The sequence below is a fragment of the Variovorax sp. J31P207 genome (genome assembly GCF_030316965.1).
Classification (GTDB): Bacteria; Pseudomonadota; Gammaproteobacteria; order Burkholderiales; family Burkholderiaceae_C; genus Variovorax; species Variovorax ginsengisoli_B.
Genome location: NZ_JASZYN010000024.1, coordinates 1 through 56,657, shown reverse-complemented (window position 1 = coordinate 56,657; position 56,657 = coordinate 1). Strand labels below are relative to the sequence as shown.

The 56,657-nt window shown below is 64.3% G+C and carries 54 protein-coding genes (2 of these 54 only partly in view); 32 read left to right on the top strand and 22 right to left on the bottom strand.

The window, feature by feature from the left end; translation table 11 throughout:
* A protein-coding gene (locus QTI68_RS38705; protein WP_286529623.1) for a CaiB/BaiF CoA transferase family protein crosses the window boundary here: on the top strand, position 1 shows a 1-nt sliver of it. The gene continues 1,199 nt to the left of window position 1, outside the view; a 1-nt sliver of its 1,200-nt coding sequence is all that appears in the window; its start codon lies off the left edge, out of view; only part of the stop codon is in view: it crosses the left edge, with 1 base visible at position 1.
* Positions 1-1,149 carry the 3' portion of a 2-methylaconitate cis-trans isomerase PrpF gene (gene prpF / locus QTI68_RS38700; protein WP_286529622.1) on the top strand. It extends 3 nt beyond the left edge of the window, so 1,149 of the gene's 1,152 nt are visible here — the last part of the coding sequence; the start codon falls outside the window, past its left edge; the stop codon is at positions 1,147-1,149. The genes QTI68_RS38705 and prpF (QTI68_RS38700) overlap by 4 nt, the downstream gene beginning before the upstream one ends.
* Before the next feature lie 8 nt (positions 1,150-1,157).
* On the opposite strand, the gene QTI68_RS38695 is transcribed toward prpF (QTI68_RS38700), so the two are convergent.
* The 8 genes from QTI68_RS38695 to QTI68_RS38660 form a co-directional block, all read right to left on the bottom strand.
* Positions 1,158-2,093, bottom strand: a complete 936-nt coding sequence (locus QTI68_RS38695; protein WP_286529621.1) for a LysR family transcriptional regulator — start codon at positions 2,091-2,093, stop codon at positions 1,158-1,160.
* Positions 2,094-2,147: 54 nt separating this feature from the next.
* A complete protein-coding gene (locus QTI68_RS38690) occupies positions 2,148-2,351 on the bottom strand; it encodes a hypothetical protein (protein WP_286529620.1) in 204 nt (67 codons plus the stop codon).
* Positions 2,352-2,358: 7 nt separating this feature from the next.
* Complete coding sequence (locus QTI68_RS38685) at positions 2,359-2,499, bottom strand: hypothetical protein (RefSeq protein ID WP_286529619.1); 141 nt, start codon at positions 2,497-2,499, stop codon at positions 2,359-2,361.
* 18 nt (positions 2,500-2,517) lie between these two features.
* Positions 2,518-3,831, bottom strand: coding sequence for a CitMHS family transporter (locus QTI68_RS38680; protein ID WP_286529618.1), 1,314 nt, complete (start codon positions 3,829-3,831; stop codon positions 2,518-2,520).
* A 171-nt stretch (positions 3,832-4,002) separates the two neighbouring features.
* Complete coding sequence (gene acnA / locus QTI68_RS38675) at positions 4,003-6,783, bottom strand: aconitate hydratase AcnA (protein WP_286529617.1); 2,781 nt, start codon at positions 6,781-6,783, stop codon at positions 4,003-4,005.
* Positions 6,784-6,820: 37 nt separating this feature from the next.
* Positions 6,821-7,783 carry a Bug family tripartite tricarboxylate transporter substrate binding protein gene (locus QTI68_RS38670; protein WP_286529616.1) on the bottom strand — a complete coding sequence of 321 codons (963 nt, stop codon included), beginning with the start codon at positions 7,781-7,783 and terminating at the stop codon, positions 6,821-6,823.
* Positions 7,784-7,954: 171 nt separating this feature from the next.
* Positions 7,955-8,863, bottom strand: a complete 909-nt coding sequence (locus QTI68_RS38665; RefSeq protein ID WP_286529615.1) for a GntR family transcriptional regulator — start codon at positions 8,861-8,863, stop codon at positions 7,955-7,957.
* A gap of 59 nt (positions 8,864-8,922) precedes the next feature.
* Positions 8,923-9,909 (bottom strand): Bug family tripartite tricarboxylate transporter substrate binding protein, encoded by a 987-nt coding sequence (locus QTI68_RS38660; RefSeq protein WP_286529614.1) that lies wholly within the window; start codon positions 9,907-9,909, stop codon positions 8,923-8,925.
* Between the two features lie 91 nt (positions 9,910-10,000).
* Between QTI68_RS38660 and QTI68_RS38655 the strand changes: the two genes are divergently transcribed.
* A complete protein-coding gene (locus QTI68_RS38655) occupies positions 10,001-11,086 on the top strand; it encodes a lactonase family protein (RefSeq protein ID WP_286529613.1) in 1,086 nt (361 codons plus the stop codon).
* Complete coding sequence (gene prpF, locus QTI68_RS38650) at positions 11,083-12,312, top strand: 2-methylaconitate cis-trans isomerase PrpF (protein ID WP_286529612.1); 1,230 nt, start codon at positions 11,083-11,085, stop codon at positions 12,310-12,312. The genes QTI68_RS38655 and prpF (QTI68_RS38650) overlap by 4 nt, the downstream gene beginning before the upstream one ends.
* Here the strand turns inward: prpF (QTI68_RS38650) and QTI68_RS38645 are convergent.
* Both QTI68_RS38645 and QTI68_RS38640 read right to left on the bottom strand, forming a co-directional pair.
* Positions 12,296-12,943: a response regulator transcription factor gene (locus tag QTI68_RS38645; RefSeq protein ID WP_286529611.1), complete on the bottom strand. Its 648-nt coding sequence runs from the start codon at positions 12,941-12,943 to the stop codon at positions 12,296-12,298. The two genes, prpF (QTI68_RS38650) and QTI68_RS38645, sit on opposite strands and share 17 nt — an antisense overlap.
* Positions 12,940-14,748: a GAF domain-containing sensor histidine kinase gene (locus QTI68_RS38640; protein ID WP_286529610.1), complete on the bottom strand. Its 1,809-nt coding sequence runs from the start codon at positions 14,746-14,748 to the stop codon at positions 12,940-12,942. The genes QTI68_RS38645 and QTI68_RS38640 overlap by 4 nt, the downstream gene beginning before the upstream one ends.
* Positions 14,749-15,121: 373 nt before the next feature.
* Between QTI68_RS38640 and QTI68_RS38635 the strand changes: the two genes are divergently transcribed.
* The 6 genes from QTI68_RS38635 to QTI68_RS38610 all read left to right on the top strand — a co-directional run bounded on the left by QTI68_RS38635 (position 15,122) and on the right by QTI68_RS38610 (position 19,465).
* Positions 15,122-15,511 carry a response regulator gene (locus tag QTI68_RS38635; RefSeq protein WP_286529609.1) on the top strand — a complete coding sequence of 130 codons (390 nt, stop codon included), beginning with the start codon at positions 15,122-15,124 and terminating at the stop codon, positions 15,509-15,511.
* Positions 15,512-15,532: 21 nt separating this feature from the next.
* Positions 15,533-16,645: a beta-keto acid cleavage family enzyme gene (locus tag QTI68_RS38630; protein ID WP_286529608.1), complete on the top strand. Its 1,113-nt coding sequence runs from the start codon at positions 15,533-15,535 to the stop codon at positions 16,643-16,645.
* A 121-nt stretch (positions 16,646-16,766) separates the two neighbouring features.
* Positions 16,767-17,405 carry a carboxymuconolactone decarboxylase family protein gene (locus QTI68_RS38625; protein WP_286529607.1) on the top strand — a complete coding sequence of 213 codons (639 nt, stop codon included), beginning with the start codon at positions 16,767-16,769 and terminating at the stop codon, positions 17,403-17,405.
* A gap of 37 nt (positions 17,406-17,442) precedes the next feature.
* Complete coding sequence (locus QTI68_RS38620; protein ID WP_286529606.1) at positions 17,443-17,988, top strand: hypothetical protein; 546 nt, start codon at positions 17,443-17,445, stop codon at positions 17,986-17,988.
* An 8-nt stretch (positions 17,989-17,996) separates the two neighbouring features.
* A complete protein-coding gene (locus QTI68_RS38615) occupies positions 17,997-18,923 on the top strand; it encodes a hypothetical protein (protein ID WP_286529605.1) in 927 nt (308 codons plus the stop codon).
* A gap of 20 nt (positions 18,924-18,943) precedes the next feature.
* Positions 18,944-19,465, top strand: a complete 522-nt coding sequence (locus tag QTI68_RS38610; RefSeq protein WP_286529604.1) for an FUSC family protein — start codon at positions 18,944-18,946, stop codon at positions 19,463-19,465.
* A 43-nt stretch (positions 19,466-19,508) separates the two neighbouring features.
* Here QTI68_RS38610 and QTI68_RS38605 read toward each other — a convergent pair whose 3' ends face one another.
* Both QTI68_RS38605 and QTI68_RS38600 read right to left on the bottom strand, forming a co-directional pair.
* Positions 19,509-19,664, bottom strand: a complete 156-nt coding sequence (locus QTI68_RS38605) for a hypothetical protein (protein ID WP_286529603.1) — start codon at positions 19,662-19,664, stop codon at positions 19,509-19,511.
* Positions 19,665-19,750: 86 nt separating this feature from the next.
* Positions 19,751-20,383 carry an FMN-dependent NADH-azoreductase gene (locus QTI68_RS38600; RefSeq protein WP_286529602.1) on the bottom strand — a complete coding sequence of 211 codons (633 nt, stop codon included), beginning with the start codon at positions 20,381-20,383 and terminating at the stop codon, positions 19,751-19,753.
* Between the two features lie 123 nt (positions 20,384-20,506).
* On the opposite strand from QTI68_RS38600, the gene pdxR reads away from it, so the two are divergent.
* The 3 genes from pdxR (at position 20,507) to QTI68_RS38585 (ending at position 22,842) form a co-directional block, all read left to right on the top strand.
* Positions 20,507-21,931: a MocR-like pyridoxine biosynthesis transcription factor PdxR gene (pdxR, locus tag QTI68_RS38595; RefSeq protein WP_286529601.1), complete on the top strand. Its 1,425-nt coding sequence runs from the start codon at positions 20,507-20,509 to the stop codon at positions 21,929-21,931.
* A gap of 116 nt (positions 21,932-22,047) precedes the next feature.
* Entirely contained in the window at positions 22,048-22,503 is a 456-nt protein-coding gene (locus QTI68_RS38590; protein WP_286529600.1) for a carboxymuconolactone decarboxylase family protein, read from the top strand.
* 18 nt (positions 22,504-22,521) lie between these two features.
* Entirely contained in the window at positions 22,522-22,842 is a 321-nt protein-coding gene (locus QTI68_RS38585; protein WP_286529599.1) for a DMT family transporter, read from the top strand.
* A gap of 211 nt (positions 22,843-23,053) precedes the next feature.
* Here the strand turns inward: QTI68_RS38585 and QTI68_RS38580 are convergent, their stop codons facing one another.
* From QTI68_RS38580 to QTI68_RS38565, 4 genes are all read right to left on the bottom strand, one after another.
* Positions 23,054-23,179 (bottom strand): hypothetical protein, encoded by a 126-nt coding sequence (locus tag QTI68_RS38580; RefSeq protein ID WP_286529598.1) that lies wholly within the window; start codon positions 23,177-23,179, stop codon positions 23,054-23,056.
* Entirely contained in the window at positions 23,176-24,228 is a 1,053-nt protein-coding gene (locus QTI68_RS38575; RefSeq protein ID WP_286529629.1) for an AMP-binding protein, read from the bottom strand. The genes QTI68_RS38580 and QTI68_RS38575 overlap by 4 nt, the downstream gene beginning before the upstream one ends.
* On the bottom strand, positions 24,173-27,541 hold the full coding sequence (locus tag QTI68_RS38570) for an AAA family ATPase (RefSeq protein ID WP_286529597.1): 3,369 nt from the start codon (positions 27,539-27,541) through the stop codon (positions 24,173-24,175). Before QTI68_RS38570 ends, QTI68_RS38575 begins: the two co-directional genes overlap by 56 nt.
* Before the next feature lie 471 nt (positions 27,542-28,012).
* Positions 28,013-28,213 (bottom strand): hypothetical protein, encoded by a 201-nt coding sequence (locus QTI68_RS38565; protein WP_286529596.1) that lies wholly within the window; start codon positions 28,211-28,213, stop codon positions 28,013-28,015.
* Between the two features lie 429 nt (positions 28,214-28,642).
* Here QTI68_RS38565 and QTI68_RS38560 point away from each other — a divergent pair, with 429 nt between their 5' ends.
* From QTI68_RS38560 to QTI68_RS38545, 4 genes are all read left to right on the top strand, one after another.
* On the top strand, positions 28,643-29,062 hold the full coding sequence (locus tag QTI68_RS38560) for a hypothetical protein (RefSeq protein WP_286529595.1): 420 nt from the start codon (positions 28,643-28,645) through the stop codon (positions 29,060-29,062).
* A gap of 20 nt (positions 29,063-29,082) precedes the next feature.
* On the top strand, positions 29,083-29,391 hold the full coding sequence (locus QTI68_RS38555) for a hypothetical protein (protein WP_286529594.1): 309 nt from the start codon (positions 29,083-29,085) through the stop codon (positions 29,389-29,391).
* A 60-nt stretch (positions 29,392-29,451) separates the two neighbouring features.
* Entirely contained in the window at positions 29,452-29,772 is a 321-nt protein-coding gene (locus QTI68_RS38550; RefSeq protein ID WP_286529593.1) for a hypothetical protein, read from the top strand.
* A gap of 266 nt (positions 29,773-30,038) precedes the next feature.
* On the top strand, positions 30,039-31,922 hold the full coding sequence (locus QTI68_RS38545) for a GMC family oxidoreductase (protein WP_286529592.1): 1,884 nt from the start codon (positions 30,039-30,041) through the stop codon (positions 31,920-31,922).
* Positions 31,923-31,963: 41 nt separating this feature from the next.
* Here QTI68_RS38545 and QTI68_RS38540 read toward each other — a convergent pair whose 3' ends face one another.
* Positions 31,964-32,299 carry a hypothetical protein gene (locus QTI68_RS38540; RefSeq protein WP_286529591.1) on the bottom strand — a complete coding sequence of 112 codons (336 nt, stop codon included), beginning with the start codon at positions 32,297-32,299 and terminating at the stop codon, positions 31,964-31,966.
* Positions 32,300-32,559: 260 nt separating this feature from the next.
* Between QTI68_RS38540 and bglX the strand changes: the two genes are divergently transcribed.
* The 4 genes from bglX to QTI68_RS38520 all read left to right on the top strand — a co-directional run bounded on the left by bglX (position 32,560) and on the right by QTI68_RS38520 (position 37,790).
* A complete protein-coding gene (gene bglX / locus QTI68_RS38535) occupies positions 32,560-34,857 on the top strand; it encodes a beta-glucosidase BglX (protein ID WP_286529589.1) in 2,298 nt (765 codons plus the stop codon).
* Positions 34,858-35,392: 535 nt separating this feature from the next.
* Positions 35,393-36,352 (top strand): universal stress protein, encoded by a 960-nt coding sequence (locus QTI68_RS38530; RefSeq protein ID WP_286529587.1) that lies wholly within the window; start codon positions 35,393-35,395, stop codon positions 36,350-36,352.
* Complete coding sequence (locus QTI68_RS38525) at positions 36,349-37,152, top strand: universal stress protein (protein ID WP_286529586.1); 804 nt, start codon at positions 36,349-36,351, stop codon at positions 37,150-37,152. Before QTI68_RS38530 ends, QTI68_RS38525 begins: the two co-directional genes overlap by 4 nt.
* Positions 37,153-37,154: 2 nt before the next feature.
* Positions 37,155-37,790, top strand: coding sequence for an N-acetyltransferase (locus QTI68_RS38520; protein WP_286529585.1), 636 nt, complete (start codon positions 37,155-37,157; stop codon positions 37,788-37,790).
* Here the strand turns inward: QTI68_RS38520 and QTI68_RS38515 are convergent.
* Together QTI68_RS38515 and QTI68_RS38510 are read right to left on the bottom strand one after the other, a co-directional pair.
* Entirely contained in the window at positions 37,782-39,341 is a 1,560-nt protein-coding gene (locus tag QTI68_RS38515) for a nitronate monooxygenase (RefSeq protein ID WP_286529584.1), read from the bottom strand. The two genes, QTI68_RS38520 and QTI68_RS38515, sit on opposite strands and share 9 nt — an antisense overlap.
* Positions 39,341-39,559 carry a hypothetical protein gene (locus QTI68_RS38510; protein ID WP_286529583.1) on the bottom strand — a complete coding sequence of 73 codons (219 nt, stop codon included), beginning with the start codon at positions 39,557-39,559 and terminating at the stop codon, positions 39,341-39,343. The genes QTI68_RS38515 and QTI68_RS38510 overlap by 1 nt, the downstream gene beginning before the upstream one ends.
* Positions 39,560-39,672: 113 nt before the next feature.
* Here QTI68_RS38510 and QTI68_RS38505 point away from each other — a divergent pair, with 113 nt between their 5' ends.
* The 8 genes from QTI68_RS38505 to nhaC all read left to right on the top strand — a co-directional run bounded on the left by QTI68_RS38505 (position 39,673) and on the right by nhaC (position 48,637).
* Positions 39,673-40,533 carry a LysR family transcriptional regulator gene (locus QTI68_RS38505; protein ID WP_286529581.1) on the top strand — a complete coding sequence of 287 codons (861 nt, stop codon included), beginning with the start codon at positions 39,673-39,675 and terminating at the stop codon, positions 40,531-40,533.
* Positions 40,534-40,636: 103 nt separating this feature from the next.
* A complete protein-coding gene (locus QTI68_RS38500) occupies positions 40,637-41,107 on the top strand; it encodes a hypothetical protein (RefSeq protein WP_286529579.1) in 471 nt (156 codons plus the stop codon).
* A 219-nt stretch (positions 41,108-41,326) separates the two neighbouring features.
* Positions 41,327-41,815: a helix-hairpin-helix domain-containing protein gene (locus QTI68_RS38495; protein ID WP_286529578.1), complete on the top strand. Its 489-nt coding sequence runs from the start codon at positions 41,327-41,329 to the stop codon at positions 41,813-41,815.
* An 89-nt stretch (positions 41,816-41,904) separates the two neighbouring features.
* Positions 41,905-42,522, top strand: coding sequence for a LexA family protein (locus tag QTI68_RS38490; RefSeq protein ID WP_286529576.1), 618 nt, complete (start codon positions 41,905-41,907; stop codon positions 42,520-42,522).
* Positions 42,523-42,871: 349 nt separating this feature from the next.
* Complete coding sequence (locus QTI68_RS38485; protein WP_286529574.1) at positions 42,872-44,239, top strand: tetratricopeptide repeat protein; 1,368 nt, start codon at positions 42,872-42,874, stop codon at positions 44,237-44,239.
* A 169-nt stretch (positions 44,240-44,408) separates the two neighbouring features.
* Positions 44,409-45,833, top strand: coding sequence for a basic amino acid/polyamine antiporter (locus tag QTI68_RS38480; protein WP_286529573.1), 1,425 nt, complete (start codon positions 44,409-44,411; stop codon positions 45,831-45,833).
* A 34-nt stretch (positions 45,834-45,867) separates the two neighbouring features.
* On the top strand, positions 45,868-47,124 hold the full coding sequence (locus QTI68_RS38475; protein WP_286529571.1) for an arginine deiminase: 1,257 nt from the start codon (positions 45,868-45,870) through the stop codon (positions 47,122-47,124).
* A 34-nt stretch (positions 47,125-47,158) separates the two neighbouring features.
* Complete coding sequence (gene nhaC / locus QTI68_RS38470) at positions 47,159-48,637, top strand: Na+/H+ antiporter NhaC (RefSeq protein ID WP_286529570.1); 1,479 nt, start codon at positions 47,159-47,161, stop codon at positions 48,635-48,637.
* Positions 48,638-48,742: 105 nt separating this feature from the next.
* On the opposite strand, the gene QTI68_RS38465 is transcribed toward nhaC, so the two are convergent.
* On the bottom strand, positions 48,743-50,401 hold the full coding sequence (locus QTI68_RS38465; RefSeq protein ID WP_286529568.1) for an FAD-dependent oxidoreductase: 1,659 nt from the start codon (positions 50,399-50,401) through the stop codon (positions 48,743-48,745).
* A 2-nt stretch (positions 50,402-50,403) separates the two neighbouring features.
* A complete protein-coding gene (locus tag QTI68_RS38460) occupies positions 50,404-51,381 on the bottom strand; it encodes a tripartite tricarboxylate transporter substrate binding protein (protein ID WP_286529567.1) in 978 nt (325 codons plus the stop codon).
* Positions 51,382-51,465: 84 nt separating this feature from the next.
* Here QTI68_RS38460 and QTI68_RS38455 point away from each other — a divergent pair, with 84 nt between their 5' ends.
* Positions 51,466-52,386: a LysR family transcriptional regulator gene (locus QTI68_RS38455; protein WP_286529566.1), complete on the top strand. Its 921-nt coding sequence runs from the start codon at positions 51,466-51,468 to the stop codon at positions 52,384-52,386.
* Positions 52,387-52,696: 310 nt separating this feature from the next.
* On the opposite strand, the gene QTI68_RS38450 is transcribed toward QTI68_RS38455, so the two are convergent.
* Positions 52,697-53,620, bottom strand: coding sequence for a LysR substrate-binding domain-containing protein (locus tag QTI68_RS38450; RefSeq protein ID WP_286529565.1), 924 nt, complete (start codon positions 53,618-53,620; stop codon positions 52,697-52,699).
* A gap of 111 nt (positions 53,621-53,731) precedes the next feature.
* Between QTI68_RS38450 and QTI68_RS38445 the strand changes: the two genes are divergently transcribed.
* Positions 53,732-55,222, top strand: a complete 1,491-nt coding sequence (locus QTI68_RS38445; protein ID WP_286529564.1) for a lyase family protein — start codon at positions 53,732-53,734, stop codon at positions 55,220-55,222.
* Entirely contained in the window at positions 55,219-56,181 is a 963-nt protein-coding gene (locus QTI68_RS38440; protein WP_286529563.1) for a Bug family tripartite tricarboxylate transporter substrate binding protein, read from the top strand. The genes QTI68_RS38445 and QTI68_RS38440 overlap by 4 nt, the downstream gene beginning before the upstream one ends.
* Positions 56,182-56,657: the final 476 nt, after the last annotated feature.

Here is a 56,657-nt window from a genome sequence, read left to right as displayed (position 1 = left end):
AAGCCGAAGGCCATCCGCGCGATGTGGATGCGCGGCGGGAGCAGCAAAGGCCTCTTCTTCCTCACCGAGGACCTGCCGTCCGATGTCGCCGAGCGCGATGCCGTGCTGCTGCGCGTGATGGGCAGCCCAGACCCCTACGGCACCCAGATCGACGGTCTGGGCGGCGCCACGCCGAGCACGAGCAAGGTCGTCTTGGTCGAGAGGAGCAAACGCGAAGGCTGCGACGTCGAGTACCTGTTCGGCGCCGTCGCGATCGACCGCTCTTTCATCGATTGGTCCGGCAATTGCGGCAACCTGAGCGCGGCCGTGGGGCCGTTCGCGATATTTCGCGGGCTCTTGGCGCCACAGCAAGGCGACAGCACCATGGTTCGCCTTTGGCAGGCCAACATCGGCCAGCGCATCGACGCGCATGTACCGCTGCGCGGTGGCCAGCCACTTGAAACCGGCGAGTTCGAACTGGATGGCGTCCCCTTCGCATCGGCGGAGATCAGGCTCGAGTTCCTCGAATCGGCAGCGCCTCAGGAAACGCCGACGGCTATCTTCCCCACGAATGCGGTGCGTGAGGCGCTTGAAGTGCCCGGTGTCGGGCGGGTCCATGCCACGCTGACGAACGCAGGTGCACCCACCGTCTTCGTCGAAGCGGAGGCATTCGGGCTGAACGGCACGGAAAGCCGCGCCGAGCTGGAGCTCAACACCGGCGCCACCGCAGCACTGCAGAAGGTTCGACGCCATGCCGCGGTCCTGATGGGCCTGTGCCCTCGGGCGGAGGATGCCGATCTGCTGTCCCCGCATGCCCCGCGTATCGCGTTCGTCGCTCCGGCCGCCGCCTATGTCTCATCCGCCGGCAAGACAGTCGAAGCCGGATCGATCGATCTGGTCGTGCGCATTCTTTCCCAGGGCCGACTCCATCATGCGATGACCGGCACCGGGGCCGTCGCCATCGCGGTCGCCGCCGCGGTTCCAGGGACCGTGATCGCTCGAGCGTTGAACGGCAGGGATTCTGCCAGTTCGGTCCACTTCGGCCACCCCTCGGGGACGCTCGTTGCGGGCGCGACCATCCACAGAAGAAGCGACGGCAGCTTGTTTGCAGAACGCGTGCTCGTCAGTCGGAGCGCCCGCCGGCTCATGGACGGCCAGGTGTTCGGCTGAGAGGGTTTTCAGCCTCGCGGGCCGACCTTGTCTGCAGCTTCGCACCTGGCCTCCCCGCGCGCACGCAGGTGATCGAAGAGCTTGAGCGCAACGTCGGACAAGGCCTTGCTCTCCTGGACACACAGGACCATGCGCCGTTGGGCCCAGGGTTCGTCGATCTGGATGGCCTTGAGGCCCAGCGCGGTCTGAGGTATCCGGACCGCCTCGGCAGAGAGCACGGCAACGCCGAGATCCTCCGCGATCAGATGGCAGGCGGCTTCATAGGTGCTGACGTAGGTCCGATAGCGCAAATCCCGCCCCTTGCGGGCCGCCAAACCGGCCAGGAAAGTCGTCATGCGGCTTCCCGTCTGCAACCCCACCAGTTCGAATTCCATGATCTCGTCGAAGGACACGGAATCCCGCGCGGCCAGGCGGTGACCCGGATGCACGATCAGCTTGAGTTCGTCGCTGCCGTATGGGAACTGCTGCAAGCCCCACAGGTCGGTCGCATTGAGGCAGATCCCGAGCTCGGCCTGGCCTTCCCTCAAGCCCTGGGCCACGTCCGAGGAGACCCGTTCTTGCAGATCGACGCGGATGCGAGGATTCTCGGCAAGGAAAAGGCTCAGATCCCTCGGCACGAACTCGACGATCGAGGAGATGTTCGCAAAGACACGCACGGAACCGAAATTGCCCGAGGCAAAGTCATTCAGTTCCGACTCGAGTTGACCTGTGGAGTCCAGGATCCGGCGCGCATGCTCGAGCAAAACGAGTCCTGCGGGCGTGGGTGACACGCCCCGTCCCCCTCGCAGAAGCAGCGGGAGACCGATGGTGCTTTCGGTTTCCGCGATGCGCTTGCTGATGGCCGAGGGCGCAATCGCCTCGCGCTCGGCCGCCCTGGTGATGCTCGACTCTTCGCAGACCGCGACGAACAGCCTCAGGGTGGTCAGATCAGCGCGCCATTTCATGCGGCAGATCATAGGACCTCGGCAGCAGGGATGATCGTGTCACCCGCGAGCAACTCAACCCGGCATCTTCAACCTGCCACCAGCCTGGGTTCTCAGCCTCTTGGCCGAGGCCCCCGCCTGGACCACGATGCAGTCCACGTCGAGCCCGACAAGCTTTCCGCGGCGCTTGAGGATGCGTCCATCCACCATCACCGTGTCGACGTTCTCGGGCGTCGCCGACTGGACAATGGTGGTCTCGATCTGACCCAGCGGCGCCATGTTGATGTCATTGGTGCGCCGCAGGATGATGTCTGTCCTGCTCGTTGCCGACCGTATAGTGCGCGATCAGCAGATCCGGCCCCAGGTTTGACTCCGTGTCGGGCGTCATCAGGATGCTCATCGAGAGCTGGTGTGCAGGCATGTCCATGGTCTGCCCTTGTGGTGCTTAGAACAAGGGAACGATGCCGAAGAGTCCGGCGGAAAGGACCATCACCACGACCAGAAGCGCGGCCCACTTGAGGGTGAACTTCTGGTGATCGCCGAATTCGACGCCTGCGACGCCCATCAGCACGTAGTTGGCCGCAACCAGGGGGCTCAGTTGATGGATGGGTTGACCGAGCAGCGAGGCACGCGCAATGATCTCGGGCGCGATGCCGTAGCCCTTGGCTGCTTCAGCAAGGATGGGAACGACGCCAAAGTAGAACGCGTCGTTGGAAAGGAAAAAGGTCATCGGCGCACTGAGCAGCGCCGTGATCAGCGGCAGGAAGTGACCGGCCGAACTCGGGATCGCCGACACCACACTCTGGGCGATCGCGTCGGTCATCTTCGTACCTGAGAGGATGCCGGTAAACACCCCTGCGGCGAAAATGACCGAGACCACGGAGAGCGCGCTGGCCGAGTGCGCGGCGATCCGCTCCTTCTGGTCCTTGATCGAGGGAAAGTTCACCGAGATTGCAATGGCGAAGGCGCCCATGAACAGCAAGGGCAACGGCAACACGGCCAGCACGAGGCAGGCCATCAACGCCATCGTCAGCAGAAGGTTGAAGATCATCATGGCCTTGCTGGTGCGCGGCGCGTCGGAAGCATCGAGGTCGACAGCGCCGCCGATCGGAGAAGGCTCGAAGTGTTCGGGCTTCCATTCGATCTTCCGCAGTCTGGCGCGCTCCTTGAGACCCAGGTACCAGGCCACGCCGGCGGTGGCCAGGCAGGCCAACGCCATGGAGGGAATCAGCGGGATGAAGACCTGGTTCGCTTCCAGATGCAGGGCGCTCATGACCCTCGCGGTGGGGCCACCCCAGGGCGCGATGTTCATGATGCTGTTGCCCATCATCGTGACGCAAGGAAGGATCAGTGGATTGATGCCCAGCCGACGATGCAGCGGCAGCATGGCCGTGACACACAACAGGTAGGTGGTCGAGCCGTCGCCGTCGAGCGAGACGATCATCGCGAGCAGGGCCGAGCCGACCACGATCCGTACCGGATCGCCCTTCGAGAGCCTGACGATCAGGCGGATGAGCGGATCGAAGAGCCCGACATCGATCATCAGGCCGAAGTACAGGATCGCGAAGAGCAGCAGCACGCCGGTCGGTGCGATGGCGCGCAGGCCGCTGATGACCATCGGGCCGATGCTTCCTCCGAAGCCGCCGATCAGCGCGAACACGATGGGAACCACGATCAGGGCGATCAGCGCCGTCGCACGGCCGGTCATGACCAGCGCCATGAAGACGATGATCATGGAGAAGGCAAGGAGGGTCAGCATGTTGTCTCTCTAGGGGCGAGCGCCCGCTGGCGGATTCGGATGCGATTCGCTGAGCGGCTGGTGGATCGGGCGGCAACGGTCGCCCTGCGCGTCGCTCGAGGCGACGCGGGTTTCACTCGATGAGGGAAGGACGAGACGAAGGAGGCCGCAGCCTCCTTCTGTCAGGCCATGTCAGCCCAGGCTCGCGCCCTGGCTGGCGCTCGGCACTTCGCTGCCCGGCATGGCATCGGGCAGTTCGTGTTGCGGTCCGCCTGCGACTTCAGGCTGGATGCGGGACGCTGTGTGCGACACATGGTCTTCGGAGGACCCCGACACGTAGTCGCGCCAGACCAGCGGCAGGATGCCTCCGTGGCGCCAGTACTCCACGTCTTCGGTGGTGTCGAGCCGGATGGTCAGCGGCACCGAGGTCTCGGTACCGTCGGCGCGTCGCACCCGGGCTTCGACCCGTCCCGAGACGTCGAGCCGTTGGGCCAGCGCCGGGATGTCGATGGTCTCGCTGCCGTCGAGCGCCAGCGATTCGGCCGTGGTGCCGGCCTCGAACTGCAGCGGCAACACGCCCATGCCGACCAGGTTCGTGCGGTGGATGCGTTCGAAGCTTTCCGCGATCACGGCCTTCACGCCGAGCAGCGCCACGCCTTTGGCGGCCCAGTCGCGCGATGAGCCGCAGCCGTAGTTCTTGCCTGCGATGACCGCGAGCGGAACACCGCGACGCAGGTATTGCTCCGCCGCTTCGAACACACGCATCTGCGTGCCCTCCGGCATCAGCCTGGTTTCGCCACCCTCCACACCCGGCACGATCCGGTTGCGCAGGCGGATGTTGGCGAAGGTCGCGCGCACGGCGACGTCGTGGTTGCCACGGCGTGTGGTGTAGTTGTTGAAGTCGCGCTTCTCGATGCCCTTGGCCAGCAGGAAGTCGGCGGCAGGCGTGCCAAGGCTGATCGCGCCCGAGGGCGAGATGTGGTCGGTGGTCACAGAGTCGCCCAGGATCACGAGCGGGCGCATGCCGACGATGTCCTGCACCGGCGCGGCTTCGCGCGGCAGGTTTTCGAAATAGGGCGGCCGGCGGACATAGGTGCTCTTGTCCTGCCACGGGAAGCGTTCGCTGCGCTCGCCTGCCAGCGCATCCCAGGCTTCGCCGCCATCGAACAGGTCGGCGTACTTCTCGCGGAAGAGCTCAGGCGCGTAGGCGCCTTCGACCGCGTTGGCGACCTCCACGGCGGTCGGCCAGATGTCGCGCAGATAGACCGGCTGGCCGTTGCTGCCCGTGCCGATCGGCGCCGTCGTGACGTCGACCATCAGGGATCCCGTGAGGGCGTAGACCACGACGAGCGCGGGCGATCCGAGGTAGGCCGCACGAACGTTCGGATGGATGCGCCCTTCGAAGTTCCGGTTGCCCGACAGCACGGCCGTGCCGACCAGCTTCTCCCGCTCGATCGCCTCCACCAGCGCTTCGGGCAACGGGCCGGAGCCGCCATTGCAGGTGGTGCAGCCAAAGCCGGCCACGTGGAAGCCCAGAGCGTCCAAGCTGTCCTGCAGCCCAGCCCTTTCAAGCACCGAAGCCGTCACGTGGCTGCCAGGTACCAACGAAGTCTTGACCCAGGGCTGGGTCTTGAGGCCGAGCGCCACTGCCTTCTTCGCAACAAGGCCCGCGGCCATCATGTTGACGGGGTTGGCGGTGTTGGTGCAGCTCGTGATCGCCGCAATGAGGACGGCGCCATCCCGCAGTGCGAAGTCCTCGCCCTTCACCGCCACGGCGCGATGCGGGTCCAGCGGACGACCGGCGATCTCCTGGTGATGCTGCAGAAAAGCGGCAGGCACCGTCTCGAGGTCCATGCGGTCTTCGGGATTGCGCGGCCCCGCAAGGCAGGGCCGGATCTCGTCGAGATCGAGCGTGACCACGGTGTCGAAGCGAGGCGCCGGCGTCTGCGCGCTGCGCCACAGTTTCTGCGCCTTCGCGAATGCTTCGACGAGCTCGAGCTGGTCGTCTTCGCGACCCGTCATGCGCAAATAGTCCATGGTGCGATCGTCGATCGGGAAGTAGACGGCGGTCGCGCCATATTCCGGCGCCATGTTGGCGATCATTCCGCGGTCGCCGAGCGAGAGCGCCTCCAGGCCGTTGCCGAAGAACTCGACGAACTTGCCAACGACCCCCATACCGCGCATGCGTTGCGTGATCGCCAGCACCAGGTCGGTGGGCAGCACGCCTTCGCGCAGCGCGCCCTTGACCTCGATGCCCACGACTTCGGGCAGGGCCAGTGCAACCGGCTTTCCCACCATCACGGCCTCGGCTTCGATGCCCCCAACGCCCCAGCCAAGCACCCCGAGGCCGTTGATCATCGGCGTGTGGCTGTCGGTCCCCACGCAGGTGTCGGGGATCGCGAGTTCGCCCTCCGCGGTTTTCTCGGTCCACACCACCTTGCCGATGTGCTCGAGATGGATCTGATGCATGATCCCCTTCCCCGGCGGCACGATGCGCACGCCTTCGAAGCTGCTGCTGCACCAGCGCAGGAAAGCGAAGCGCTCGCCATTGCGCTCGTACTCGCGCTCGAGGTTGATGCGACGCGAATTCGGCGTCGCCCAACTGTCGACCTGGAGCGAGTGGTCGATGATCACGTCGACCGGGACCTTGGGGCTCACCTGGGAGGCGTCGCCGCCGGCCTCGGCCACGGCATCGCGAATGCCCGCCATGTCGACCAGCATCACCTGCCCGAGGATGTCCTGGCCATAGACCCGCACCGGATAGAAGGTCAGGCCACTGCCGATGCGCCGCGCCAGCAAGGCATCCACTTCGGCCTGCGTGTCGACGCCGCGGCTGGCTTGCCGCAACAGGTTCTCCAGCAGGATGCGCAGCGAGAAGGGGAGCTGATCCACGCCTGGCACGTCGGCAATGGAGACGTAGCGCACCGTTCGGTTGGCGAGCGCGAGCCGCCTGATCTGGGGTTCGGATTTCATCGGTTTCTTTCGTGGGAAGCTCGCGGCGCGTGATCGTTCAGATCAAGCCGACCGTCGTCATGACGCTTCGAAGCCGGGTGTGTTCGTCGTCGACGAATTTGGCGAACTCATCGCCGGTGATGACACTGGGGGACCAGGCGTTGGCTTTGAGCGCCTCCTGCCAGCCTTTGGTCTTCGTGGCCGCGAGCACGGCATCGGTGAGTTCCTTGCGCTGGGCGGGCGTGAGATTGGCGGCGCCGTAGACGCCGCGCCAGTTGCCGATCTCGATGTTGTAGCCGGCCTCCTTCAGCGTCGGGGCGTCGACACCGGGCAGCCGGGTGGGCGAACCGACCGCGAGCACCCGGAACTGGCCGCCTTCGATGTACTTGGAGAGTTCCGCATAGCCGCCGGTGATGGCGGAGATATGGCCGCCCAACGTGGCGGAGACGACTTCGCCGCCGCCGCCGAAAGGAACGTAGTTGACCTTGCCGGCCGGAACGCCTGCGGTGGCCGCCAGTTCGGCGGTGCCGATGTGATCGACCGAGCCCTTCGAGCCGCCGCCCCACTTCACGCCGGCGGGGTTCTTCTTGAAATCCGTCATCAGGTCGTCGATGGACTTGTACGGCGAGTCCTTGCGAACCGCGATGACGTTGTATTCGGTGAACAGGCGCGCAATGGGCGTCACGTTCGAGAGCGAGATCTGCGGCTTGTTCTGGACCACGCCCGTCACCATGATCGCGCCCATCACGCACAGGGCGTTGACCTCGCCCTTGGAACTGTTGACGAACTGGGCCAGACCCAGCGTACCGCCCGCCCCGTTCTTGTTGTCGTACATGGCGCCCTTGGCGACGCCCGCTTCCTGCAATGCCTTGCCCAGCGTGCGTGCCGTCTGGTCGTAGCCGCCGCCCGGCGAGCCCGGTGCCATGAAGCGCACGGTTTCGAGCGCGTGGGCTGGCAGGATGGCGGCCAGTGCGCCAGTCAGCACGGCGGCGCGGATCAGGTTTCGAAGCTCGAGTCGCATGGGGTGTCTCCTTCGTGGGTGGGTTCAGGAACGGGAGCCTTTCGTTTTCGGCTCACCGCATGTTTGTATTTTCTAATCACTTTCAACAATCAAGGTCGCGGGTAAACCCTAGGCATGGGTAACAGGCACCTGCCGGCCGGGATCAGAGGCCGCCGACAGGCGGCGCCAGGGTCAGGCGACCTTCGAGAAGACGCTCGGGTCGCGCAGCTTGTTGCGACGGGCGTCGTTGAGATGGGCGCGCATCAGGTTGGCGGCCTGCATGAAGTCCTGCTTCTCGATGGCATCGAGGATCGCCAAGTGCTCGCCCGCATGCGTATGGCGCGGGCCGCGCTTGGAGGCCTGCCGATATTCCACCAGTCGGCGCAACTGGTTGATGCGGCGCACCGACTGCAACACGAACCGGTTGTGGCTCCACTGCGCGATGGTTTCGTGGAAATGGCTGTTCGCCTCGAACAGCTCGATCGGGGTCATGGTCTCGAAGCCGCCGTCGACGATGCGCTGCTGTTCGCGGCGAAGCTGCTTCAGCTCCGCCGGAACGCTCATGAACGAGGGCCCGAGGATGGCGCCGGGCTCGATCGACTGCCGGAAGAGGTAGCTTTCCTCGTAGGCATCCGGCGAGTCGATCATCGAGAGGAAGCGCCAGCCGTGGCCCATGCTCTGCTCGATCCAGCCCTCTTCGGAAATGCGGGAAAGCACCTTGCGCAGGGTGCTTCGGGCCACGCCGTAGCGGCGCATCAGGTCCGCCTCGGTGACTTCGTCGGCCAGGCGATCGGACTGCCGGTCGTCCACGATGCGAAGGTAGAGCGGATCGTCGGTCGACAACAGGCCCGCGACCGGTCCATCCCAGTCCTTGGCGTCCACATTGAGGAAGAAGCCCCGGTTGGCGTCCTGCTGGAGCACCCCGAGTTGAGCCAGATGGCGCAGAGCGACCTGGATCGGGGAGCGCGAGGTGCCGATGTGCTGGGCCAGGTGAATCTCCGGCAGGTGGTCGCCAGCGAGGCGGTTGTCCCGCCGCACCAGAGCAACGATTTCCCGCGCCACCCGCTGTTGCAGGGACGTGAGTTCCGAGGCTGCAGCCATTTCATTCACCGAAGACATCCCTCGTAGTCTAGAGGCACGCCGCCCGCACCAGCCAGCACTCAATCGATCTTCATGCCGAATTGCCTGATCATCCTGGACCAGCGGTCGCCCTCGCGGGCAATCAGCTCGCCGAATTGCTTCGGGCCGGCACCGACGGGCTCGGTCATGCCGGCCGACAGCCGGTCGGCGACGTCCTTGTCCTTGAGGGCCGCAGCCGCCGCAGAATGGATCCTCTGGATCGCGGCCTCCGGCGTTCCCTTCGGCACCACCAGGCCCATCCACGACACGAACTCGTAGCCGCCGACGCCGCTCTCGGCGACCGTCGGCACGTCCGGCAAGGCCTTGGCGCGCTTTTTCCCGGTCACTGCCAGGGCCTTGAGCTTCCCGGCCTTGATGTGCGGCAACGCGGCCAGCGGGAAAGCGAAGACCGTGCTGATCTCACCGCCAAGCAAGGCAATGATGGCCGGGCCACCGCCCTTGTAGGGGACATGGGTGATGTCGACCTTGGCCATCGACTTGAGCATTTCGCCAGCCAGGTGGTTCGCGCTGCCGTTGCCCGCCGTGCCGAAGGTGTACTTGCCCGGCTCCTTGCGCGCCAGCTCGAGGAGCTCCTTGAGGTTGCCGGCCGGCACGGACGGGTGGGCCACGATGACCAGGTCGATCGAGGTGAGCCAGGTGACCGGCGCGAAGTTTTCCACCTTGTAGCCCGGGTTCGGATACAGCGTCGGATTGAGCGCCATCGTTCCCTGGTTCACGAAGGTCACGGTGTAGCCGTCGGGCGCTGCCTTGGCGCCCAGCGCCGTGCCGATGTTGCCCCCGGCGCCACCCCGGTTGTCGATCACCACGGGTTGCCCGAGGACCTCCTGCATCTTGGCCTGGAGGCTTCGGCACACGACGTCGGCGTCGCCGCCAGCCGGTTGCGGAACGATCAGCGTGATCGGCTTGCCTGGAAATTTGTCCTGGGCGAGGGCCCATCGGCTGCTCAAGAGCAGGGGCACGGCAGCGCCGCTGACTTGCAGGAGGGAACGGCGAGAAATCGTTGGCATGGGCTTGTCTCCGGATGACGGTTGGAAAGGACGTCGAAATTGCGTCTTGTTTAAAGTGATCATATAATTCAATCCAACGAGCAGTCAAGCCATGGAGACAAGCCCCTGCCCAACCCCCCACGTAGGCGCCCGTCGCGCCTACGTGGGTTGCCGCACGAGCGCGCTGCGCGGCGCTCGGGGCCGAGGCATCGAGGTCTTCGACGTGTTCTCCGATGGCGCGTGGAAGCACCGGCAGACCGTGGCGGCCGGCGAAAACCCCTCCTACCTGCTGATCGACGACGGTCGGCAAGCCCTGCACTGCGTGCACGGCGATGGCGCCATCGTCAGCAGCTTTCGCATCGAGGCATCAGGCGAACTCGTTGCCTTGCGTTCTCGATCGACCGAGGGAACAAACCCGGTGCATCTCGCGTTCAGCGCTGGCGGTCAATGGCTGCTGGTCGTGAACTACGCCAGCGGCAGCGTGGTGTCCTTGCCGGTCCAGGCCGATGGCTCGCTCGGCGCTGCCTCGGATCGGCTCGAACTGCCCAATCGGCCCGGCCCGCACCGGTCCCAGCAACGAGGTCCGCATCCGCATCAGCTGGTGGTCGATCCTTCGGGACGCTGGCTTCTCGTTCCCGATAAAGGTGGCGATGCGGTCCACACCGTCGCTGTCAATGAGGAAACGGGCACCCTTCGGCTCGCCTCAAGCTTCGCGGTGGCGCCCTCGAGCGGTCCCCGCCACATGGTCTTCGGGGCAGATGGTTCTCGCGCCTGGGTTGTGCTGGAGCTATCGAGCCAGGTGTTGGCGGTGCATTTCGATCCGGCGACGGGCTCGATCCGCGCCATGCAGCGGACATCCAGCGTTCCCGACTCATTCACCGGTGAAAACACGGCCGCCGGCATTGCGCTGTCGGTCGACGGGCGCGGCCTGTTCGTCTCGAACCGCGGCCACGGCAGCGTCGTCCGCTATGCGATCGATGGCGACACCGGCGCGCTGACTTCGCCGGTCTGGACCGACACACAGGGCAAGGTGCCTCGCTTCATCGCGACCGCGCCCGGCGGTGATCTGGTCGTCGCCAACGAAGACGCGGACACGATCGTCCGCGTCGCCCCCAACGATTCCAAGATCACGCAGCTGACCACCACCGGCAGCCCCGTCTGCATCGCCTTCACGCACCACGTCAAAGGAATTTCATGAGCACCCCGACTTCGCAAGTTTCCGTCCGAGCCACCTATATGCGCGGTGGCACCAGCAAGGGCGTCTTCTTCAGCCTGGTCGATCTGCCCGAAGCGGCTCGGCAGCCTGGCTCGGCGCGTGATGCCTTGATGCTCCGCGTGACCGGAAGCCCCGACCCGTACGGCAAGCAGATCGACGGCATGGGCGGCGCCACGTCGAGCACCAGCAAGGTCGTCATCGTCGGCCCGAGCACGCGAGAGGACTGTGACGTCGACTACCTGTTCGGCGCTGTCGCCATCGAATCGCCGGTCGTCGACTGGAGCGGCAACTGCGGCAACCTCACGGCCGCCGTCGGATCCTTCGCGATCGAGCGCGGCCTGGTCGAGGCGCCCAAGGAAGGCGTCGCGACGGTTCGGATCTGGCAGGCCAACATCCAGAAGAAGATCGTCGCGCACGTGCCGATGCACGCGGGGGCGGTTGCAGAGATCGGCGACTTCGAACTCGATGGGGTGGCGTTCCCCGCCGCCGAGATCAAGCTCGAGTTTTTGGATCCCGGCGCCGACGAGGATGGCGAGGGCGGTGCGATGTTCCCCACGGGGAGGAAGGTCGACACGGTGGATGTCCCCGGTATCGGCGCCGTGGAGGCCACGCTTATCAACGCCGGCAACCCCACGATCTTCGTGGATGCGGCGACGCTGGGCCTGACGGGTTCCGAGTTGCAGCCCGAAGTGAACTTCGACCCCGCGCTGCTCGCGCGCTGCGAGGCCGTCCGGGCGCATGCGACCGTCGCGATGGGCCTCGCGAAGACGGCCGCGGAGGCTACCGAAAAACGGCCGCACACCCCCAAGCTCGCTTTCGTCGCTCCGCCGGCCGCCTACACGTCTTCGAGCGGCAAGCAAGTTCTGGCCACGCACATGGACCTCTGCGCGCGCATCTTTTCCATGGGGAAACTGCACCATGCGATGACGGGCACCGGTGCGGTGGCGATCGCTGTCGCAGCGGCCATTCCTGGAACGCTCGTGGCACGTGTCCTCGGCGACGGGCGCCATGACGAGATCCGCTTCGGCCACCCGTCCGGAACCCTCACCGTGGGCGCCGACGCCTCTGAATCCAACGGAACATGGACCGTCAACAAGGCGATCATGAGTCGCAGCGCTCGCCGGATCATGGACGGGCAGGTCTTCGTGCCTGCGATCGACATCGCCAGCCGTAGCCGCGCCAGTCGCAGGATCACTGATTCCACGTAGGTGGAGGCGCTTTCGATCGCAGCAACGGATGTTCGGCCGCAATCCGCATCAACTCGGCCGTGCTCGAGAGCCCGAGCTTCTCGAGCACGCGGCTGCGATGCAGCTCGACGGTCCGGTGGCTGATGTCGAGCCGCTGGGCGATGACCTTGCTCGACAGGCCCTCCATGGCCAATTGCATGATTTCGCTCTCGCGCCCGGTCAGGCCGACCATCATCTGCTCGTAGTGGCCTTGGCGGTCCGAATCGAGGCGCGCCGCTGCGTCGCGGGAAAGGGCTTCGTTGATGTTGTCGAGCAGTTCCTGTTCCCGGTAAGGCTTGGTCACGAAGCCCACGGCCCCGCCGCGCATCGCCTCGACCACCATGGGCACGTCGGCGTGGGCGGTGATGAAGACAATGGGGATCCTGGCCTTCATCTCATTGAGACGCGACTGCAGTCCGAGCCCGCTGACGCGCGCCATCCGGATGTCGACCACCAGGCAGCCGGGGCGAGCGGAATCGTGCGTCGCGAGGTATTCTTCCGCGGACGAGAATGTCTCGGCATCCAGGCCCACCGACTCCACCAGTTCCCTGATCGAGTCACGGACCGCGTGGTCGTCATCGACGACGAATACCGTTGCAACTGCCGGTTTCATGAAATGTCCTCCGCGATCGGAAGGGTGAATTCGAGAATGGCACCACCGCCGGGGCGATGCCGGGCACTCACGTTGCCGCCATGGGCCTCGACGATGGTCCGACACAGCGCGAGACCGATGCCCAGGCCCTTTGGCTTGGTCGAGAAGAAGGGTTCGAAGATGCGCCTGAGGTCGTCCTGGGCGAAGCCGGGCCCGGTATCGGCGACGCGCACGAAGACCCGCGCCTCGTCCACGAGACCGCTTTCGATGTGAAGCGCATGGACTTTGCCATCGGTCTGGTCGCTCATGGCGTCGAGGGCATTGCGCAGCAGGTTGACGATGACTTGCTGGATCTGGATCTCGTCAGCAAGAACCTGGCATGACTCGTCCCGAAGGCCAAGCGTCAAGGCGACCTCGCTCACGTGCCCCTCCATCTCGGCAAAGCGCAGCGAGTCGCGCACGATCTGACCGATGCGCACGGGCTTCATCTGCACCTCGTGGTGGCTGACCATGGCACGCAGCTTGTCGAGGACGTCACCCGCGCGGCTGGACTGAGCCACGATCTTGTCCAGAAGCTCGTGGACCTTGGAGAGATTCGCGGGTTCGGCGCTCGCATGCCTGCGCGCCGCGAGCGCATAGTTCTCGATCGCCATCAGCGGCTGGTTGATCTCGTGGGCGATACCGGCGGACATCTCTCCCACGGTGTACAGCCTTGCGACGTGGGCAAGTCGTTCCCGGTGCTGCGTCGCATCGGCGCGTGCCTCGCGCGCACGGGTTTCGGCCTGCTGCCGAGCCAGTGCGGTGGCGAAGACTTCGCCCAGCACGCGAAGCCTGGGCAGCAAGGCGTCGGGCCAGGCGCGATGGGCATCCGGATCGTCGAGCGAGATGGCCGCCACCATGCGGCCCGCGACTTTCAACGGAAGGGCGATGAGCGATGCAAGTCCGAGTGAAGCGAGGGCGGCGCGTTCACTCGCGTCGGCCTCGGTGAGATCGCTGCCGCTGCCGATCCGCAAGACCGCACCGGTGCGCAGCCGCTCCGCCAGGACCGTGAGCGCCGGACCGGGCGTGATGGCCGGGCGCGTGGCGACGGCGCGGCTCCAGGCGTGACTGACGACCGCACCGTGCGGCTGCAGGGCCCACAGCACGGCCCGTTCGACCTGCAGGAATTCGGCCATTCGGCGAAGGCCGCTCGCGATGGCGCTGTCCACCTCTCCGGCGTTTCCGTCGGCGGGCAGCGATACCAGCGAGGCCGCCACGTCGGCCAGCATCTGCTCGAAGCCCAGCAGCTGCTCGAGCTCTTCCTGCACATGCCTGCGGGCGATGGTGTTGCCGAAAAGCTCTGCGACCAGTCGCATGCGCGCCAGCACGTCGTCGGTCCAGTGGCGTGGCCGCCTGCCACAGATGAAGTTCAAGGTGCCGTAGATCTTGCCGGCGACCTTCAACGGGATGAAAACAGCCGACAGGGCGCCGGCACGATCGAATGTGACCTTGTCGATCTCCGCCTCCGGAGGCAGTTGGTCGCTCGAGTCGAACACAAGCGTCTCGCCGCGATTGACCTTCTGAATGCACCACGGAAAATCAAAGACCCGGACATGCAATGGCGGAGTGCTGAAGCCGGGACGGGTAAAGGCATTGACGCGCGTGAAGGAACGGCCATCCGGCTCAAGACGAAGCACGGTACAGCGGTCGATGTCGAGGCCTTCGACGATCGAGCGCATCGCGCTGTCGATGGCGCCATCCACTTCCATCGGCCGCAGGCCGATGAAGCTGGCTGACAGGCGAGTCAGCATCAATTCGAACCGGGATGGGTCGCGCGACACGACCACGGGTTCATGTCTCAATTCCGCCCTCCACGCTCGCCTGTCGTCGATTGACGGTCGGCGAGGCACTTCCATGGGCGCAAACCCAGGGCTGTCGAACGAAATGCAGCAGTCACTGCCTGTCCTCTTTGGATGGGGCCCTGTCGGTGCCCCAGTTGTTGTCAGCGCAATCCTACATCGCCAGGGTCATCAGGGAAAGTTGCCGGGGGGTTGAGCCGTACGGTACGTGGAAACTCGTATATCCCATTCGTACTTCGGCGGTCGCCATCCGTATGTCCACTGGCAAGAGTTCGTATTCGCTCGAACAGACGACGCTTGTTCTTTGGTTCATTCTTCGTTCACTGTTTCGGCGATGAACCAAGCTTCATAGGCGTGCAACATGAACTGCGTACTGGTTGGCGATCGACACCAAGGTCTTGGCGAAGGCATTCGCGGATTGCTCGAATCCACTTTCAGTGCCGTGGTGAGGGTTGCGGACGCGGTTTCTCTGGTCGAAGGAGCGGCGCGCCTTCAGCCGGAGGTGGTCATCGTCGAGCTGGCGCTTGCTGATGGCGATCTTCGGCGACTCGTGACAGCGCTGCGAGGGGCCGCACCCTCGGCCAAGGTCTTGCTGCTCAGCGCGCACGACCAGAGTGGGGTGGCCGCGCTTGCGCTCGATGCCGGTGTGGACGGCTTTGTGCTCAAGCGCTTGATTGCAGGCGACCTGCTGGCAGCGATCGACGCGCTTCTTGCCGGCGATCGCTACGTGTCGTCTGGGGTGGTTGTTTGACTTTAACAAAGGAGCGATGAAATGTATTTCACTGACGATTCACTGTTTCCCGAACTGATGAAGCCCACGATCATCACCGCGGCGCCCTACGGCCCCGAGTGGCTGCCTGGCGATGTCGAGGACCTGCCGCTGAGCTTCGAGCAACAGGTGCAGGCCGCGGTGGACTGCTACAACGCCGGCGCCACGATGCTGCACTTTCACGTGCGGGACCCGAAGACCGGCGAGGGATCGAGCAACTTCGATCACTACAACGAGCTCCTCGGCATGGTGCGCAAGGCAGTGCCGAAGATGATCATCCAGGTCGGCGGCTCGATCTCCTTCGCGCCGCACACCGAGGGCGCCAAAGCCAAGTGGCTGGACTACGACACCCGCCACATGCTGACCGAGCTGGACCCGAAACCAGACTTCGTCACTGTCACGACCGGCTCGACCTTGTGGGACATCACGCAGGCCTTCGTGCCGGGTGACGCGGACGGCACGCACCTCGCCGATCCGAAGGTCGCGGCGGCCTGGAGCGGCATGGTCGTGGACTCGCTGCCGTCCTTCTACATCGAGCACCTGAAGCGGTTGCGCAAGAACGGGATCCAGCCCTACTTCGTCCCGGGCCACGTGCATCAGCTCGAGATCATCGAGCGCCTGATCCGCTCCGGCGTCTACATGGGGCCCTTGAACCTGGCGCTGTGCGGCTACGGCGGCGGCACGATGGGCCGCAATCCCTTCGACTGGATGGAGATGCTGCGCCGCACGCCGCATGGCGCTTCCAGCGTGACCTTCTGGAGCAGCATGCGCGGCAACATCGCGATCCAGACCATGGCGACCGTCCTCGGTGTCAACGTTCGCGTGGGCAACGAGGACAACATCTGGGACATCGACAAGAAGCGCTGGTCGACGGTCAAGCAGGTCGAATGGGCGGTCAAGCAGAGCGAGCAGTTCGGCCGCAAGGTCGCGACCGCCGACGAGGCGCGCGAGATGATGAAGGTCGGCGTCTGGTACGACTCCGCGGAAGAGACGCTGTTCAACCTCGGCCTGCCGCCGAACCGCAAGGAAGGCCACAAGGGCTTCCTGGCCTACGAGACCGATGGTCGCCTGCCGCAGGCGACGGGTGTCGTGACGAAGCCCACCAGCATCCTGTAGAGGCGCCGGGCGCGACGCAAAGGAGAACCGCATGCAGGTCAGAGAAGAAGCCGGTCCCTGGGAGGATGCGCTGGCCCAACTGCGCGAATGGGACGGTGCATGGGCCGACACCAGCACCCGCATGGCGACCAATCCGTGGCGCAGCGGCGTGCTGTCGCGCAAGCTGGTCGAGCTGATCGGCGTTGCGGTGAACGCCGCCTGCACCAACCTCAATCCCGAGGGGACGCGTCGCCATATTCGCGGGGCACTCGAAGCCGGTGCCAGCAAGGAGGAGGTGCTGTTCGTGCTCAAGTGCGCTTCGGTGATGTCGATCCATTCCTGCAGCCTCGGCGCGCCGATCCTGCTGGAAGAGGCGAAGTCCGCGCACGCAGTCCCGTCGACCAAGTCCGGCCTTCTGACGCCCGCCTGCGACAGGATGAAGGCCATTGGCCAATGGAACGCGGCGTGGGATCCCTTCTATGCGCTCGACCCCGTGTGGACCGACGAATTCATGGCCACGGGCGCGGGCATCTACGGGAGCGGCGTCCTGCCCGCGAAGGAGATCGAACTGCTGAGCATTTCGTTCGATGCGTCCTACACGCACATGTATGCGCCTGGCACGCGACGGCATATCCGCAACGCGTTGGCCGCCGGCGCCACGATCGAGGAGATCATGGAGGTGCTCAAGCTCTGCGTCGTGCAGGGCGTGCAGGCATGCAACCTCGGAGTGCCGATTCTTGCCGAGGAAATGGCACGGCTCGCCGCGCCGGGCGCTGGTTGACGCGGCGCCAGGCAAGGCGAGGAGAAGGATGGTTCCCATGGCTCAACCCACGTCCGGCACCAGACAGGCGCTGAAGGATCGCGCACTCGCAGAGCTGAAGGTCTACTGGATCATCACCCTGTACCTGTGGCTGTTCCTCGGCCTGTTCACCGTCTATCGCCGCCTGGTCGTGGCGGAGAGCGGAAACGCCTACCTGCACTACGGCATCGCGCTGGTCGAAGCCCTGGTCATCGCGAAGGTCGTTCTGATCGGGAGGCTGTTCGGCTTCAGTCGCCGCTTCGAGGACCATGCGCTGGTGCTGCCGGTGATCTACAAGTCGGTCCTTTTCGGCGTGCTGGTCATGCTCTTCGGCTTGCTCGAGCACACGGTCTCCGGCTGGGTGCACGGCAAGGGCCTGCTGGGCGGCCTGCACGAGTTGAAGACGATCGGCATGAACGAAGTGGCGGCGCGCGCGTTGACGCTGATCGTCGCCTTCATTCCGTTCTTCGCCTTCTGGGAACTGGGCCGCGTGCTCGGGGTGGACAGACTCGCGTCGATCTTCTTCAAGAAGCCCCGGCGACCGCTCGATCAGACAACACCCTAGGAGCCGCAATGACAAAGCTGAAGATGAAAGACCCGCGCACCGAACGCGTCGCCGACCTGAGAGCCGGCCAGTACGCAGACGGCAGTCCGCTGCACGACGTGCAATACCTCGAATGCAAGCTGATCCTGAAGACCGACGAGTTCACCTCACCCGCGGGCTTCAGGAAGTACGCCAAGCTGGTGGCCCGGGTGGCCAAGGAGTGCGGCGTCGGATTCGACACCTCGGCGGCCAAGGGAGCGCGGCCGGCCATCCGCGAGGTGCTGTTTCTCGACACCGAGGACTTCAGGCTCTACAACAACGCCTTCATCCTGCGACGGCGCATCCGCTTCGAAGACGGCTTTCCGGCCGACGAGCCGGAGGTGGTCTTCAAGTTCCGTCACCCGGACCAGCAGGAGGCGGCTGAGGTGGACGTACGCCCCAATCTCCCGGGGGACTACCGGATCAAGTTCAAGGCCGAGGCCCTGCCGCTGAAGGACCGGCTAGGCGGCTACCGGCTGCTGTTCTCGCACAACGTCCAGTTCCCGCTCAGCCATGCGCCGGGCGGCGACCGGACGGGGATGGAGCGGCTGGCGGAAGTCTTCCCGGCCATGAAAGGGCTGGCGTTGAACAAGGGCGAACGCGTTTCGCTGGTCAACCAGACCTTCGTCGAAGAGGTGTTGCAGGACCTCGGCACCCTCGACTTCGGCAAGGGCGTGACCGCCGACGCCAACGTGGCGCTGTGGCGCACGCGCGGCGAGCACCTGCCGCTGGTGGGCGAGTTCGCCTACCAGGTGAAGTTCAAGCGGCGCGAGGATGTGCACGACAACGCGCGCGAGCGCTGCGCGAAGTTCTTCATCCGGCTGCAGCAGGTCGGACATGCCTGGATCTACCTGGGAGCCACCAAGACCGGCATGGTCTACCGGCTCAAGGGCAATCCGCCGCAGGCCCATGAGTAGCGGGCAGCCAGTGAACGCCCATGAAAGTCACGGAGCGCTTTCTGGCGGACGACCTGCGCGGCGTACGTTACGCCATCAACGTATTCGTCGCCACGACGGTGGTGTGGCTCGTGGTCAGGGTCTGGAGCGACTCCAATCCGATCTGGGCGGTCAGCTCGATGATCGCAACCAGCGATCCGCAACTGAAACAGTCGATGGTGGCCTTTCGCGGTCGCCTTCTCAATACGCTCCTCGGCTGTGCGATCGGCTTGCTGGTCATCGCCGTGGGCCGAACCAACTGGGAGTTGCCGATGGCGCTCGCACTGTCGGTGCTGGTGTCTTCGTACCTGATTCGGATACCAACGATGTGGCGGCAGGCACCGATCACTGCGGCGATCATCGTCGCTGGCGGCATGCAGCATCACGACAAGCTCAGCGCCTTCGAAAACGGTGCGATCCGCGTGGGCGAGGTGATATTCGGCTGCCTCATCGGCATCGCCAGCGCGTGGGCGTTGTCGACGATCTGGCCGATGCCAGAGAAGCGATCGACGAACAAGGAATGACGTTGAGTTTCCGGGCACGAAGTAGTCGCTCGAATTGCCTTCGTCACCAACGGATCTGCATCACCATTTCTGACGCGACGCGTTTCACGCTGCCAGGACGGTCGATCGCCTCAGGGACTGATTCCTGGCGTCCAAATTGCCCTAAGAAGAGCATCTTCAGGCCCTCAAACGCTTGTTCGGGCTCTTCGGAAGTAGTCATTGGAAGGAGAGTCTTCGGCTTCTCAGTGGTCGTTCGGATGGCAAGGTCAAGTTCCGGCGCGGCAGGGGCTGCGACCCTGCGAGTGGTCAAGCGGTTGATCGCATGCGGCCCCAACGCCCGGCGGCAAAGTGATCCTGCAGGGCCAACCTTGCCTGCGTCCTCGCCCCTGTAACCGCTGCCGGGCCGGAGGCGACACCTTCGACGCAGAAGAACGTCACGTCGCGAAGGCCGATCATGTTCAAGATGGCTTTCAGGTAAGGCGTCAGGAAGTCCGGTTGCCGTGAACCTTCGCCGGAGAATCTACCGCCCGAGGCCACTGCAACGAAGACTGGGCGGTCGCGCAACAACCCGACTTTCCCGTTCGGACCGACATTGAAGGTGTGTCGCACGCGAGCGACGTGGTCGATCCAGAGTTTCAACGCAGCAGGAACGGTGTAGTTGTGCATGGGCGTTGCGATGACAAGGCAATCGGATTGCTCGAGTTCCTTGATCAGGACTTCGGACCTTGCCGCCGTCCCCGACTTCGACGCGTCCGCAGACGACTGCTGCGACAGCGCGTAGTCTTCGTCGATGCGCAACAAGACGTCTTCACAGAGCAGACGCTCCACCACTGTGGCGGCCGGCATGTTCTTTAGCAGGTGTGCAATGACTTCCTGGGAGAGCCGATGGCTTTCGGAGGCGCGGCCACGGGGGCTGCAACTGATATGCAGGATATTCATCGTCCGGTCTTTCTGGTTGGAAGCACAAGGGAAGGTGATCAGTCTAAGAACGACATGGTCCTGGCAAAAGAGCCATGAAAAAGCATTGCGACTGGGCCATGATTCGTGCGATCCTGCCCTGCCATGAACCGCGAAACAACCAAACTGGGCTTGTCCCTGGACCAGACTGCGGCGCAACCGTACTACCGGCAGATCTACGGGCGCATTCTTGGCGCCATCGCGAGTGGCGTCCTCAAGCCTGGTGACCGCATCCCCTCGGCGAGGGCGCTGACCCAGGAACTGGGCTTGGCCAGGGGCACCATCGAAGCGGCCTATTCGCTGCTTGCGGCAGAGGGGTACATCCAGGCCCGGGGCCAGGCGGGAACGGTCGTGACGCCCGGACTCAAGCTGCGAACCAGGGTCGCCAGTGCGCCGACGCGCGCGCAGGCCATCGCGCCACCCAGTTTCCGGCCGGACTCGGTCCTGCCATTTCAGATGGGCTTGCCGGCCCTCGATGCCTTTCCCCGGAAGATCTGGGCGCGGCTGGGAGCGCGATCCGTGCGAGCCATGCAGCCCGCCGACATGGCCCATCCCTCCGTCTTCGGCCTCGAACGACTTCGAGCCCAGATCGCCGCGTATCTGCAGGTCGCCCGGGGTATCGACTGTTCCCCGTCTCAAGTCTTCGTGACGTCCGGATACCGCCACACGATCGCGCTCATCGCCCACGGGCTGCTGAAGGCGCAAGACCGCGTGTGGCTCGAAGATCCCGGCTACCCGCCCACGCGCGACGTCCTGACCCACATGCACATCAAGGCAGTTCCGGTGCCGGTGGACGGCGAGGGCATGGTCGTTGCGCATGGAATCAAGGCCGCCCCTGGCGCCCGTGCGGCCGTCGTCACGCCGGCGCATCAAAGCCCGCTGTGCGTGTCCTTGTCGCTGCCCCGGCGTCTGGCGCTGCTCGAGTGGGCCTCGGCCAGCAAGGCATGGATCATCGAAGACGACTACGACGGCGAGTACCGCTATGCCAGCCGCCCGCTACCCGCGCTCAAGGGCCTCGATCGTGACGGGCGAGTTCTCTACGCGGGGACGTTCAGCAAAGTGCTATTTCCCAGTCTGCGGCTCGCCTACCTCGTGGTACCGAATGCGCTCGTCGAACGGTTCGAGCAGATCAGCCATGCGTTTGCCGGCAGCAGTTCAGGGTTCACCCAGTCACTGGTGAGCGACTTCATGGAAGAAGGACACTTCGCACGGCACATCCAGCGGATGCGCAAGCTCTACGCAGAGCGCAGAGAGGCGACAGCCGCGGGCCTCGAAGGCGTGCTGGGGAAGTACTTGAACATCGACCCCCAGCCGGGTGGTATGCACCTGGTGCTGCGACTCCGTGGCAGACGTTCAGACCGAGGGGTGGTGGCTCGCATGCGGGAAGACGGCCTGTACGGGGAGGCACTGACGGACTGGATGGCGCGTGGAAGCGGACCTTCGGCCGTGCTCCTCAACTTCACGAACATCGACTCGCAGCGGACTGCCGAGAAGCTTGCCCTGCGCATTTTGGCGCGGCTTCGTCCATAGTGACAATCGACCGCTGTCGTGCAAGGATCATGGCCCAGTACGTAAGGCCATTCTTGGCCCTTTCGATATAGACCAAGGCCGCGCATCATCGGATCCTTCAACTAAAAGGATTCTTCATGACTCATCGCATTGACTACTCGAAGGCAGCACCCGAAGGCTACAAGGCATTCGGCGGCGTCTACGCAACGCTTCAGAGAAGCAGCCTCCCTAAAGCGCTGATCGACCTCGTGTACCTGCGCGTCTCGCAGATCAACGGCTGTGCCTACTGCATCGACATGCATTCGCGCGACTTGCTCAAGACGGGTCTGGCAGTCGAGAAGCTGGTGCTGGTTCCCGTCTGGCGCGATGCGATCGAGGTGTTCAGCACCCGCGAACGCGCCGCACTTGCATGGGCTGAAACCGTCACACGTGTCGCCGAGACCGGCGCTCCTGATTCCGAGTACCAGGCTGCAGCGGACGAATTCAGCGACAACGAACTCGCTGTGCTCAGCTACGCCATAGGTTTGATGAACGCCTTCAATCGATTCGGGATCGCGTTCCGTTCGACCCCGGTCGCCGCTGCCGCGGCCTGACGAGCGGGCTTGGCAACCATGGCATGGACACTGCTTTGTATCGCGGGGATCCTCGAGATCGCCTTCGCATTCAGCATGAAGGCATCCCACGGCTTCACCAGGGTGATGCCTGCGCTCTTCACGGTTGGTTCAGGCCTGACGAGTGTCTTTCTTCTGTCACTGTCGATGCGCACGCTACCCATGGGGACCGGCTACGCGGTATGGACCGGCATTGGCGCGGCTGGCACCGCGATCGTGGGAATCCTGGTGCTGGGCGACTCTGCGGCGCCGATGCGGGTACTGTGTGTTGGCCTGATCCTGGCAGGCGTCATTGGGCTCAAGCTGGTTACGCCGGAATGATTCGACCGTATACCCATCGACCGCAACCGAAGGCATCGTTCACGTGCGACCTTTCTGCCGCACGCTCGGACTTGGGCAACTAGACAGCGACCGAGGCTGCACCCATGCCGATCGTCTATGTCTGTTTGGGGCCCTCCTCTGCTGCCTGCCGCTCACACTGGGCGTCGGCAGCTACCCAGCGGTTGCTGTCCTCCCCTGCCGCTGGTTGAATTCACGCTGTGATGCCGATTCCGGTCATTGAGTTTGCGAGGAGCTCGGGTATCAATGACCGATCGAATGCGTAGCGGTCGGCAAAGATCCACTTCTCGGATACCGAACCCTCGGAAGAGGTGTTCATTTGGAAATCGCTCCTTGGGAATGACGAGCCAGCCAGGCATCGCGAAGATCGTTTTTGGTCACCTTGCCGGCGTGGTTGCGCGGCAGCGCGTCGACGAACTCGATCACGCGAGGCTTCTTGTAGCCGGCAATCTGCTCGGCACATTGCCGGGCCAGCGCATCGGTGTCGCTCGCCTCTCCGGGGCGGCGGACCACGAAGGCCGCGATCACCTCGCCCCACTCGGCGTCGGGAAGTCCGAGCACGGCAACGTCGGCGACGGCCGGATGGGAGTGCAGCGCGTCTTCGACCTCCCGGGCGTAGACGTTGAAGCCGCCGCTGATCATCATGTCCTTGCTACGGCCGACGATGTAGAGGAATCCTTCGTCGTCGAAGCGACCGAGATCGCTGCTGTAGTACCAGCCATCGCGGATGGACTCGCGCTCCAGTTCGGGACGACGCCAGAACGCCACTTCGCCGATGCCGCGATGGGCAATCGCGATCTCGCCGATCTCGCCCGCCTTGACCGGGTTTCCATCCGCGTCACGGACCGTGATGTCGACATTCATCGTAGGTCGACCGCAGGAGTTGATGCGCTCCGAGGGCTTTCCATCCTGCAGATGGTCGTGCGGGTAGAGCACGCAGAGGGGCTGGACGGCCTCCGTCATCCCGTACTGCTGGCTCAAGGTTGGCCCCAGGCGCTCTAGCGCCTCATGGACCGTGCTCATCGGTGTAGGGGCTGTCCCGTAGTGAACGCGGTTGAGAGCGGACACATTCGCGCCGGGGTTGGCGGCCAGCACTTCGAGTAGACGGGTCATCATCGTCGGCACCACCATCAGCTGCGTGATGCGATCGCTCGCGATCTGCGCGATCACCTGCTCAGCGTCGAAGCGGTCGGCCACGATGTTGCGGGCCCCGCGCAAATAGCAGGGCAGCAGGTGGACGCCGGCAGCGTGCGTGAGCGGCCCCACGTGCAGCATCGCATCGTCGATGCCGAGGCCGTACTCAAGGCTTACTCTAACGCGCTGCTCGCCCCTCGCGGCTTTCGAGCACCGCCCGTGCGCGGAGCAGATCCGGGTAGTCGAAGCCTTCGGTGAACCTCTCGTAGATCGGTCGCAGCGCGGCCGCTGCCTCGTCCGCCCGGCCTTGCGCTTGATAGAGCCGCGCCAGCAAGGTCGCCGCGCGCAGCGAAAGCAGCAGCGCCCCCTGGTGCTCCGCGATCTCGATCGCCCGACGGTACGCAGTCTCGGCTCCCGCGCGATCACCGTCGAGTTCCGCCAAGCGGCCGCGCAACGAGAGGAGCGAGGCGGCCTGGAACTTCTCCTCGGTCTCCTGCTGCGTCTGCTCGCCGGCCAGCACGAACTCGGTGGCCTCGTCCCTACGTCCGGCGTTGAGCAAGACTTCAGCGGCATTCGCAGCGTAGAAGGTGCTCCAAAAACTGCCGCCGAACATCACCCATCCCGAATACCCGTCGCGAAGCAGCCGGATGCCATCGTCGAGCTTTCCCGTCGCGACCAGGACATGACCAAGGCCGGACTTCGCCACGGCACCGTAGGTCTTCAGGCCGTAGCGTTCCGCCAGCTCGAGCGCCTGCGTGGAGCGCGCGAGCGCATCGGTCCAGTCGCCTTTCCTGGCGGACATCGAGCCCATGACGTTCAGCGCCCAGACTCGACTGTTCGAGTGTTGTCGTTGCTCCGCAATGGCGAGTCCCTCGCGCGCGCAAGCGTCGGCTGATGACAAGAGGCCTTGGAACATCAGGCTCGTGGTGAGGTTCATCAGAATCGCAACCAGCGGATCGGCCCCGCCCAACGGTTGCCACTCTTCGGGCCTCACGTTCTCGAGTTCGCGCCTGGCCTCGGTCAGGCGGCTCCTCGCCTTTGCCAACTCCCCGCGCAACAGCCTGGGATAACCCATACGCATCAGTCGATTGACGCGGCCCATCGGCTTGACCCGCGCCAATTCAGCTGGCCCAAACCGCTCGAGCAGCGCGATGGCCTCGCCGAATCGCCCCGCGGCGCTCAGCCCCGCGGCGCTCCCGCCGCAAGCCTGAAGGTGCTCATCGGGCCGGTCCAGCGATGCGGCGAGATCACAGGCTCTGGCGTAGCTCTCGTTTGCGCAAGGCGAGATGAACCCTTCGGTCTGGACCACGGCGTTGCCAAGTCTCATCCGCAAGCCAAGCTCGACGTCGGCGCAGGGCTCGAGGGCCTGCACGCTCTCCAACAATGCGACCGCCGCCTGATAGTGCGTCACCGCCTCGCGCACAGCCGAGCGGGCCATTGCCTGATCGCCTGCGGCCTGCCAGTAGCGCAGCGCCGCCGCCGGGTTGCCGCCTTCCTGATGGTGGTAGGCGAGCAATTCGGGTTGGGCCCCGCCGCTGTTGCCTCGCTCGAGAGCCGCCGCAATTTGTCGATGCCGCAGCACGCGCTGGCTCTTGAGCATGCTGTTATAGGCCGTGTCGCGCACCAGCGCGTGCTTGAAGCTGTACGTCGCATCGGGTGGCGTGCCGCGGCGGAACACCAGTTCAGAGTGCACCAGCTCGGCCAGCGCGGCGTCGACCTCGCGCGGCCCCATGGCGCAGAGCACCTCGGCCACCAGCCGGTACCCGAACTCGCGGCCAATCACCGCGCCGGCCTGCGCCACTTCCTTGGCCGGGGCGAGTCGGTCCAGGCGCGCCATCAACGAGTCCTGCAAGGTGGCAGGAATCGCAAGCGTCGGCAGCGGACCGCTCAGGCGGTAGCCCGACGGCGTGTCTTCGAGCAGGCCCGACTGCACCACGGTCTTCGTCAACTCCTCTATGAACAGCGGTATGCCGTCCGTCTTGCCGATGATTTCGGCCAGTACCTCGGCCGGGAGCGCCTTGCCCGCGGTGACCGCACTCACCAGCGCCGTGCTTTGCTTGTGCGACAGCCGGTTCAGGCTGTGACGGGTCAATTGGCTGGCGCCGCTCCACGAGGGGACGTACTCGGGTCTGGAAGTCACCATCAACAGCACACGCGCGTCGCGAACGCGCTCTGCAACCTGCCCGACCAGTTCTTCGGTGGTCGGATCAGTCCAGTGCGCGTCCTCGACCAGGAAGAGCACCGGCTGCTGCTCGGACAAGCGCTGGAGCAACTCGATCAGCGCCTCGAGCGTGTGCGCCTTTTCCTCCTGTGGCGAGGCACCGCCAGGCGAGGCCCGGCCGCCATCTGGCAAGCCCATCAGCCGCAGCAGGCAACCGAGGGAGCTTGCCGGCAGCGCGCCTGCCAGGAGTTCGAGCTTGTGTGCGCGGACCTCGGGCGAATCTCCCGACGCCATGCCCGCGGTGCGCTCCAGATGCTGCACGATCGGGTACAGCGCGCTGCTGCAGAAGTAAGGCGAGCACTGCAGCAACACCGTGGCCACCGATTCACCGGCAAGCCGCTCGCGCAAGACCTGACAGACGCGCGACTTTCCGATGCCGGCCTCTCCCGACAGCAGAACGACCTGGCCTTCGCCATCGCGCGCCAGTGCCCAGCGCTCGAGCAGTAGCGCAAGCTCGCTGTCGCGGCCGATGAACTCGACCAGGCCACGCATGTGTTGCGCCTCGAAGCGCGTGGCGACCCTGTGCTCACCAACCACGCGCCACGCCTCAACCGGCGCTGCGAAGCCCTTGAAAGCGAGCCTGCCCAGCGATTCGAGCACGAACGAATCCCCGACGAGCTTGCGCGTGTCGTCGGCGAGCACGATCTCGCCCGGCTGGGCCTGCGCCTGCAGCCGCGCCGCGAGATTCGGCGTCTCGCCGCTGGCCGAACGTTCGGCCGCCGCAGTGCCGGTGCCGATCTCGCCGATGACGACCACGCCGGTGGCGACGCCAATGCGCGTCTGCAGGTCGATGTCGCCCCGAGTCCGCCGTGCATCGAGCGCCTTGACGATGCTCAGTGCCGAGCGCACGGCGCGCGCCGCATCGTCCTCATGCGCCTGCGGATAGCCGAAGTACACCAGCGCGCCGTCGCCCAAGAATTGGGCGACGTGGCCTTCGTACGGTGCGACCGCCGCGGCCACTACCTCGTGATAGCCGCGGATGAGTTGTTGCAGGTCCTCGGGATCGAGCCGACCCGACAACGATGTCGAGCCGACCATGTCGCAGAACATCACGGTCAAGTGCCGGCGCTCGGCATCGCGAGGCGCCGTCGACGCCGCGACCATCGGTTCCACGGACGCTGCCTGCGGCGATGGCGAGGCGCCGCCATTTTGCGCGGCAATGGAGCGCAGCAGCCGCTTGCGATGACCGAGCGCGACCACGCCAAGCGCCTTGAGATCATCGTCACTCAGTTCGCCGAGCAGGTCGAACTCGATGCCCTGCTCGGCGAACGCTTGCGCGTAGCCTCCGAGGCCCAGTCCTTGCAGCCACCGCTCCACGTCGTTCATCGCGCCAAGCCTCTGAACATCCGTTCGATGACAGCGAATCGATGGGGTCGCCGCTGCCTACTCCGCCCTTCGGCACGGCGCAAGCATCGCACAGACGGTGCGGTCATGCGACAAGAAATCGGGTCTCCGGCGCCGAGCATCAATTTTATCAACCGTGGAGTTGAGCGCGTCTCGTGCCGAGACCTGCGCCGCGAGCCCTAAGGCGGAGTTGGTTCAGACCTGTCGATCCCCTGCCCGTTTGGTCGCGAAATGACCGCAATGGAGCGAATGCCCCGACGGCTGCTCCTGGCCGTGACTGCCTGTTCGCCAAACTCGCCGATAGCCGACCTTTACCGCGGCCTTGCTGAATTTGGCGGATGGGTCAGTTCGGCTGAGCTCCGCCTTGACTTCGGCTCGTCACCGCACCGTCCCGCCACCGGCAAGCAACGCCTTGAGAGGACGTGGTCGACTATCAGAACGACGAAAAAGCGATCAACGTCCTTGCTGCAGCCGGTGCAGCCCTTGGTCTGTCAGGAGTTTGCCGCCCAAGCGGTCCATTTCCACAAATCCGTTCGACCTTAGGCGATTCGAGACTTTGATTGAGTCGGTCGGATACCGCCGGGCATTGGCCTCCTGGAGAGCTTGGAGTGCACTCCACTGTTCGTCGTTGAGCTGAACTTTCTTGCTGGCCATCGCACTCTCCTTCAGCGGGCGGCCAGTATCGTCGCGCGTCCAACCAGCGCGCCACCTTGGAATTTCTCTTGCCAAGAGGTTCGAATCGGACTAGGAGGGGCAGCCACGAAACAACCAAAGACTGTGCAGGTCCAGCACGAGGCAGCCACTCCCAGCGGGGTCGAAGGCAGCCAGGAACTCAATTGCCGAACTGAAGACCGCGGCGGCCAGCCCGACCAAAAGGAGCAACTCGCGAATCGAATCGCGACGAGCCCAGCGGCCGGCCCACTTGCGGTAGCGACCTCGCTCAGAGAGCCCTCACCGCGTTCAGTTCAGGTCGATGCAGCAAGGCCGGACGGCCAGTGTTCATGCATACGGGGCTTCTCGAAAGCCGACCGTCTGCTAGCCTCGGAGGGCCACCAACGAGCCCCAACACTCGAAAGGACCCGCATGCGCTCACGAATCTCCGCTGCCTCGTTTGTCGTTTCCTTGGTGCTCTTGCCGCTGATAGCCGAGGCCCAGCCCGCCGTCCCGTCCACGACGGTGACTTTCAAGAAGGGCGCATCGAGTGCCGCCTTCCAAGGCAAGCTTCAGGGACCGAACGCCGACACACGCGACTACATCGTGCGTGCTGGCTCTGGCCAGAAGATGACCGTGGAGATGCAAACGAAGTCCACCTCAGCCTACTTCAACGTGCTGGCGCCTGGCAGCGAAGAGGCGCTCTACCGTGGCGAGGTGGCTGGCGAACCCACGTGGTCGGGCGCCTTGCCCTCCAGCGGCGACTATCGGGTGCGCATTTTCCTCAACCGTGCGGCTGCCCGCCAGGGCAAGTCGGCTGCGTACGCTCTCAAGATTTCCGTGGTGAACTAAGCCAGATGCGCGTCCTTCGCATGCTGCTCTATGCCTACGGTGTTGGCGGCGCGCTCTCGCTGCTCGTCATCCCCGTCAGTGCCAAAGGATGGTTCGGATTGGAACCCGACCCGCTTGCCGCTGTGTTTGCCATCCTGCTCGCCTCGCCGTGGGGTTTGCCGCTGCTAGGCATGTTGCCGGGTGACTCGCCGTGGCTGGCGGGCATCCTCCTGGCTGCCTGCATTTCCTTCAACCTGCTCTTGGGCACCTGGCTGCTGCGCTGGTTGCGCCAACGTGCGGAACGCAAACGGGCCGGCAGTGCCAAGTTGCGTCAGGACGAGGCCGGCTAGGGCATGGCCATCCGGTCGTCAAAATGCACTCAGCGGGCTTGGTGTTCGCCGGAACTTCATGTGAAAAGGAAATTTGTCTGCGCACTTTGGCTTGAACAGGACAGACCTGTTTTATTGGAGTTGCCGGCATACGGTGATGACTCAATCAAATACAACTGCCCAAATCCGCCTTACCTGCTTTATGAATATGTGGCTGGGCAGTGGCGCAGCAAATCATTGGCCGAGATAAAAATTAAAAAAATTCGGTCCGACCTGACTCATCATCCATTGTCCATGAGAGACGAGACAAAGAAAAAAATACAATTTAACCGCAGAGCAGACATCCGACTCGTACACCTATCTGGAGGGCGTGAAAAAGGTGTCGTACATCATCAAATTTGAAGGTATGCCCAAGCAAACATTCGTCAAATACGAAAACTGCGACAAGCCTTTCAATTATTTGATTTCAAATTGGGAAGACCAGGATGGCTGCCGGGTAACCCGGGCCATAAGACAGCTGTCGCCTCTGTGGTGCCTGGCTCGGCGAGCGCGGACCCAATTCGCGCTACGGAAGATGGAGGGCCCCCAAGGGGTTACACCAGCAGTGGAGCAATCGAGTTCGGTTCAACATAGCACCCCGGCCACAGCTTCGCGGAAGGGACATCGTCATGTCAGACACCTTTGACTTCATCGTAGTGGGAGCAGGCTCGGCAGGCGCAGTGATTGCGGCTCGCCTGTCCGAGGACCCGTCCTGTCGGGTTGCGCTGCTGGAAGCGGGCGGCCGCCCGCCCGTCGAGGAGTCGATTCCCGCGGCGTGCTCCGCGATGCAACAGAATCCGCAGACGGACTGGATGTACACCGCGGATGCCGGCAAGTGCGGGCTCGGGCTGAAGGGAGCGCGCATGATGATGCCGCGGGGCAAGATGCTCGGGGGGTCGTCCGGGATCAACTACATGGCGTACGTGCGCGGCCATCCTGGCGACTTCGACGCCTGGGCCGAAGGCGGCGCCAGCGGATGGAGCTACCGCGACGTGCTGCCGTACTTCAAGAAGAGCGAGGGCCTCTCGCCGAGCGACGACATCTCGATCGATGCGCCAGCGCACAACACTGCCGGTCCTCTTGGCGTGTCCGTGCGTGCGCCGGTGCTCGCGGGCGCGCGTGAGTTCGTGGATGCTGCCGTCGCCGCGGGTATTCCGCGCGGCGACTACAACGGAAGAGACCGTGGTGGGCCCGGCGGCGTCGCATCGCTCTTCCAAACCTCAACGCGAAGCGGCAAGCGCTCCAGCACCTTTCACGCCTTCATCGAAGGCGACACCGAAAAGCGGTCGAACCTCACCATCATCACCGGGGCGCAAGTCACGCGCGTGCTTCTGGACGGCGCGACGGGGCACATGGCCGCGACGGGGGTCGAGTACCGCATCGGCAGTGGTGAAACCCGTACCGCCTTCGCCACCAAAGAAGTCATATTGAGTGGGGGCGCCATCGGGTCGCCGCACCTCTTGATGCTCTCGGGCATCGGGCCCCGGGCGGAGCTCGAAGCGTCAGGCATCACATGTCAGGTCGACTCGCCGCACGTCGGGAAGCATTTGAAGGACCACCTCCACGTAGGCCTCTTCTTTCCCGCACCGGGGGTTGGCATACCGGTGAACGAACTTGGCGTCTCGTTCGGCCCCTCGGCCCTGCGCGCTCCAGCGGGACCCCTGCCCGCGAACCCCGATGACGACGCACAGATGCCCCCCGAACTGCAGGGGCTGAAGCAAGAAGCAGAACGACGCATCACCGAGTGGGCGACCACCGGTCATGGCCTGATCTCTTCGTCCCTCTACGATGCGGCCGCCTGGTACTCCACCGGCCTTGGCGACAACCACAGTCACGATGCACAAATCGCCTTCTTCGCTTGTGGCTACAACGACGACCTCTGGCAGCGCTGCCTGTGTGTCGACGTGAATCAATACTTTGACGATGCGTCAAAGCGTCTGGCAGGCGAAGCGCAGAGCATGATCGTTCTCGCCAACCCTGTGCAACCGCACAGCGAGGGAGAGATCGTGCTCGCGAGTGCAAACCCTGCGGACCACCCGACGATCCGCATGAATTACTACGGCGACCCGCACGACATGAAGGTGATGGTCGCAGTGCTGCGTCGGGCGCTGGACATCGTTGATCACTGGCCGGCACACCGGAAGATCGGGCCGCTGCTCATCCCGCCATTCCTTGCCAGCAAGCACGGTCACATCGAGGGCGCCATGCCAAGTGACGCCCTGCTTGAGGACCTCGCGCTCCACTATTCCTTTACCGTCTACCACGTCACGTCGACGTGCCGGATTGGGAGTGTCGTGGATCCACGTCTGAAGGTGATGGGTGTGCAGGGGTTGCGTGTTGCGGACGCGAGCGTCATGCCGAACGTGGTCAGCGGCAACACGAACGCGGCGTCGATCATGATCGGCGAGAAGGCGGCGGAAATGCTGGCCGCCGATCACGGTGTGAAGCTCTCCGAATTCGTGATCCAGCATCCATCAGTCGGTGCTGCTGCGGATGTCATTCCGGCAGTCTAGCGGCGCGGATGGACCGATGACGCAATTGACCGGCTGACTGGTCAGCACTCGCCCTTCTTGGCGTGGCCCGGTGGGCAGTGGTAGCGATTGCCTTCGTGGTGATGACGGTCTCGGTCGTAGTGCTCGCGGGCCTCCCACTCGCGTCGACTCCAATAGCGACGCCCATCGTAGTACCGCTCGCCATACCAGCCGGGCACAACCACCACCTGTGCAGGCGGAGGCACGTACACCGGTCGCGGGGCAACGTACACAGGCGGCGGTGCGACGTAGACCGGCGCTGGTGTGCCCACATTGATGTCGATGTTGACCGCGTGCGCGACGCTGGTCAGGCCGAGCAAGGCGCATGCAGCTGCTGCGAAATATGAATACTTTTTCATTGGTGTCCGTGATGAAATGAGGGACGCGACCTTCACCAACGCGTCGATTGCCCCGCGGTTGACCGGCGCCAAGGCACGCTGAGCAAATCGAACAATTTTAATTCGACCCGGTTCGCCGGGCCGCTGGCATCAATGGGCGGCCACGGGCTGCCTCAAGTAGCAACCCTGCAAGAGGAGAGAGCGAGAGATCTGGCCTCCCGCCCTGGGGCATCGATGCATTAGTCTCGGACTCCGCCTTGAGTCCACCGAAAGCCGCATTGATGAAAACACCTTGGTTGCTGGGCCTGCTCGCCGGCTTGGCCATGCCGATGGCGTTGGCCCAGCCCAACCCCGCCCTGCTGGGCAACAAGAGTGCGTTCATCGCCGATGTGCTGCGGCAGATGACACTCGACGAAAAGATCGGCCAGCTTCGCCTCATCAGCTTCGGCCCGCTGATGCCGGCGTCGAAGCTTGCCGAGGAAGTGGCCGCCGGCCGCGTCGGTGGCTCTTTCGGCGTCGTCAGCCGCCCAGAACAGCGTCCACTTCAGGAAGCGGCCATGCAACGGAGCCGGATGAGGATCCCGGTGTTTTTTGCCTATGACGCGGTCCATGGCCACCGCACCACCTTCCCGATCGGCCTGGGCCTCGCGTCGAGCTGGGACCTGGAAGCGGTTCGGCTGAGCGCGCGCGTCGCCGCGCAAGAGGCCAGCGCCGACGGCATCGATTTCACGTTCGCGCCGACCGTTGACATCGCCCGCGACCCCCGCTGGGGTCGCACCTCGGAAGGCTTCGGCGAAGACCCGTACCTCGTGTCGCAGATGGCGCGCGCGATGGTCAAGGGCTTCCAGAACGATTCGGCCGCCAAGCCGGACAGCCTCATGGCGTCGGTCAAGCACTTCGCGCTCTACGGCGCCGTCGAAGGCGGGCGCGACTACAACATCGTCGACATGAGCCCGATGCGCATGTACAACGACTACCTGCCGCCCTACCGCGCGGCCATCGACGCGGGTTCGGGCGGTGTGATGCTCGCGCTGAACGCGGTCAACGGCGTGCCGGCCGCGGCGAACACCTGGCTGCTGCAGGACCTGCTGCGGAAGGACTGGGGCTTCAAAGGCGTGACGGTCAGCGACCACGGTGCCATCGCCGAACTGCTGCACCACGGGGTGGCGCGTGACGAGGCCGAAGCCGCCAGGCTCGCCATCAAGGCCGGCGTCGACATGAGCATGGCCGACGAGATCTACATCAAAGAGCTGCCCGGTCTGGTGAAGTCGGGCCAGGTCAGCGAAGCCGAGATCGACAACGCCGTGCGTGAGGTGCTGGGCGCCAAGTACGACATGGGCCTTTTCCGAAATCCGTTCCTGCGCATCGGCAAGGCCGAGGACGACCCGGCAGATCTCAAGGCCGGCAGCCGCCTGAATCGCGCGCCGGCGCGTGACGTGGCCCGCAAGTCGATGGTGCTGCTTGAAAACCGCAACCGCACGCTGCCGTTGCGCAAGACCGGAACGATCGCGCTGGTCGGACCCCTCGCCGATTCGCAGGTCGACATGCTGGGCGCGTGGTCGGCCCAGGGTGTGCCGGCCTTGGCAGTGACCTTGCGTCAAGGCATGGCGGCAGCGATTGGCGACAAGGCGAGGCTCCTCTTCGCACGCGGCGCGAACGTCACCGAAGACAGCCGGGTTGTCGACTACATGAACTATCCGAACGGAGAGGCGCAGGAGATCGTGCAGGATGGCCGCACGCCGCAAGAGATGATCGACGAGGCCGTGGCGGCGGCGAAGCAGGCCGACGTGGTCGTGGCTGCCGTGGGCGAGTCGCGCGGCATGTCGCATGAGTCGTCGAGCCGCACGCGCCTCGATTTGCCAGAGAGCCAGCAGGCCCTGTTGAAAGCGCTCAAGGCAACGGGCAAGCCATTGGTGCTGGTGTTGATGAACGGCCGCCCACTGACGCTCGGCTGGGAGAAAGCCAATGCCGACGCAATGCTGGAGACCTGGTTCGCCGGCACCGAAGGCGGCAATGCCATCGCCGATGTGCTCTTTGGCGACGCCAATCCAGCGGGGAAACTGCCGATCTCGCTGCCTCGCTCGGTGGGGCAAATCCCGACGTACTACAACTTCCCACGCCTCGGCCGGCCTTTCACGCCGGGCAAGCCCGGCAACTACACCTCGCAGTATTTCGACGAACCGCAAGGCGCGCTGTACCCCTTCGGCTATGGGCTGAGCTACACCGACTTCACACTGTCGAAGCTGGTCCTGTCGTCGCGCAAGGTGCGAAAGGGCCGCACGCTCGAGGCCAGCGTCACGGTGAAGAACAGCGGCGACCGTGCCGGCGACGCGGTGGTGCAGCTCTATGTTCAGGACGTGGTCGCTTCGGTCGTGCGTCCGGTCAAGGAGCTCAAGGGCTTCCGCAAGCTGATGCTGCAACCGGGCGAGACGCAGGTGGTGCGCTTCCCGATCAGCGAGACGATGCTGAGCTTTTACAACCAGCAACTCAAGCGCGTCGCGGAACCCGGCACTTTCAACGTGCAGGTGGGGCTCGACTCACGCGATGTACTGCAGGAGAGTTTCGAACTGCTGCCCTGACGTGGTGAAGTTTCCCGGTGAGAGTCGAGCCATGCAATCTGGCAAGGACCGTGAGGACATCGGCCCCGACGATTGCAGAATTAATTGGACTGCCTACACTCCCCTCATGACCACCACCCTGATTTGCGCCCACGTTGCCTTGGCTGCGCTGCTTCTCGCAGCCACCAGCGCACGTGCGGCTGCAAAGAGGGCTCGTCGTCAGCTGACGCCAGCACATTCCTAAGCCCGGCGGTCCGCTCTCTCCCCTTTCAGCGCATACATCCACCGCCGGGCAAAAGCTTCGCGCGGTCGCGGATGCCACCTCGAAGACGGCGTTCGCATTTCGATGGAGTGCAGCCATGCACGCAGTTGTTCACGGCGAGCGCACGCTCACCGATCTGGATTTCGCTCGCCTCACAAACTACGCCCGGTAGGCCCGCGACCGCCAGGTCGACCCTGACGGCTCTCGAACGAGCCGACCGCAGCCGCAGGTATTCCCGAAGTCGCGATGTCGCGCGCAGGAAGCTTGGCGCTAGCCATTTCGAAAGGATTTGCCATGACCCCTCATTCCGTCCTCGCAGTAACCGATTTTTCCCCGCTCGGAAACGATGCGCTCGCTCGCGCAGCCCTTCTCAGCGCGGAGCACGGCGCGACGCTCAATATCGTCTACCTGGCCTACCCTGGGGAGGCTCCGCCTGAAGATGCTTCCACCAGACTGGCGCACCACGCTCTGCAACTCGGCCAGCGACACGGCGTCCCGGTGCGCGCAGTGAGCCGACTTGCCTTCACCGTCCAGGACCTCATGCCTCACGTGGGCAGCGCTGACCTCGTCGTCTGGGGCACAGCCGCCGTTCGAAGTCTGCGAACGTTCTTCACAGGCCAGCCGGTCGAGGAACTGCTTCGAGCCGCGAAGCGGCCCGTTCTCGTCGTGCGGCGCGCGGCCTCGCACGATTACCGCAGTCTGATCGTGGCGGTCGACTTCACGCAGGCATCACGAGGGCTTGTCGACCTTGGCTTTGCTCTCAGCCCGTCGGCCCAGGTCGAGCTCTTCCATGCGGTCAGCACAGCCAACGAAGGGAAGCTTCGGTACGCCGAGGTCTCGAACCGTGCCATCAAGGCCTACCGCAGCGAGTGCCGGCGCTACGCTCAGGACAGGATGTTCTGGCTGACGGACTCATACGACTCGAGGCGCAATCGCGTGCTGTCCGCCGTCGGCCACGGCGATGCTGCTCGACAGACGGTCGTGCAGCAACAGAACAGCGGCGCAGAGCTCATCGTCGTCGGCAGGCGACCCTCATCGCGACTGAGCGACCTCTTCTTCGACAGCACCGCGAACCGCATCGTCAGCTACTCTGACACCGACGTGCTCGTGGTGCCTCACGACTACGAGCCGGCATCCAGCGCCCGCGCCGTGAAGCGGATTTCACCGGCAGGGCACGAGGTGCGCCGGGTCAGGGCCGGCGCGCCGAATCCACCGCGCCTTCCCAATCCGGCCGCAGTGTTCGGTGGACCATGAGCTTTCATTCCATTCTCGCCGCCACCGACCTCTCGCAGCAGGGCAATCGCGCGGTGATTCGTGCCGCGACGCTCGCTGCGCCGAGGCGCGCCTTGCTGAAAATCATGTATGCGCCCTCGGATTTCCGCGGCTCCATCGACTCGGATGTCGAACAGGACGTGAAGCGACTCGCTATGGAGGTTCACACGCGCTTCAATGTTCTGGTGAAGACCGTTGCCGACACTCGCGGTGACCTGGAAGGAGTCGCCGAGGAAGCCCGATCGGCAGACATGCTGGTTGTCGGCGAGCATTGGAAGGAATCCACCGGATTCTCCTTTCGCGGCAAGCCAATCGAGCGCCTGCAGCAACTCGTGCCTTGCCCTTTGCTGCTGGCTCGGTTGGAGGTGTTTCATCGCTACCGTCGAATTCTGGTGGCGATCGACTGCACGTCTTACTCCAAGAAGCTGCTGCAACTGGCTCGAAGGCTCGACAGCGACGCTCAAATCGAGCCGTTTCATGCGGGCGATTCGTCGCCAGCCAGGCGCAACAGCGTCAGCCCCAACGACGTGGCGCGCCGGGCGGTGATTCAACAACAGCATTCCAACGCCGATCTCATCGTGGTCGGAAAGTCCAGAAATCCCGGATTCTCGGAATTTCTCTTCGGGAACGTGGCACACCGCGTGCTGCGGTGGTCGAGTTGCGACGTTCTCCTGGTACCTCACGATCTGCGTATCGACCCTATCCCTGGAATGACGACGCCATCTCCCTCACGCCATGACCCAACGGCCACCCGGCACCTGTTGGCCAAGCCGGAGCAGTAGCCATGATCCTTTCCCTGCCATTCCCCCATTTCCGCATCCCCTTTCATCGCCCGGTTGAACTTCGGGTCGATGTCGATCCGTCCGCGACGAACCGCGGCGACTCGCTCACTCACGTCTACGAGCGCATTCAAACGCCAGGCGACCCACTTCACGACCTGCCAAGCTTCAGCCTTCGTGATCCCCATTTCAAGGTCCACATCCGGGAGGTCGACGGCGAGCGCCATGCGTACGTCGAAGACATGCAGCGACGATGTCTGGCTGGCTGCACGGTCTTCAACAGATTGGTCGAAGTCGACCGTCGGGCGGATCGGCATCTTCGCTCTCCTCATTCGCGCTATCTGCCCCAATACCAACGGCAAGGAATCGCGACGGCCGTCTACGACTGGGCGCTCGCCACCGGATCCTGCTTGATGACAGGGGCGCGTCAGTCGGCGGGCGCGCACGCCCTGTGGCGCAATCTGGCGCGGCGCTACGAATCGGGCTTCGCAGAACTTCGCAACAAGAAGCTCACCTATCTGGGCATCGATATGAGTCCCGGCGATCTCGAGCGACTGGAAACCCGGATGTTCTTGCTTCCGGCGAAGTGCTCTCTCCCCGAGTTCTGCGCGGCGGTCGGAATGCAGATTTCATCACGTTGAGGGGGTTTCGGAAGGCGCCGCAGGCAGCGCCGCATCCACGCGATCGATGTTGTCGCGATGCGCCCTCAGCATCTCCGCCAGCGCGTTGCACAGCGCATCGTCATCGATGCGCGGCACCAGAGCTTCAAGCCTGCGGGCCACCCAAGCCTGCCCGCGATTGAGCAGCGCCAGCCGCGCACGCAAGTCGGGGAGGGCCATCACCTTGCCGTAGAAATCGCCAGTGCGCGTGCTTGGTGATCCACCCAACCTGTGGATGGCAGCCATCAACACGCCGCACCATTGGACTTCGCCGCGATGGACCAGGCGCACCGTGGCGGCCAGCGATTTGTCGTCGGTCTGCCGCAGCAGCGCCAATGCGGTTCGGGCGCCAGCGCGCTCAGCTTCCAGCAATTCGTTCAGAGCTTCGAGCAGCGCGTCGCAACTGAGAGATTGCCGATAGGCGTCGTCGAGCTCTTCGGCGTAGCAAACGGGCGAGGACAGCGAGATCCGCGGCGCATTCGGTGACTCCCGCAGAACGCTCGCACCGAGCAAGGCGGCTGCTGCGGAAGTGATCGAGCGCACGCGTTGCTCTGCACCGACGATGCGGTCGACCTTGGCTGCACCCTCGCCGGCATACAGCGCCATGGCTTCCAGATCGCCTGTCGTCGAACGCAACGGCGAATCGGTGCTGAAAAGGTAGATCGGCCGACCCGCATCACTGCCGATGACGACGCGGCCATCCGCAAAGGGATCGCCGCGCTGGCCGCGCGTAACGCTGTTGGGCAGAACGCGCACGCGCGCCCCAGCGGGCCAGTTGATGTGGAAGTCCTGCGTCAGCAATGTCGCGCCGTGCGGCGCGTCCACGATGCGTTGTTGGTGATAGGGATGGGCGAACGACTCGTGGGTCGGGATCAGCGCCGTTCCGAGTACCGCCCCCTGGGCCCCCAGAGAAAGTACCGAAGCCACGTCGGCGCCGTCGGCCAAGCCGCCGGCCGCCAGCACCGGCACGCGCACGACGGCGAGCACGTCGTTGAGCAACTCCGCCAGGGGTCGATCGCCGCGTACGTGCCCGCCGGCCTCCACGCCTTGGACAATCAAGACCTGGGCACCGGCCCCCTGGGCGTCAAGCGCTTCCTCGACGCTCCCGACCTGGCAAAGCACCAGCATGCCCGCGCCGCGACAGCGCTCGATGCATGGCGCGCTGAGGTCCCAGAACAGGCTGATCGCGGGAACCCGCAATTCGATCAGGGTGTCGACCTGTTCGCGCAACAGGTCCGGATCCGTCGCGGCGGGAATCAGGCTTACGCCGAAGGAAGCGTCGCCCGCGGCACGCACCTTGCGCACCTCTTCGCGGATCAGGGCTGTCGGTTCACGCACCATGCCCAGAAGGCCGAAGCCACCGGCGCGCGTCACCGCGTTCACCAGATCCGCGCGCGCCACGCCGCCCATCCCGGCGAGCACCAAGGGGTAGCGCGAGCCCAACAGCCCGCAAACCGGCCGATGCAGGATGCGAGCGACGGCCTGCTCGGCGAATCGCCCTTGCCCGCCTTCGGGAACGCCCGGCGCCCGCATCAGAAGGCAGTCTGCAGTTCACGCTCCAGCCTGCGCTCGTCCTCCACGCCGCGCACGCCAGGAACGTTCTCCGCCGCGATGCGTGCGGCGTCTCTCCGACGCGCGCGACGGACGAGGCCGGTGAAGTGGACCTGCGGGAGGACGTCCACCACTTCGCGAAGTTCCGTGCCGGGCTCCAACGCAATCACGGTCCGGGTCATGACGTCTCTGGCTTGCATGTCACGCTCCTTCAAAAGGATCTACCGTCACATCGTGCACCCTTGGAAGCGTCAAGTAAAACGATATTTATCATCCATTGAGTGCAACAATTTTGCATTCAAAAGGAGCTGTCGTGGACATCGATCTTGCGCTCACATTCCTGGAAATCGCGCGCTCACGCAGCTTCCTTCGCGCTGCGGAGCACCTGCACGTCACACCGACAACTGTCAGCGCTCGCATGCGGACGCTTGAGACCCTGCTTGGCCGGGCGCTGTTCATCCGCAACAAGGCCGGCGCTGCGATGACCCCGGCGGGCGAGCAGTTCCTGCCTCACGCCGGCCTGCTCGTGCAGGTGTGGGAACGGGCGCGGCATCAGGTCGCAGTGCCGGTGGGCCGGCGCGCCGTGCTCTCCGTCGGCTGCGAAATGAGCCTGTGGGATCCGCTCTTGCTCGACTGGCTGCTCAGGATGCGCTCGGCAGCCCCCCAGCTCGCCATCCGCACCGAGGTGGGTGCGGCTCGCGAACTGGTCGACAAGGTGGCGACCGGTGTGCTGGACATCGCGATTGCCTACGCCCCGCAGCAGCGGCCCGGTTTGCGCGTGGAACTCCTGATCGAAGAAAAGCTGATCATGGTGTCGACCTCACGGGCTGCACGGCTGCCGGGTCCGAACGAATACATCTACGTCGATTGGGGGCCGGAGTTCTCGCTGCAGCACGGAATGGCTTTTCCCGAACTGTCGAATCCCGGTGTCACCGCGGGCCTGGGGCCGCTCGGGCGCGAATACCTGCTCGCGGCCGGGGGCGCGGGCTATTTCCGACTGGATGTGGTGCGTACCCATCTTGCCGCGGGACGGCTGCATCGCGTCAAGGACGCGCCGGAATTCTTGTACCCGGCCTACGCTGTGTACGCCGCAGAAGGGGACGCCAGCATCATCGAACCCGGGCTGGCCGGGTTCAGGGGTGTCGCACGACCGCAGGCGAGCAAAAAGCGGTGATGCGTGACGGAGGGCAGCCGGTACGTACCTGCGCCTGTGAGGTGCAGGTTGCGCCGAGGCCCGCTACGATGTCGACTGTCCGAGCTTCGACATGGAGACGCCCATGAAAGCCTTCCGCCTGCACTTGTTGCCGCCGGTCCTGGCCCTGCTGCTGGCCGCTTGCGCCAGCGATCCGTCCCGCCTGGCCCTCGGCTCTTCGCGCGCCCAGACCCTGCAGCAACTGGGCAAGCCGACCGCCACCTACCCACTTCCCGATGGCGGCGAGCGCTTGCAGTATTCAACCGAGCCATACGGATACGAGGTCAACAACGTCGATCTGAACGCGGCCGGGCAAGTGGTGGCCGTGCGTTCCGAACTCGCCGCGCCGCTGGTCAACAACCCGATCCAGGTCGGCAAATGGCGCGAGGCAGAAATCCTGCGCACCTATGGAAAGCCCTTTCAAGTGACGCGCGTGGATTCCTTCGACGGCACGATCTGGAGCTGGCACATACAGCAGAACTACCTGCCGTACCTGTTCTACGTCTACTTCGATCCGGCCGGCGTGGTGGTGCGCTACTCCGTCAGCCCTCAATGACGCCGATCGGGGGCTGAGCAGGCGGACAGCCCGAGCGCCCGCAAAGGGGCCCGAACGCGAGTTCGCTGTGTATCGAAGCGGTCGACCAGCGGCCGACGCCGAAAGAACCTCTATCGCCGCGAACTGTTCTATCGTTGCTCCGTCCTGGAATAGGTTTAGGCTTTTCAAGATGCGATGTTGCCCCATCGGGTCGTCGTTCGAAGGTACATAGGAGAGCCTATGTCTCGCACTATTTGTTCTGTGGGTGACTTGGCGCAGTTGCCCGACGACGAACTGCTCGCGTGTCTTGCCCAGTTGCGGGTTGCAATCCACGACGCAAAGCGCGAGCATGCGGCCGCCCGACGCGATGCACGAATTTCCGAAGACACGACGCTGGAGTTTCGGTCGTTCGAATGGCGCCCCCGAGGTCCCCAACGTTTTTCCTTGCCTGCCAGGCTGAGCCCGCAGACTCCCGTCGAAGAACTCCCGGTGCGCGCCAAGGCCCGCGGTGCTCTTTTCGAACTCCACATCTTCTGCGTCGAGGACCTGTCAGCCATCAGCGAACAAGAGCTCATGATGAAGGAAGCCATCGGCGCCAAGACCGTCAATCGCCTCCGCGAAGCGGTCGCTCGCATCGGCCTGGACTTTCTTCCGAATCCCACGGGTGAAGCGACGACGTTGGAAGGATCCAGAACCGTCAACGTCACGCCTGCCGGCCAGCAACCTTGAATTCGGTCTCCCTTCTGGCGCTTGGATTCTTGGACAGAAACGCTATCATTGAATTAATTTCTATCCTCAACAGCGCCTAACCTTGGGCTGTGAGCAGCTACAACCTGATTCGAGAAGGACGCAAGCGCCTCGGCATGAGCGAGCAGCAATTTGCTGACACGCTGGGGGTAAGTCGTGGCGCCGTACAGCAATGGGAAAAGCCAGGCGGTACTGCCCCCAAACGAGCCAATCAGGCACGCGTGGCCGACCTGCTAGGCATCTCGGTGGCAGAACTCGTGTCGGGGGTGTCGGCAGGCGGGCGAGGCTTGGACGTGCGTGCTGAGGTCCCATTGGTCTCATCGGTCGAGGCGGGGAACTACACCGTCATCGACAACTTCAAGCCCCGCCAGCAATTCGAGACCGTGCCGGTGAGCGTGCCGATCAAGCGCCACACCTATGCACTGCGCGTGCACGGCGACAGCATGGTCAGCGAGGTCGGAGACTCGTTTCCGGAAGGGTCGATCCTGATCGTCGAACCGGAGATGGCCGCCGAGCCTGGCGACTACGTGATCGCACTGAACCAGTCCAACGAGACCACGTTCAAGCAGCTGGTCAAGGACGGGGGCGATTTGTACCTCAAGCCGTTGAACAGTCGCTACCCCATCAAACCGCTGAACGGGGCCCGCGTCATCGGCGTCGTTCGGGAGTTCACCAAGCGTTTTCGATAGCCTGATCACCCCGACGGCGGCGTGATATAGATAGATTTGGCATGCACTGCCATGTTTTTCTATCAGCCTCCCGTTGTCATACGTGGCAGGCAGCTCTGAGCGTCCGACGGCGGATTCGCAGCGGTGCGTAGCTCTCCGCCACCATAGAGTGCGACTCATCGGACGGCCGAATTGCAAAGAGTCTGAGGGCAAACAGCATTAACTGCAAACCGTTTGTCCACGTTGCGCCAGTTGCCAAAACGGATGCTTAATGCCGCCGACAAGAGAGCGGAACTCGAAGTCCCATGTAGATTGCCCTGGAGCATGGCTCGTCGACCAGGTCTCGAGTAGAAATAAGAGGAGACCAAGGATGGGTATCAATCGACCTTCTGCGTGTCGCAGATCTCGCGTCCGACATCATTCGTATTTTTGGCGAGCAGCAGCCCGGACACTTTTGCTCACGACATGCGTGCTGGCTGCAAACCTGGCCGTCGCCGCTGATCCTGACGCCCCCCGTGCAGATCAGTTGATCCGCAATGGCAAGTATCAGGAAGCCTACGAGCTGCTCGCCCCCTTCGAGCCGACCAACTCGAACGACGCCACCTTCACTTACCTGCTCGGCCGTGCCGCACTGGGCACCCAGCGCGGCGAAGAGGCCAAGGCGCTGTTCGAGCGCAGTCTCGCCATCCGACCGGACAACGTCTCTGCGCATCTCGCACTCGGGCGTGCCTACTTCGCGCTCGGACAGTACGCCGAGGCGAAGATCGAGTTCGAGACGGTGCTGCGCTTCGACAACCTGCCGCCCGACGTGCTGTCGCAGGTCGAGATCTACGACCAGGCGGCGCGGCAGTCGCTCGACCAAGGCAGGTCGCTGACGGGATTCGGCTATGCGGAAACCGGCGTCGGCAATTACCGTGTCAACAAGACCGTCGGCACGAGGACTTTCGGCGGCGGCGACCGCAGCGACACCTTCTACAACGCGCGCGCCGGCGGCGGCGCGAACTACGCACTGCAGAACGGCTACGCGATCGATGCGACGCTCGACTATCGCTACCGCTACTACGACAACTCCGACAGCAGGAGTGATTCGGATCTTCGCTGGACACTCGCCGGCAGCAAGGCACTGGGCGAGAACAACCTCGCGGCCGGCTTCAGGGGCCGAACCAGTTACAGGGGCGACGGCAACTACCGCAACGATGTCTCGATCTTCACGGACTATCGCATGCGCTACAACCCGGACAACCAGTTCACGGTCGGCGCAGACATTCGCCGGCGCCGGTATCCGGAGGGCCCAGAGCGCGACCGGAGTCGGACCACTGCCCTGGTGTCGGCGGGATGGGTCAATTCATTCATGGAAGGCAAGGGCAGCTTTTCATTGACGGGCCATGCCGGGCGCAACTATGCAACCAGCCGGCCCGATGGCGATTCCAACGTTTTCGGTGCCACTGCCGCGTTGGACTTCACCGTGAACAAGAAGCTGGGCTGGGGCGGCTTCGTATGGTGGGAGCGTGACATGTTCGCTTCGGACAACATCCACTTTCATCCCGATACCCTCGACAACTCCATCGTCCTGCGGCGCCGGGATAACCTCTACGAAGTCGGCGCCTACCTGGTCTGGGAGTTCGTGCCCACCTGGACGCTGCGCCCGGAGATTCTCTGGATCCGGGACCAGAGCAATTCGATCGGGGCTAACTACAGCTCGACCGAAGTGTGGATCAATGTGCGCAAGGCGTTCTGAGCCCGCGGCCGCCGCTCTCCTTCCCGTCTCATTCGCAACGATGGCCCAAACCGGCACGCGGGCCTTCACGCTGCGCAAGCAGCGACTCGCGAGACGCTTCTGCTGCATGGAGTCCTGAAGAAGCAAGGGCGACCAGATCGTTGAGTTCACGCAACAACAAGGAGACAGCATGGCTTCGACCGAACAAAAGATGTCACGGATGCAACTCACCGCGATGGTGGTGGGGGGCATGGTCGGCGCGGGAATCTTCTCGTTGCCGCGCACCTTTGCCAACGCCACGGGTCCGTTCGGCGCTGTCATCGCGTGGCTCATCGCCGGCACCGGCATGTACATGCTGGCGCGGGTCTTCCAGTCGCTGGCCGAACGCAAGCCCGACCTCGACGCCGGCGTCTTCGCCTATGCCAAGGCCGGCTTCGGCGACTACCCCGGCTTCCTGTCGGCCTTCGGCTACTGGATCGGCAGCTGCATTGGCAATGTCTCGTACTGGGTGCTGATCAAGTCCACGTTGGGTGCGTTCTTTCCGATCTTCGGCGATGGCAACACGGTCGTCGCGATCGTGGTGGCATCGATCGGCATCTGGCTCTTCCACTTCATGATCCTGCGTGGGGTCCAGCAGGCGGCGTTCATCAACACGGTCGTCACGATCGCCAAGGTCATCCCGATCCTGGTGTTCATCGCGATCCTGATCTTCGCGTTCAAGATGGACATGTTCCGCTTCAACTTCTATGGGGCAGGCTTGGAAGGGGGCATCTTCGAGCAAGTTCGCGCGACCATGCTGGTCACGGTGTTCGTCTTCCTCGGCATCGAAGGCGCGAGTGTGTACTCGCGCTACGCGAAGGAGCGCTCCGACGTTGGCGCCGCCACGATCACCGGTTTCGTCGTGGTGACCACGCTCATGGTGCTGGTCACATTGCTTCCCTATGCCGTACTGGAGCGGCCCGACGTGGCCATCATGCGCCAGCCGTCGATGGCGACCGTTCTCGAGGCCGTTGTCGGTCCGTGGGGCGCGGTCTTCGTGAGCCTGGGGCTCATCGTTTCGGTGTTGGGGGCGTATCTGGCGTGGTCGCTGATCTGCGCCGAAGTGCTCTTCGCCGCGGCGAAAACCAAGGATATGCCGAAGGCCTTCGCCAAGGAGAACAAGAACAAGGTGCCGGTCGTGGCCCTGTGGGCGACGAACATCATCGTGCAGCTCATCGTCATCACTACCTACTGGTCGCGGGATGCGTTCTCGCTGATGCTGAATCTGACCAGTGCCATGGCCTTGATTCCCTTCCTGCTGGTGGCAGGCTACGGCCTGCAGCTGACGAAGCGTCGAGAAGGCTATGACGTGCGCCCCGAGGAGCGCACCCGCGATCTCATCATTGCAATCGTCGCGACTGCCTACACGGCTTTCTTGCTCTATGCCGGCGGCATGAAGTTCATCGTCCTGTCGGCCGTCCTCTATGCGCCAGGATCGGCGCTCTACTTCTGGTGTCGCCGTGAGCAAGGCCTGCCGGTGTTCACCAAGGCATCGGACTGGATCATCTTCGGCCTTGCCGTTGTCGGCGCCGTGATCGGCATCTATTGGATCGCCACGGGTTACATCACCATCTAGCCACTCCGGCTGGGTCCTCACACAGGAGAACGTCATGGCAACAGAGACAAAACCCACCGCATTCGGTGTCCACTCCGAAGTGGGTCAACTGCGCAAGGTGATGGTGTGTGCGCCGGGGCTGGCGCATTCACGCCTCACGCCCAGCAACTGCGACCAACTGCTGTTCGACGACGTGCTGTGGGTCGAGAATGCCAAGCGCGACCACTTCGATTTCGTCACCAAGATGCGCGACCGCGGCATCGAGGTGGTCGAGATGCACAACCTGCTGGCCGAGACGGTGGCGGTGCCCGAGGGCAAGAAGTGGATCCTCGATAACCAGGTCGTGCCCAACCAGGTCGGCCTCGGCTTCATCGACGAACTGCGCAGCTACCTCGAAGGACTCGACAACCGCGCCCTGGCCGAGACCTTGATTGGTGGCCTGTCGACCCACGACTTTCCGGATGCGCATGGCGGCAAGGCGCTGGCAGTCGCCCGCGAAGCCGCAGGCGCCACCGAGTACCTCTTGCCTCCCTTGCCCAACACCCTCTACACCCGTGACACCACCTGCTGGATCTACGGCGGCGTCACCCTCAACCCGTTGTACTGGCCCGCGCGCCACGAAGAGACCATCCTCACCACCTCCATCTACAAGTTCCACCCCGACTTCGCCGCCAAGGTGAACGTATGGTGGGGCGACCCGACCGAGGACCACGGCCTGGCCACCCTCGAAGGCGGCGACGTGATGCCCATCGGCAAGGGCAACGTGCTGATCGGCATGAGCGAGCGCACATCGCGCCAGGCCATCAGTCAGCTCGCGGCGACGCTCTTCAAGAAGGGCGCAGCCGAACGCGTCATCGTCGCGGCCATGCCCAAGATCCGCGCCGCGATGCACCTCGACACGGTGTTCACCTTCGCCGACCGCGACTGCGTGCTGCTGGCGCCGGACTTCATGAACCAGACCCGGACCTACTCCTACCGTCCGAGCAGCCATCCGAGCGGGGTCGAACTGCACGCGGAGAACAAGCCCTTCGTCGACGTCGTGGCCCAGGCGCTCGGCTTCAAGAAGCTGCGCGTGGTCGAGGCCGGCGGCAGTGACTACCAGCGCGAGCGCACCCAGTGGGACAGCGGCGCCAACCTGGTCTGCGCGTCACCGGGCGTGGTCTATGCGTACGACCGTAATACCTACACCAACACGTTGCTGCGCAAGCAAGGCATCGAGGTGGTGACGATTGTCGGTGCCGAACTCGGCCGCGGTCGTGGCGGTGGCCATTGCATGACTTGCCCGATCGTTCGGGACGCGGTGGACTTCTGACTGGTTTCCGGCTGCATCCAGGAGGGCCCCGACTATGGAGACAGAACAAGCGACAAGGCCACAGCTATCACTGACCGAGGCCATCATTCCCGTCGCCAGTCTGATTTTTCTGGTCGGACTTTCCTACTTCCTGTTCGGCGATGCGGGTGCGGGCGGGCCCAACCAAGTGGCGCTGATGATGGCGACGATGGTGGCTGCCGTCATCGGTCTGCGTCATGGCCTCACACTGGGAGAAATGCGCGACGCGGCCATTGCGAGTGTCAGCTCGGGCCTTGGCGCCATCTTTATCCTGCTGGCGGTCGGCGCGCTGGTTGGCACCTGGGCACTGAGCGGCACCATTGCCGCGATGGTGTACTACGGCCTGCAATTGCTCAGTCCCAACTACTTCTACGCCACCGCCCTGCTCATTTGCGGCTTCATCTCCTTCAGCATCGGGAGTTCGTGGACGACCGTCGGCACGATCGGCATCGGCCTCATGGGCATCTCGCAGAACATGGACATGAATGCCGCCATCACGGCAGGAGCCGTCATCTCGGGCGCTTACTTCGGTGACAAGTCTTCACCGCTTTCGGACTCGGCCAACCTTGCCGCTGCCGCGGCGGGCGTCGATCTGTACAAGCACATTCGAGAGACCTTGCTGACTTCGCTGGTGGCGCTCCTCATCTCTTTGCTCGTCTTCTACCAGCTCGGCCGTCCGGGTGAGTTCGACGCGAGCCAGAAGATGGCTCTGCTCAAGAGCACCTTCAACATCTCGCTGATCCTCTTCATCCCGCTCGCAACCGTGATCGTGCTTGCTCTGTGCAAGGTTCCCGCCTTCACGTCGATCTTTATCGGCGCGCTCGTTGCCGCCGGACTCGCGGCCTTCACTGCGCCAGAACGCGTCATTGCCTTCGCCCAGCCGCGAGAAGGCATTCCGAGCGCACTCGCGATGCTCAAGGGCATGTGGCTGGCGCTGGCGAGCGGCTACAAATCCTCGACCGGCGTTCCGACCATCGACCTCCTCGTGACACGAGGCGGAATGGAAAGCATGATGAGCACGATCTGGCTCATCATCACCGCTCTCGCCTTCGGCGGCGTCGTCGAAAAGTGCGGTGTGCTGGAGCGCCTGACGACTCCCATCCTCGCGCGGGCGAAGAGCACCGGGGCATTGGTCGCCGCACTCGCGGCCGCCATCATCGGCACCGCCATTGCCACCGCCGATCAGTACATGGCCGTGATGCTGCCGGGGCGGTCCTTCAAAAGTGCCTTCGAAGCACGCGGCCTCGCTCCGGTCGTGCTGTCGCGCACGATCGGTGACGTTGCGACACCCACGTCCGCTCTCATCCCATGGAACAGTTGCGGCGCCTACATGGCGGCCACCCTTGGCGTCGCCACGACCAGCTACGCGCCCTTTGCGATCTTCTGCATCGCGAGCCCGATCATCGCCATCGTCATGGCCTATTGCGGCATCCGCATGCCGCGTGTTTCCGCGCAACACTTGGCGTCGAGCGACACGCGATCGACACAAGAGTGAAGCACTACGATCGCAATGCTCCACGACCGATCTCACCATGCTGATGGATCACGGCGTGCAGCCGCGCTACTTCGCGACTCACACGCCCGATCAGCCAGTCTTCAATCAGGGTTTCGGCTCAGCCTTGACTCCGCGCAGCAAGTCCACCAGTGCGACGGCGTCTCCTGGTACGAAGTTCGATCGCCAGGCCACATGCTGGTCGTCACGGCATAGCACCAGCTTGTGTCTGTACGCCTCCGGCACCTTCTCTCCCCCAAGGTCCAGGACCCGGAGTGGAACCCGGCGCGAAGCCGCAGCTGCTTGCAAGGCTTCAATGTCGACAGTGGCGTCGAAGCGCATGAGCGTATAGCCCGCGCCGAACGCGTCATAGAGCGATCTGCCGTCGGACAACCAGAAGTGAGGCGCACGACAGCCTGGGACCGTCGAAGGCGTGAAGTCGCCCATGGTGTATTCGGGAGCGCGCTCGTCGTCTCCCACGATGATCGGCGATCCCGTGTAGTAGTAGCCGAAGTTCAGCCCCGCGCAGCAATACTGCTCCACGTTCAGTTCGCGGGCCTCCCGGCCGATCCGGTCACGCGCCGCTGCGCCTTCGGGCGTCGTCTCCTCGATGTTCGCCGGCACCGCACTTCTCGCCTTGATCATCTTCGCCGCATGGTTCATCGCGAAGTGCGAGACCTGCGCGGTGATCGGCTGGCGCTCTGCCTCGTAGGCGTCGAGGATCGACTCTTCGCCCCAACCTTGAATCCTGGCGGCAAGGAGCCAGGAGAGGTTGAGCGCGTCGGCTATCCCCGCGTTCATTCCGTACCCCGCGTAGGGAACCCAGAGGTGCGACGCGTCTCCGGCGATGAAGACGTTCCCGTCGCGGAACCGATCGGCGACAAGGCGCCGGCCGACCCAGTCCTCCTTGCTGATGACCTCGTACTCGAAATCCGCATCGACCCCCAGGATCTGCCGGATCGACCAGTCTCGATCCACGGACTCGAAGTCCGGTTCCTCGGGATTCAGATGGTTGTGCACCAGCCAGGTCTGGCTGCCATCGATCGCGAAGACCGTTCCGCAGCGGCGCGGATTGACCGAGTAGTAGCACCATGAAGGCTTGCCGGGCAGCAGGCTGCGAAGACGGGGGGCCCGAATGTAGGTCGACTGGACCCGCTGCACGACCGCCGTTCCTTCGAGCTTGGACCCGATCGCCTTGCGAACCGACGAACTGCCGCCGTCGCAGCCGACAAGGTAGCGGCAGCGAATCTGCCTGAATGTCTCGCTGTCCAGATCGAGCGCCGTGGCCTCGATGGCTTCGGGCTCTTGCGTGAAGGAGGTGAGTCGCGTTCGATTGAGCAACGTGACGCCTTGCAAGGCGGCCGTGTGCTCGAGCAACACGGGCTCGAGGTAGATCTGGTTGATCCGGTGCGGGGGCTCGGGAGTCGGCCACCAGGTATCCGGCCCGTCCGTCGATGTATATCGCTCGCCACGCCCCGGAATGGGGATGCGGGAGAGCTCGGTGCCGGTCATGCTGGTCCGGAAGACCACGTCGTTGGGATAGTCCTCCGGCAATCCCGTGGCTCTCAACTTGTGTGCGACCCCGAGTCGGCGAAAGCGCTCCATCGTCCGTGCGGCGACGTGGTTGCACTTGACGTTGGGCGGCTCCGCGTAGTCGCGAATCTCCACGATGGCGACTGTCACCCCTCGCGACACCAGGTCCATGGCCAGGGTGAGGCCTACCGGCCCGGCGCCGACGATCAGTACGTCCGTGTCGATATTCTTCATCTTCAATCGATCTTGATGTTGCTTTGCTTGATCACCTTCGCCCACTTCGCGGTTTCCGAAGTGATGAACGAGGCCAGTTCCTCTGGAGAGCCCGGCGTGGGCTCAACGCCCAGGTTGCGAATGTTGGCCTGGACCACCGGATCGGCCAGGGCCTCGGTGAGCGCAACGTTCATGCGGGCAACGGCGCCAGTCGGCGTGGCGGCGGGCGCGACGACACCGAACCAACCGGTCGAGTCGTATCCGGGCACGCCGGCTTCCGACATCGTGGGCACCTCGGGCAGTTGCGACAAGCGCTTCGGAGTGGTCACGGCGTAGGCGGTGAGCTTGCCGGCCCTGATCTGCTGCAGCGCCGAAGGCAGGTCGACCATCGCCAGATTGACCTGCCCGCCGATGGCGTCGAGGGCGGCCGGGCCCGATCCCTTGTAGGGCACCTCCACCAGCTTGACGCCGGCCATCTGGCTGAAGAGCGCAATCGACAGATGCATCGCGGTACCGTTGCCGCCGTGCGCGACCGTGAGTTCTCCGGGATGTGCCTTGGCCCTGGCAATGAGGTCCTGCAACGTCTTCGCGGGCACCGCGGGGTTGCCAACCAGCACGAACGGAATGGAAGCCAGCATGCTGACCGGCCGAAGGTCCTTCTGGACGTCGAAGGGCATCTGGGCGTACAGGCTGCTGTTGGCGGACAACGCCCCGGCCGCCACGACGCCCATCGTGTAGCCGTCGGGCTGCGCCTTGGCGACCACGCTCGTTCCGATGTTGCCGCCCGCGCCCGGCCGGTTGTCGACGATCACGGGCTGGCCGAGCGACTCGTTCAGGCGCGGCACCAGCATGCGCACGACAGCGTCGGAACTGCCGCCAGGCGGAAAGGTCACCACCATCCGGATGGGTTGCCGCGGGTACTTCTCTGCGGGCTGGGCCAGGGCGGCCACCGCGAACCCGGCGGCCAATGCCGCAACAAGCATTCGAATCTTCGTTCTCATCAGGTGTCTCCTTCGGACTGGATTGCACACCTCCGGCATTCTTAAGTAAATCGAAATTAAACGAATCAGATATGATGAAATCGTATGAATCAACCGAGCAAGTTCAGCCCGAGCATCCGGCAGCTTCGGGCCTTTCGCGCTGTGTTCCATCTGGGAAAGCTCAGTGCCGCGGCCGAACAGCTTTCGCTCACCCAGTCCGCGGTGAGCGTGCTGATCCGCCAGCTCGAGGAGGGCCTGGGCACGCGACTGTTCGATCGAACGACCCGATCGCTCCGCTCGACACAAGCGGCGATGGAGGCGATTTCGGTGGCCGAAAGGGTTCTTCGTGATGTCGACTCGCTGGGGGCTGGTCTTCGAGACCTGGGGCAGCTTCGGCGCGGCCGGGTGTCGCTCGCCATCACGCCGACCCTCGGAGAGATCCTGCTTCCGGCCGTGGTGCGGCGCTTCGGCAAATTGCATCCCGAGATTCGCGTCGTGGTGGACGACTGCGCTCCGGACCAGTTCGTCTCTCGCATCGTGGGCGAGCACGTGGACCTCGGACTCGGGGCTCCGGAACGCGCGGCAGCCGATGTCGACACCGAGCGAATCATGGGCGACACGTTGGCCCTCGTATGCCGCAAGGACGATCCTCTCGCGGCTCGGACCCGTCTGCGATGGTCAAACCTCGACGGAGTGCCTGTCATCACCGTCAGGCCAGGATACGGAATTCGGCAGATGATCGATGGAGCGGCGGCGCACGCGGGTGTCATGCTCGATGTCGCGAACGAAGTCACGTTCTTCTCGACTGCCTTGTGGATGACTCAGGCAGGCGCCGGCGCCTCGATCATGCCGACAGCGTACGCGCGCGCCTCACGGCACAAGGACCTTGTGGTGAGAAGTCTTCACGACCCAGTGGTCTCCAGAGACATCTCCTTGGTCACCAAGCGCGGTCGGTCGTTGTCACCGGCGGCGGAAGCACTCGCTGTCGTCATCCGAACGGAGTTGGGCAGGACTCAGATAGATTGACCTCTGCGTTGCGGCGCCTGCCAGCGGCGGGTGAATTGATCGAGACTGTTGGGGGCACCGTCGAGGACGGCAGCGATGCCGAACAGGCCCGCGATCTCCCGTGCTGCTCGGTGAATTCACACTGCCAGACCGAGTCCGGTCGTCCAAGTGCCAAGGACCTGTCGGTATCGAAGGCCGGTCCCAGGGTCATCCAGGCATAGACCAGCGCTCGCCCCTGAGCGAGCGCCCGATCGAGACTCGCGCGAGCGAATCCCGATCGACCCGCAAATCGAGCGACTGTTCCTCGGCGGCGCGCACGCGATGGCAGGCGTCAGCGAAGCTGCGCCTCGATAGCCTCGCGCGACCATCCCGGCGCGACCATCCGGATGAAGTCGAATGCGAACCTCTTCAACAGATGATCTCGCCGGAGGCTGATCATCGCGGTCGACGAGGGGAACAGATGGTCGACCGGCACGGCACGCAGGTCCCTGTCCAGCGCCGCGTTGAACGCCATCTTCTGCAGCACGGCGACACCGACACCGGCAGCGACGTAGGCCTTGATGATGCTCGCGTCCATGGCCCGCATCACGACCCAGGGCGTGACGCCGTGCCTGCGAAACTCGCTCTGGACCACCGACCCCGATGTGTAGCTGTTGTCGTAGGTGATGAGTGGCCATCGCGCGATCTGTTCCATCGTCACTTTTCCCATCTTCAACAACGGATGTCGCGGCGGCACGATCAGGCACCGGTCGATGTCGTAGGCCTTCAGCGAGACGATGCCCTTGGGCACCGATTCCGGAAGCGTGCAAAGGCCGATGTCGAGGCTTCCCGTCGTCACGCCCGCCAGGATATTTGATGGGGGGCCGACGGTGAATTCGAGCTTCACCTGCGGATAGATCTGCAGGAACTGCCTGGTCACTTCGATCAATGAATAGCGCGCGTGGATGTGGGTCGTCCCGACGCGCAAGGTGCCTTCGCTGTCGGCAGGAAGGTTCTGCTTCAGCCCCTTGAGGGCCTGGGCATCCTGCAGCACCCGGGCGCACAGCGAGAGCGCTTCCTTGCCGGGCTCGGTCAGAGCCGTCAGGCGGTTTCCGGACCGCACGAACAGCTCGATGCCAATCTCCTTTTCGAGCGCGCGGATCATCTTGCTGACGCCCGGCTGCGTGGTGTGCAGCGCTTCGGCCGCGCGCGACACGCTGAAGCCGCTGTCGACGACCTGGCGCACACACTGGAGTTGCTGAAAGGTGATTGGCACTGCGCGATTCAGTATGCCTTGGCGGCAATGATGACGACCTAAACATTCATTTTACACAATGGTCTTCGGCGTCAAGAATCGCGTCACCCCAGCAATCCCGGAACCAGAAACATGCCAGAGGCTGCCGATTCTCACGACGTGAATGCGACTTTCCGCGGCGGCGGCCGCTCCGTCGAATATCTCGACCAGATCAACAAGGCCTCGATCGTGGCCCTGGCCGAGGCGCAGATCGTGACGTCGGGCGTGGCCCGGCGTATTGCGACCGGCATCCTCGCGGTGCTGCAGACCGAGCAAGCTACGCCACGGCAGTGGTCCGCCGACTACCTCGACTACGAACCGAAGCTGCTGGCCGCCGTGGGACCGGACGCTTCGCGCCTGCATTGCGGCCGCAGCCGGCAGGACATCTCGGCGACCATCGCACGCATGAACCTCCGCGCAGGGGTGCTCGACGAAAGCGACGCGCTGATCGAGGCCCGTCAGGCCCTGCTCGCGCTCGCGGAATCGCACAAGGAAACCATCGTGCCGGCCTACACGCACGGCGTGCAGGCCCAGCCGACGACCCTCGCCCACTATCTGCTCGGCATGGGCGGCGCGCTGGCGCGCAGTTCGTCGCGACTGCGGGCGGCCTACAGGCACGCCAACGAAGGCCCACTGGGTTCGGCGGCTCTGACGACATCGAGTTTCGCGCTCGATCGCCACCGCCTGGCTTCGCTTCTCGGCTTCGACGGACTCGTCGAGAACGCCTACGACGCCAACCATCTCGCGCCGGTCGACACCAGCCTCGAAGTGGCCGCCGCGCTGGGCATCGCGGCTGTGCAGATAGGGCAGTTCGCCCAGGACCTTCATGCGCAATACGCGTCGCCGACGCCGTGGATGACGCTGCAGCGGGGCGAGCTGGTTGGGGTCAGCAGCATCATGCCGCAAAAGCGCAATCCGGCCGCCTTGGAGCAGTTGCGCGTCCAGAGCAGCATGCTGCTCGGCGAGATGCAGGCCGTGTCGCTCATGGCGCACAACGTGCGCAGCGGAATGTTCGACTACCGGGCCTACGACCCGGTGCCCAGTGGCCGCGCCCTCGCCCTGTTCGAGCTCCTGCGCAAGGTGCTCGGCGGATTGGTTGTCGACAAGGAGCGTGCGCTGGCCGAAGTCCACGGCGACTTTTCGACGGCGACGGAGATCGCTGATGCCCTGCTGCAGCGCGCGGATGTCCCCTTTCGCATCGGACACCACTTCGCGTCAGCACTGACCGACTTCGGCCGCGCGCGCCATCTCAGCCTGCGCGAGATTCCCTACTGCGAGGCCGCACGCATCTACGAAGCCATGGCCTCGCATCCCTTCCCCCTGGACGCGAAAACCTTCGCAGAGGTCGCGAGCCCCGAGTACATGGTCTTCGGCCGCAAGGGCGCCGGCGGCCCGCAGATCGCGGAGGTAAACAGGATGCTTTCCGGTCAGCGGGAAACCATCGCTGCCGACCGTGCATGGACGCAATCCCGCCGTGCCCAGCTGTCGCATGCCGATGCGCGACTGGACGCCGCCGTCGAGGCGATCGCGAACGGCGCAGCGGCCTCTATCCCCACCATTCCTTCGAACCCGGAGACAACATGATGAAAAGACTTCTCTCGCTGCTGACGGTCCTGGCCGTGTCCCTGTCCGCCATGGCCGCGCCCTACCCGGACAAACCGGTGCGCATCGTCGTGCCCTATTCACCAGGCGGCGGCGGCGACGTGGTAGGCCGCCCACTCTCCCAGGAATTGGGCAAGCAGTTGGGTGGCTCGTTCTTCATCGACAACCGCGGCGGCGCGGGTGGCAACATCGGCATGGAGTACGTGGCCCAATCGCCGGCGGACGGCTATTCGGTGGTGCTCGCCCTGACCTCGCAGCTTGCGATCAATCAAGCCCTGTACCCCAAGCTACGCTACGACGCGCTTGCCGATTTCGTGCCCATCACGCTGCTGGGCTCCGCACCTTACTTTCTCGCGGTCAACGCGTCGCTGCCAGTCAAGAACCTGGCCGAGTTCATCCAGCTTGCGAAGTCGAAGCCCGGCGGCATGTCCTATGCGTCGACGGGCAATGGCAGCGGCCTGCACCTGTCGATGGAGCTGCTCAAGTCGATGGCCGGCATCGATCTCGTGCACGTGCCGTACAAGGGCGGCGGCGCGGCACTGACCGACCTGCTCTCAGGCAATGTGCAGGCGATGTTCGTGAGCTACGGGACCGGCAACGCGCAGATCAAGGCCGGCAAGATCCGGGTTCTCGCCGTGTCGTCCAGCCAGCGCTCCCCGGCGCTGCCGGAGGTCCCCACCATCGCGGAAGCCGGCGTACCGGGCTACGAGTCCGGGGTCTGGTACGCCCTGTTGGCGCCGCATGGCACGCCGAAGGAGGTCGTCAAGCGCCTGCACGACGGGTCGGTGGCCGCGCTCCAGTCGAAGGACCTGCGCGAGCGCTTCGCCTCGGACGGCGTCAAGCCCATCGGCTCGACGCCGGAGGAACTCGCGAAATACATCCAGTCCGAGCGGGTGAAATGGGCCGAGGTCGTGAAGCGCTCGGGCGCCACGGTCGAGTGAGAGCCTCGGTGCAGCACCAGCGTCTTCGAGGGCGCATCACCGGACAGCGCGCCCGCAGTTCCGCCTGCACCCGACGCACTTCATCGGCGCCACTGCTCGCATAGACGAACGCAGTCGCGCCGGGTGCGAGGCGTCGGCGTCGCGCAGCATCCCGGTCCGACGAAAATTGGCCGGCGGGCCCTGGGCCATGCCCCAGCCGCCCGTCACGAGCGCGAGCGCACTGCTGAGCCCGCCTCGCCCCTCCCTGAAATACCCCGTCACCAAACCCCGGGTTTTCCATTAATCAATCCACTTGATTTATTAACTCAGGGATTCCAAACTCTGTTGCCCGTCCTCAATACTTTTTGGCAAACAGGAGACAAACAGATGCTCAAGCTCACCCTCGCCGCCGCCGTGACCGCTGCCGCGCTGGCCGCCCAGTTCCCCGCCCAGGCCGCCGAGCCCGTGATCGGCCTGATCACCAAGACCGAGACCAA

Bases quoted from the DNA above. Each gene is read 5' to 3' on its own strand.
- QTI68_RS38445 (WP_286529564.1), top strand. From the start codon at position 53,732: ATGCCAGAGGCTGCCGATTCTCACGACGTGAATGCGACTTTCCGCGGC.
- QTI68_RS38665 (WP_286529615.1), bottom strand. From the start codon at position 8,863: ATGGCTGCAGCCTCGGAACTCACGTCCCTGCAACAGCGGGTGGCGCGG.
- QTI68_RS38485 (WP_286529574.1), top strand. From the start codon at position 42,872: ATGGGTATCAATCGACCTTCTGCGTGTCGCAGATCTCGCGTCCGACAT.
- QTI68_RS38520 (WP_286529585.1), top strand. From the start codon at position 37,155: ATGATCCTTTCCCTGCCATTCCCCCATTTCCGCATCCCCTTTCATCGC.
- nhaC (WP_286529570.1), top strand. From the start codon at position 47,159: ATGGAGACAGAACAAGCGACAAGGCCACAGCTATCACTGACCGAGGCC.
- QTI68_RS38680 (WP_286529618.1), bottom strand. From the start codon at position 3,831: ATGCTGACCCTCCTTGCCTTCTCCATGATCATCGTCTTCATGGCGCTG.
- QTI68_RS38555 (WP_286529594.1), top strand. From the start codon at position 29,083: ATGCTGCTCTATGCCTACGGTGTTGGCGGCGCGCTCTCGCTGCTCGTC.
- QTI68_RS38455 (WP_286529566.1), top strand. From the start codon at position 51,466: ATGAATCAACCGAGCAAGTTCAGCCCGAGCATCCGGCAGCTTCGGGCC.
- QTI68_RS38600 (WP_286529602.1), bottom strand. From the start codon at position 20,383: ATGAATATCCTGCATATCAGTTGCAGCCCCCGTGGCCGCGCCTCCGAA.
- QTI68_RS38570 (WP_286529597.1), bottom strand. From the start codon at position 27,541: ATGAACGACGTGGAGCGGTGGCTGCAAGGACTGGGCCTCGGAGGCTAC.
- QTI68_RS38515 (WP_286529584.1), bottom strand. From the start codon at position 39,341: ATGCGGGCGCCGGGCGTTCCCGAAGGCGGGCAAGGGCGATTCGCCGAG.
- QTI68_RS38460 (WP_286529567.1), bottom strand. From the start codon at position 51,381: ATGAGAACGAAGATTCGAATGCTTGTTGCGGCATTGGCCGCCGGGTTC.
- bglX (WP_286529589.1), top strand. From the start codon at position 32,560: ATGAAAACACCTTGGTTGCTGGGCCTGCTCGCCGGCTTGGCCATGCCG.
- QTI68_RS38635 (WP_286529609.1), top strand. From the start codon at position 15,122: ATGAACTGCGTACTGGTTGGCGATCGACACCAAGGTCTTGGCGAAGGC.
- QTI68_RS38585 (WP_286529599.1), top strand. From the start codon at position 22,522: ATGGCATGGACACTGCTTTGTATCGCGGGGATCCTCGAGATCGCCTTC.
- pdxR (WP_286529601.1), top strand. From the start codon at position 20,507: ATGAACCGCGAAACAACCAAACTGGGCTTGTCCCTGGACCAGACTGCG.
- QTI68_RS38500 (WP_286529579.1), top strand. From the start codon at position 40,637: ATGAAAGCCTTCCGCCTGCACTTGTTGCCGCCGGTCCTGGCCCTGCTG.
- QTI68_RS38670 (WP_286529616.1), bottom strand. From the start codon at position 7,783: ATGCGACTCGAGCTTCGAAACCTGATCCGCGCCGCCGTGCTGACTGGC.
- QTI68_RS38685 (WP_286529619.1), bottom strand. From the start codon at position 2,499: ATGGACATGCCTGCACACCAGCTCTCGATGAGCATCCTGATGACGCCC.
- QTI68_RS38440 (WP_286529563.1), top strand. From the start codon at position 55,219: ATGATGAAAAGACTTCTCTCGCTGCTGACGGTCCTGGCCGTGTCCCTG.
- QTI68_RS38625 (WP_286529607.1), top strand. From the start codon at position 16,767: ATGGCGACCAATCCGTGGCGCAGCGGCGTGCTGTCGCGCAAGCTGGTC.
- QTI68_RS38465 (WP_286529568.1), bottom strand. From the start codon at position 50,401: ATGAAGAATATCGACACGGACGTACTGATCGTCGGCGCCGGGCCGGTA.
- QTI68_RS38495 (WP_286529578.1), top strand. From the start codon at position 41,327: ATGTCTCGCACTATTTGTTCTGTGGGTGACTTGGCGCAGTTGCCCGAC.
- QTI68_RS38690 (WP_286529620.1), bottom strand. From the start codon at position 2,351: ATGGCGCCGCTGGGTCAGATCGAGACCACCATTGTCCAGTCGGCGACG.
- QTI68_RS38540 (WP_286529591.1), bottom strand. From the start codon at position 32,299: ATGAAAAAGTATTCATATTTCGCAGCAGCTGCATGCGCCTTGCTCGGC.
- prpF (WP_286529612.1), top strand. From the start codon at position 11,083: ATGAGCACCCCGACTTCGCAAGTTTCCGTCCGAGCCACCTATATGCGC.
- QTI68_RS38615 (WP_286529605.1), top strand. From the start codon at position 17,997: ATGACAAAGCTGAAGATGAAAGACCCGCGCACCGAACGCGTCGCCGAC.
- QTI68_RS38605 (WP_286529603.1), bottom strand. From the start codon at position 19,664: ATGACTACTTCCGAAGAGCCCGAACAAGCGTTTGAGGGCCTGAAGATG.
- QTI68_RS38630 (WP_286529608.1), top strand. From the start codon at position 15,533: ATGTATTTCACTGACGATTCACTGTTTCCCGAACTGATGAAGCCCACG.
- QTI68_RS38530 (WP_286529587.1), top strand. From the start codon at position 35,393: ATGACCCCTCATTCCGTCCTCGCAGTAACCGATTTTTCCCCGCTCGGA.
- QTI68_RS38545 (WP_286529592.1), top strand. From the start codon at position 30,039: ATGTCAGACACCTTTGACTTCATCGTAGTGGGAGCAGGCTCGGCAGGC.
- QTI68_RS38620 (WP_286529606.1), top strand. From the start codon at position 17,443: ATGGCTCAACCCACGTCCGGCACCAGACAGGCGCTGAAGGATCGCGCA.
- QTI68_RS38475 (WP_286529571.1), top strand. From the start codon at position 45,868: ATGGCAACAGAGACAAAACCCACCGCATTCGGTGTCCACTCCGAAGTG.
- QTI68_RS38645 (WP_286529611.1), bottom strand. From the start codon at position 12,943: ATGAAACCGGCAGTTGCAACGGTATTCGTCGTCGATGACGACCACGCG.
- QTI68_RS38610 (WP_286529604.1), top strand. From the start codon at position 18,944: ATGAAAGTCACGGAGCGCTTTCTGGCGGACGACCTGCGCGGCGTACGT.
- QTI68_RS38580 (WP_286529598.1), bottom strand. From the start codon at position 23,179: ATGAACACCTCTTCCGAGGGTTCGGTATCCGAGAAGTGGATCTTTGCC.
- QTI68_RS38480 (WP_286529573.1), top strand. From the start codon at position 44,409: ATGGCTTCGACCGAACAAAAGATGTCACGGATGCAACTCACCGCGATG.
- QTI68_RS38655 (WP_286529613.1), top strand. From the start codon at position 10,001: ATGGAGACAAGCCCCTGCCCAACCCCCCACGTAGGCGCCCGTCGCGCC.
- QTI68_RS38510 (WP_286529583.1), bottom strand. From the start codon at position 39,559: ATGCAAGCCAGAGACGTCATGACCCGGACCGTGATTGCGTTGGAGCCC.
- acnA (WP_286529617.1), bottom strand. From the start codon at position 6,783: ATGAAATCCGAACCCCAGATCAGGCGGCTCGCGCTCGCCAACCGAACG.
- QTI68_RS38590 (WP_286529600.1), top strand. From the start codon at position 22,048: ATGACTCATCGCATTGACTACTCGAAGGCAGCACCCGAAGGCTACAAG.
- QTI68_RS38695 (WP_286529621.1), bottom strand. From the start codon at position 2,093: ATGAAATGGCGCGCTGATCTGACCACCCTGAGGCTGTTCGTCGCGGTC.
- QTI68_RS38560 (WP_286529595.1), top strand. From the start codon at position 28,643: ATGCGCTCACGAATCTCCGCTGCCTCGTTTGTCGTTTCCTTGGTGCTC.
- QTI68_RS38660 (WP_286529614.1), bottom strand. From the start codon at position 9,909: ATGCCAACGATTTCTCGCCGTTCCCTCCTGCAAGTCAGCGGCGCTGCC.
- QTI68_RS38565 (WP_286529596.1), bottom strand. From the start codon at position 28,213: ATGGCCAGCAAGAAAGTTCAGCTCAACGACGAACAGTGGAGTGCACTC.
- QTI68_RS38525 (WP_286529586.1), top strand. From the start codon at position 36,349: ATGAGCTTTCATTCCATTCTCGCCGCCACCGACCTCTCGCAGCAGGGC.